Raw genomic sequence first — 57671 nt, 5'->3', positions numbered from 1 at the left:
TCGGGGTGGCCGAGCCGCCGGAGATAAACGAGCCGACCACCAGGCCAACTCCCACCATGACCGGCATGCCGTTGGTGTTCGCGAAGATGCGGGTGAGCCCGCCGCCGTCCACCGTGGCGGTCACCATCGAGTAGGTACCGAGGCCCGCGATAAGCGGCACGGAGATGAAGGACACGATTTCGATGGCCTTGATGCCGTAGTAGGCCGAGGCGGTCATGAGGCCGCCGGCGATGAGCACAATCGGCCAGGGGTTAATATTGAGGATTTCCGCGGTCGGGATGGCGAACATGGCCACGCCCACGCCGAACCAGCCCATTTGGGTGAAGGCGATGAGGAAGGAGGGGAGGAAGGAGCCGAAGCGGCCGAAGGAGTGGCGGGCGAGTTCGTCCACGCCCATCCCGGTTTTCGCGCCCACGTAGGCCAGCGCCCCGGTGAAGGTGGCCAGGATCGCGCCGCCGATGGAGACCGCGGCGATGAAGCCGCCCAGGTCTAGGCCGATGCCGAGCTTCGCTCCGACGGACATGGACGCGGAGAAGAAAGTGAAGCCGAGCATAACAAAGCCGACGGCCCAAAAGGAACGTCGGCTTGAAGTGGGAACAACTCCGAATGAGAAATCCTCGTCCGGCCGGTTGTTAACTCCTGCGGAATCAGGAATACCGGAAAGGCCGGGATTATCGGGAATTCCGGAACTGGCGGGAATGGTGAGATTCCCATCGATAGGGTGATCAATCGGTTGAGTGGCGGTCGGGATTTTCGTTTCCGTCACGGACATGAGTGAGTGTGCCTCCGAATTTTCCTGAGCCTGCCTGATTTTGGCTCAAATTGCCAATAGCATATTCCTCTCCCGGGGCGGAGGNTGTCCCCCCCGGGTGAGCGGGCGCGGGGCGCGCTGGGCGCGCGGGGGGGGGGGGGCGCCGGGCCAGGATCCCGGGGCCCGCCACGAGCGCGGTGGCTGCGAGGGCCGCTCCGGAACGAGCGTCGCTACCGGTGCGCACAATCCGCGGCGGATTCGCCGGAGGGGTGCTCGGCGGGGTGCTGGCCGGTGGAGTTACCGGAGGCGTGCTCGGCGGCACCGTGGGCGGCACCGGGGGAGTGGTCGGCGGAGCGGGCGGTTCCGTCGTCGGCGGCACGCTCGGAGTAGGCGGCGTGGTTGGCGGAGTCGGAGGCTCCGTCGTTGGTGGCGCCGGCGGAGTTGTTGGCGGCGCCGGCGGCTCCGTGGTGGGTGGCGGCGGTGTATGAGTATTCGTGATGACGTACCCGCTGGCCGCATCCCCGCTGATCACGCTTGTGTATCCAGGAACCTGCACTTCGCGTACTGAGTACACCGCCTTGCGGCCCTCGCGGTACACCGGGAGATCCGTGAACTTCCCGGTCCATCCACCCGCGGCGCTCAGCTCCAAGCTCTGACCCACCGGCTGGCCCGCATCCAGGAGTTCCACCGTGACCTTATCGGGGCGCAGCCCGGCAGGCGCGGCGTCGTCGTTCCATTTCTTCGCCACCGAAACCTCGGTGGACATGGTGTTGGTGAGTGCCACCGTGTAGAGCTTCGCGCCGTCGTCCGCCGTGGTGGCGGTGGTGCGCAGCGTGTACGGGGAATTTTCCGCGCCGTGTTCGCGGAACTCGATGGGGAGTTGCTTGCCGGTGGCCGCGTCGATGAGCGTGGCCGGGTTGGGGAAGTTCGCGATCTCGGCCGTCCACTGCTGTGCGGCCGTGAGGGTGATTTCCTGGAGTTTGTGCCCGCCGACCAGCACGTCCAGCGTGATGGACTCGGGGCGGGTGGCGGCGTCGTCGCCCTCCCAGGCCTTCGTGACGCGCAGGGTCCAGATGTCATCCTCGCCGAAAATCAGCTCGCCGTTATTGGCGATGCCGCCGCCGCTAATGCCAATGCCGGTGGCGTGATTGTTTTCGATAATAACGCTAGCTAGCTGCCCAGCCAGGGCTTTTGCCTCCGCGCTCGGCACCGACTTGAAAGCCTTATTGTCATTAATGGGTTGGCCGAAGGGAACCGGGGTATTTTGCCCGCCTTCCTGGTAACGCAGCAGCTGTTTCTCCGCGGGCCAATTAGTGTGAATGCCGTAGGCGGAGCCATCCTGGAACCAGGCGCGCGGGGAACCGCCGAGCATCCGCTCGCTTACCACAACCGGCTGGCCCGCAACGGGCGTCGGGTTATCGAATTCGTGTTTGGCAACGCTGAAGAAGTCATCGCCGGCGCCCTTGTATTGCTTCTCTGTTCCAGCATCGGGCGCGGAATTATCGAAAATAGCCACGCCTCGGGTGATATTCATAGTGGTCCGGCCGGTGGGGCAGTTCCACACCCCGCCGCCCTGAGGGCTCGGCGGGCGGTTGCCAGCTCCGACCAGCCGCATTTCCGCGATCTCATTATTGCGGATAACCGCGTTGTGGATGGTGAGAGTGGAGCCTTTCTCGTTGTAAATACCGGCACCGCCCCAGAATCCGCGGGACGTATTTCCGCTAATAAGCCCGGCGGTGAGAGTGACCTGGCTATTCGACCGGAAGGCGAGCGCACCACCGGATTCGCCGGAGATGTTATTCGTGAACGAGGTCCCGGCCAAAGTGACAGTGGCTTGAGATGTATGCAGACCTCCGCCGGCTACGGTGGACTCATTTCCGGTGATGATTCCACCGGTGAACTTCGCCTCACCACCGGTGATATGAATACCGCCACCCTGGCCCCTGAATATGCCATTGGAGTTCCCGCGGACTTCGCCGCCGCTCATGGTGAAGGGGGAGTGCATAAGCGCCATAGCCCCGCCGATTTCGGTGGCATTTTCGCTCAGGGTGCCGCCACTGAGCTCCACGGTGGCACCTTCGGTAAAGACCGCTCCACCGAGACCGTTGAACTCCGGGTGGCTCACCGTATTTTTGCTGAGCGTACCCCCGCTGATCGCGAGTTTTGCGGGCTGCTCCGCGCTGCCCCACACCCCAATAGCGCCGCCCAGTTGCAGGCCGGAATTCTCGGTGAGGGTGCCGCCACTCACGTTGATGGTTCCGCCGTAGGCGGTAATCGGTGCATATTTTTTGGCGACGACGCCGCTCGGCCCGAGCGTGCCACCCTGCGGCGCACTGGAATTACGCGAGAAATCAGCGGTGCCGCTGATATTGAGTTCCCCGCCCTTAACGAAAATAACCGGGCCGGTGAGGGCCGTATCGTGAATCGAGCCGGCACTCACCGTGAGTGTGCCCTCCACCACGAATTGCGTGCGGGTAAACGAAGGGCCGGCCAGGGTGAGAGAACCACCCTTGTCCACCTGGATCGCGGGTAGATCCGCGCCGGTGATTTCACCGCTGCCGGTGAGGGTGAGCTGGGTGCCGGCCGGAACCCGCAGTACCGGCGCATCCGCACTGAGACCCAACTTATGGGAAAGAGTCGCGCTTATATCACCCGATTGGGAAGCGGTGGTGATGAGCTCGTCCCACGTGGATGCGGTGGTTTCGCCCGGCGGATTTGGCTCCCCGAGCGCGGTCGGCAAGGGCGCGATGGCCGCGAGCAAGCCAAAAATAAGAGCGATGAGGGCGCCGGAGATTTTTCTGGTCACAGGTTCCTCCTTCGGTACGATTGTGGCGCAACACCACCATTGGCGCGAGCGATTGAAAATCGATACAGATTTAGGCTACCCGTTTCACGGCGCTTGTGCAGACGCTGTGGCGCGCTTCGCGGCTCGGTGCATTTCCGTTTCGCGGCTCGGCGCATTTTCGCCTCGCGTGCCGCCCGGCGCAGGCTTCCGCAATGGCCGTGAATCCACCCCACCACCCCCGCATTTCGCCCGTATTTCACACGTCCTATTGACGCACGCTCAGATCGCGCTACAGTTAATCCCCGAAAGTTCAAGTTAGGGTGCCCTAATCCGCCCCTGATTCGTTCTCACTACTTCGTTCAGGAGTGACTCACCGTGAAAACTAAAGACTTTATTAACATTGGCGTTTTTACCGCCATCTACTTCGTTGTTCTTTTCGGCTTCGGAATGCTGGGCGTCATCAACCCGGCGATGATGTTCGTGGGCTACGCGCTGGGGATTATCGCCAACGGCGTCGTCGTTTTCCTCTTCAAAGCACGCGCCCCGAAATTCGGCACCCTCGGGCTTATGGCGCTGCTCGTGGGCGCACTTATGGTGCTCACCGGGCATCCGTGGGTGACCGTGCTGCTCACCTTCGGCCTGGGGCTGTTAGGCGATTATCTCTTCACCCGCGGCAAGCGTTACCTCAAGATCCTCGGCTATGCGCTGATGTCGCTGTGGTACGTCGCCCCGTGGTTCCCGGTTCTCACCGACGCGGAAGGCTACTACCAGTACATCGCCGGCTCCATGGGCACCGAGTACGCCGACGGCCTGCGCTGGTTCCTCTCCCCAACCATGATTGCCATCTGGGGCGTGGCCGTGTTCGTGCTCGGAATTATCGGCGGTTTCTTCGGTGATTCGGTGCTGCGCCGCCATTTCCGCACGTCCGGTATCGCCCGCTAGCTGCGAGGTTCCGGTGGATTCCACAATTTTTAACGACGACGCCGCGGGCCCGCGTGCTCGCGGCCCGCTCGCTTCCGCTACCGGTGTGCCAGCTCAGCCCGACAGTGGCGCGCCCGCGGTTCTTGATGCCGGCGGGATTCTGAGCTTGGATGAGCGCCGGCGCTGGCGCCCGGACCCGCGCACCGTCCTCCTCCTGGTGCTGGTGGGCAATGCGCTGGTCATGACGCGCGGCAGTTTCCTGCTCGCGGTCATCGTGGTGCTGGTGGCCGCGCTCGCGCTCGTGAGTAACGGGCGGGTGAAACTGGCCCTCGGCATTATCGTGGTGGAATCCTTCTGGATGTTCCTTATTTTCCTCCCGAGCCTCACCGGGGCCTCCGCCTTGGGTGCCTTTTTCGTGGCTTTCGGGTTCTGGATGTTCAAATTATGCGCGGCGGCCGCCCTGGCCGGGTATGCCCTCACGGTGCTGGTGCCCGGCGAGCTGGTGGCCGCGCTGCGCGCCCTGCGTATCCCGGTGGCGGTCACCGCACCGATCACCGTGCTGCTGCGTTTCCTGCCGATCGTGGTTTCCGAATACCGGGCGGTGCGCGAGGCAATGGCGCTACGCGGCCTGGCCATGGGCTGGAGCGCCGTGTTCCATCCCTTGCGCTACCTGGAATTTATCCTGGTCCCGCTGCTGTCCTCCTGCGCCCGCATTGCCGATGATATGACGGCGGCGGGAACCCTGCGCGGCCTCGGCTCGCGCACCCGCCCCACCTCGCTGCATCGCCTGCGTTTCTCCTGGGTGGATGCGCTGTGGCTCGCGGTCATCGCGGCCCTCATTGTGGCGCGCTACTACCTCGCCAATATCAGCTTCACCCCGGGAGGAGTGCGATGAGCGCGCCCGATCAGCAAGCCCCCGATGCCCAGAGTTCCGTGGCTCCCGAAACCGCGGGCACCGCAGCGTCTGCTTCTGCAACCGCGGATTCCGCCACTTACCTGCGCGGCGTTACCTTCACCTACCAGAGCGATCCCGAGCTACCCGCCACCGAGTGCGGCGTGCGCGATATTGACCTCGACTTCCCGGAAGGCTCGTGCACCCTCATCACCGGGCCGTCCGGCTCCGGGAAGTCCACGATCCTCAAACTCCTCAACGGCCTCATCCCCGAGCTCTACCCCGGCGAGCTGCACGGCGAGGTCCGCCTGGCCGGGCTTAGCACCACCGCCACCCCGATTCAGGAGCTCGGGCGCGCGGCCGGCACCGTGTTCCAAAACCCGCGCGCGCAATTCTTCACCGCGAAAGTCCTCGAGGAACTCGCCTTCGCCGGCGAAAACGCCGGGGACGCCCCTGAGCTCATCGCCGAACGCATCGCCCACGCTGCCACCACCTGGAATATTGAGCGTTTCCTCCCGCGCCGCCTCGCCCAGCTTTCCGGGGGCGAATTGCAATTGGTGGCGAGCGCTGCCGCGCTGGTCGGCCCGCACCGCATCCTCCTCTTCGACGAGCCAACCTCCAACCTCAGCCCCGAGATGGTCGGGCATTTCGCGCAGGTCGTACGCGCCCTCAAAGCCCGCGGCTGGACCACGATCATCGCCGAGCACCGCCTCTACCCGCTGCGTGGCGTAGCGGATCGCGTCGTCGTGATGCACGGCGGGCGCATCACCGGGCGCTACGCCGCTGCGGATTTCTTTGCGATGGACGAAACCGAACGCATCGGTCTGGGCCTGCGGACCTTGCGGGTACCCGAACGTGCGGCGCGCGTTTCCGCCACCGCGCATAAGGGCGACGACGCCGGCACCCCGGCCAGCGCGCCCACCACCCCGGGCGTGGTGGCCGAGGCGGTGCGCTTTGCCTACGGGCCCCACGAGGTGCTTAATCTGGAGCGGGTGGAGATCCCGGCCGGGCAGGTCACCGCGGTGACGGGGCCCAACGGGGCGGGGAAAACCACCCTGGCCCGGGTGCTCATCGGGCTGGCGCATCCGGAATCTGGTGCGCGAATTTCCTTCGGCGGGAAAGTGTGCCGGGGGCGCGAGCGGCTGCGCCATTCCAGCTTGGTCATGCAGGATGTCACCCGCCAGCTGTTCGCGGAAACCGTGCGCGGGGAAGTGGCGCTGGGGAATGCCGGGGTGAGCGCGGACCGGATCGAGCAGGTCTTGGCCGACCTCGGATTAGGCGAGGTAGCGGACCGGCATCCGGCTACTCTATCGGGCGGGCAGAAGCAGCGCCTCGTCGTCGCCAATGCAACGGTGGCACACGCCGACTTTTATGTCTTTGACGAACCGACCTCCGGGGTGGATTATCGGCACCTCCACTCCATCTCCACTCACATCCGCGCGCTTGCAGCGCGCGGAGCCACGGTCCTGGTGATCAGCCACGATCCGGAATTCATTAACGAGGTGGCCGATAATGAGCTGCATCTGGAGCCGCGGGATCCGGAAAGTGGAACGCAGCGCGCCGAACTATTCGGCCTGCTAAAGTGACGGGTATGGATACGGGTTGTGCAAAGCTTGCGGCGCTGGGCGCCGGCTGGCGTCGATGGCGCGCCTAATTTTTCTTCCCCGCACGCGCGTGCTTCGCGCGTACGTGCCCTCAGGGATCAACGTCACCCCATAATCAAGACCCCCGCACTGTTATCACAAAGGATAATTATGCAGTTTTACCCTGCCCTCGCTGAGCTGAGCGCCTTCAGAACCGAGCACTGCGTTGCGCCCGAGTATCGCGCCGCTCCCGTCGCCACCGAAATTCTTTCCGATTCCCTCACGCCCGTCACCGCTCTGAAAATCCTCAAAAACGTTTCCGATCACGTCTATATGCTCGAATCGGCCGGCCAGGATCAGACCTGGGGGCGTTACACGTTCCTCGGCTACGATCCGAAACTCGAAATTACCGCCGTGGACGGGCAGGTGCGGATTAATGATCAGCCGGCCGCCTATGATTCCCCTTCGGATGCTATCCGCGAGGTGCTCGCCCGCTACCGCAGCCCGAAAATCCCGGGGATGCCGCCCTTCGCCGGCGGGCTGGTGGGATATTTTTCCTATGACTACGTGAAATATGCCGAACCCACCCTGCGCCTCGATGCCCCGAACGAGGAGGGATTTAATGATGTCGATCTTATGCTTTTCGACACCGTTATTGCCTTCGATAACTTCCGCCAAAAAATCATATTAATCAAGGTGGTGGGTCTCGATAACCTGGAGGAAGAATACCCGCGGGCTACGGAAGAATTACGCGAACTGGCCCAGTTGCTGCTCCACGGGGAGCCGGTGGCGGATACTACCGGGCGCTTGACCGGCCCAATTACCCCGGTCCTCAACGAGGCGGAATTCGTGGCGATGGTGGAGCGCGCCAAGCACTATATTCACGAGGGTGATATTTTCCAGATCGTGCTCTCTAATTGCTTGCGAGCGGAATTCACCGGGTCTCTTATTGATACTTATCGGGTGTTACGTACTATTAATCCTTCCCCGCATATGTTCTATTTCAGCGGGCATAATATTGAGGTGGCGGGGGCCTCCCCGGAAACCCTGGTGAAATTGGAGGATGGCACCCTCTTCACCTTCCCGCTGGCCGGCACGCGGCCGCGCGGGGCCACTCCCGTGGAGGATGCTCGCCTGGAAGAAGAGCTGCTGGCCGACCCGAAGGAGTTGGCCGAACATAATATGCTCGTGGATTTGGGGCGTAATGATATTGGCCGCCTGGCGCAATTCGGCACCGTGAATGTGGATCGTTTCCATGACGTGGTGCGTTTCTCCCACGTCATGCATATTGGTTCCACGGTGAGTGGGAAAATTCGCCCCGAGTGCGATGCCCTGGATGCCGTTGCTTCGATTCTGCCCGCGGGTACCTTGAGCGGGGCGCCGAAGATTCGCGCCTGCCAGCTCATTAACGATCTTGAAGGCAATAAACGTGGTATTTATGGCGGGGCCATCGGCTACCTCGATTTTTCCGGGAACCTCGATACCTGCATCGGTATCCGCATCGCCTACAAGATCGGGAACACGGTCTACGCGCGCAGCGGCGCGGGTATCGTCCAAGATTCCGTTGCCGCCACCGAATACCAAGAAACCCTAAATAAGGCCGCGGCCGTCCTGGAAGCTTTGCACGACGCCGCCCAGTTGGAGGAATGCTCATGATCCTCATCATTGATAACTACGATTCTTTCACCTACAACCTGGTGCAGCTGGTCGGATCTTTCCGCCCGGATGTCAAGGTGGTTCGTAATGATGCCCTGAGCGTGGCGGAGATTGATGCGCTGGCCCCGGATGGCATTATTATTTCCCCCGGCCCGGGCTTCCCCCGCGACGCCGGTGTGTCCATGCCGCTGGTGGAGCAGCTGGCCGGAAAATCCCCCATCCTCGGGGTGTGCCTGGGCCACCAGGCGATCTGCGAGGCCTTCGGCGCTACCGTGACCTACGCGGCGGAGGTGGTGCACGGCATCGCCCGCCCGGCCCGCATGGATACCTCCAGCACCCTCTTCGCGGGATGCGCGGATGAAGAAATGGTGGCCCGCTACCATTCCCTCGCGGTGCGCGACGATACCCTGGGCGATGATCTGGCGGTGACTTCGCGCTGCGTGGGGGATGGGGAGGTCATGGCGGTGGAGCACCGCCGCTTCCCCGTCTTCGGGGTGCAATTCCATCCCGAATCGATCCTCACCCCCTGCGGGCGCACGATCATGAAGAATTTCCTCGCGCGTTGCCGGTAGCTGCGTCGTCGTACCCTTATCGTGGTACGACGACGCGCACTAGAATCGCGGCATGACTAACGACGCGTCTGCACCCGCGCAGCTCCCCACGCCTGAGCGGCCACTATGGCGAGCTCGCGGGCTCGGCGCGGCTGCCGTTCTGGTGCTTTCCTGGGTGGCTGTTGTGTGGACTGTGCGTCAGTCCCTGGTGCTGAACTCGTACGCAGATGGCGCGTGGTGTAGCTGGAATGCGACACGGCAGTGCCGGGTAGCTCCTTTTCCTTGGGATTATTTGCTTATTATCCTGGCCGGGATCGCGGCGGGGATAGGTGCTTGGATTGCTCTGGGGCGTTCACTGCCGCGAGCTTCGAGTAAGTTTGGCGGTGCCCGCGGCCCGCGCAAGCAGGTACGTTACCTGGCGATAGCGGTGGAAGTGCTGGGCACGCTCGCGGTCGTGGCGGTGGCAATACTCGGAAGCCTGGCCGCGCTCTTCGGTGGTGTGCCTGAGGGAGCCGTGGCCGGGGTGGGGCTGCTCGGGTTCGGAACGGGAATGCTCTTTTCCCTTACCCTCGCGGTGGGAACAGGTGCCTGCCGCGCGGCGTGGATGAACGGCGGAGCGGTGGCTGTGGCCGGGGCTGGCGCGGGCGTGTTGATGGCTCCTAGCCTGGTCACCGCGGGGCCCCTGGGCTTGATCATTGTGGTTATCGTTTCTTGTGGGGTGATGCTGGGTGGTCTTGTTTTTGCGCGTGAAAACTGCCGGACAGAAGTCGGTAAGGCAGCCGAAAATGCGGCCGGAGATGCTGGCGGATCACCGGGTTTTCTCCTGAAACTTAGCTTGGGCGTCACCGCCGCGGCGGTGGTGCTTTCCGCTTTAGGCTGGTGGCTGCTTCCTTCGCCGGCGGATCGCAGCTTTATGAAGGGCGAGTCGGTAACGTTCCCGCGAGAAGTGGAAGATTCCCGGGATTCTTCTGGGGCGTCCGTACCGCAAACTACGCCTACGGGGGAGGTTTCGCCCGTGCCGGAACCTTCGCCTGTTTCTGGAGTGCCGTCCAGGTCTACACGAGATCCGCGCCCGGGCGCAATTTCGGCGCCGTGTACGTCCGAGCAGGTGGATATGAGCCGGAGCTCGGTGGATGGTGCTCTTGGTGCGCGGCAGGTGCGAATCACGCTCACCAATCGCGGCGCGACCGCGTGCTCGGTGCGGGGCATGGCCGGGGTGTGGCTCTCTGATGCGGGAAGCCAGAGCGATAGCCTTCCCGGCACCGAGCTTACGACCACCGAGCTCAGAACCACGGAAATCACCGGAGCGGACTCCAGCGCCTATGAACGTGGAGTTGAGCTTCCTCCGGGGGACAGTGCCACGATGGAGATTGAGTGGCGGGTAAGTAACTCCGGGGATGCTGGCGAGCAGCAGCTCTTAGGGCTCCAACTGAGTCCCGGTGGTGAAGTGATCCCCGTACCCGCGCGGAAAGGCGAGGAGACGTGGTTCGACGGCGATATTACGCTGCCCATCCGGGTAGGGGCCTGGCACTAACGTAATCATTCTCATTGGTGCGTTACTCGGACTGAGCTACCCAATCGGCGAGGTAATTAGCCGGAAAAGCGATAATTACCGCACCCAGAAGAATCCGGAAGAAAATTCGTGATAATAGGCCGGATTTACCAATGCTCTGTGTGAGCGTGACAAAGCAGCCTTCGCCGGTAGCACTAGATGCGGCTTCCGGATCGTCTTCTGCGAGCAGAGTGAAACGGTGGAATTGCGGCATGAAACGACTATCATCTTGTGCCGGTTTACGCGCCCCGGACAGTCGGGGCAGTTCAGAAAGCTCCCATACTGTGGGCTGGCCTTCTGACCCCATGTAGCGCAGCCTCCAGCGGGGACGGGCGGCATTGTTGAAATTCTCGACGGCGAATTCCGCAGAAGCTGCGCATTCACGGATTTTACGGGCGTTGGTGGGTAGGTAGATCCGCAGCTGTGCAGTGCGCTTGATACGGCGTGGCTGGGTGAGGGGTTCGGCTATCTCAAGCGTGGCGATGAGCTGCTCAATGTTGATTCCAGCACGTTCCACAATCGCGCGGCAGGAAGCCTCATCGCGGAGCAAACGGACGGCCACGCCGCAGTGGTAATCATTGCCTGGGAATTTCCCACTGAGGAATTTTTGCAGATCCCCGGGCGTGGAGATCTCGGTGGTGTCATCATGAACCTCAGCGTAGGTGCGTTCACGCAAGGGCACGGGCGGTAACCCAAATTCTTCGAGGCGTTCCGCGTGGAGCTGGTTAGCGTGCTCACGTGCAACGCGTAGCGTGAGGCCGGCGCGGGCGCAGACGCGGCTGGCGCTGCCCCCGCAGGAGAGTATCGCAAGGAAAACATCGACGAGGCTGATCTCTTCCCGCCAGGCGCGGCGCGCTTCGAAGTCGGAATTCTGGATGAGCCGGAGAGCGGCTCGGGAAGGCAGTTTCATGACGGGTTCCTTAGGTCGCGCGGCAGCCCCGCCGCGTATTTGCGATGGGCTGATTGCTTGGTTACCTCCAGGCAACGGCCGATATCGCTCCAGGACATGCCCGCGCGCACCGCTTCCTCGACGTAGTACTTCGTGATGCGATCAGCCTCCACGCGCATGGAATGGGCGGCGCGCAGTTTCTCCGCGATCACCGCTGGATCTAGCCTCGCTTGCTGCTTCTTCGTCATCACATCGTCAGTATATGCTGACGTGCATCTGTGGGCAAGGTGGCATTACGCCTGCGATGCGGAGTTGCCGGGCTGAGCGGACTGGCAGACGCGGAGCGCGGCAGCGCATATTCCCAGGGAGCCGCCTATCCAGGCTACGGCGCCGATGAGGTTAAGAGTTTCGGTCCCGCTGGCGAGCCACAACGAAATAACGCCCACGGAGAGCACGGCCGCGCATAATGCGTAGGCGATGCTTGCCCGAGTCCAGCCGGCAAGCCGGTACGTGCAGCCGATGCCAGCGGTGGCCAGCACCACCGTGGCAGCCACAAAAACCGCGGGCGTGGCGGTCCCGGGCGTGAAGTGCCAGGTGTCCGTCAGGTTGAGAACCAGGGCCCCGAGGCACATTGCGAGCAAAACGAAAGAACTGGCGAGCGATCCGTAGCGAGCCACGATATGCATGGTAGCGAAACCTCCTCATTGAGATATTTTGTCGATGCGGGTGCGGGTGCGGAGACGGGTGTGAATGCAACGCTCCCCGAGAACGGTCGATGTTTCGGCCACTCCCGGGGAGCATTAGTTGTTGTTTCGGCGTGATCGTGCGAGATCACGTTCCCGAAACTCTTTTAGCGGCGACGACGCCCAGCAGCCAGGGCCCCACCGGCAGCCACCGCGGCGGCCGCAGCCAAGAGCCCAAGCGTCACATCAGCACCGGTGTGCTGCAGCTTCTTGACCTTCTTGACCTTGACGGGCTTGGAAGCGTCCGGCTTGTCACCCTTATTGCCCTTGTCGGCATCACCGTTACCGGCCGGGGTGAGCAGCTTGACGGTCTTGTCAGCCGGGATTTGGCTCGTAGAGCCGTCGGGGAAGGTGACGGTCACGGTACCGTCCTTACCAACTGTCACCTGGGTGTTCTCCGGGAGATCCGGGTTGGCCTTCTTGACCTTATCCTTCACCTGGTCCTGTTCCTCGGGGGTGAGGTTGGTCAGGTCCACAACTCCGGTGAGCTCAGGGTCATTGATCTTGATCTTCTCGTTGTCCTTGAGTTTACGGACTGTCTTGTCGGCCGGGATCTGGGTCTCGGAGCCATCCGGGAAGGTGACGGTCACGGTGCCGTCCTTGCCGACGGTGACCTGGGTGTTCTCCGGGAGATCCGGGTTGGCCTTCTTGACCTTGTCCTTGACCTGCTCACGTTCCGGATCGGTGAGGTTGGTCAGGTCCACAACTCCAGTGAGCTCGGGATCCTTGAGGGTGATCTTCTCGTTGTCCTTGAGCTGGCGAACCGTCTTGTCCGGAGTGATCGTGGTCGTCGACTTGTCCGGGAAGGTCACGGTGACCGTGCCGTTTTCGGAGACGGTGATCGTGGTTCCTTCAGGGAGGTTCGGGTTCTCCTTTTCGACGGCCTTCTTGACCTGCTCGCGTTCGGGATCGGTCAGCTTATTGACATCGACAACTCCGGTGAGCTCAGGATCCTCGAGAGTGATCTTCTCGTTGTCCTTGAGCTTGCGGACAGTCTTGTCGGCCGGGATTTGGGTCTCGGAACCGTCCGGGAACGTGACTGTTACGGTGCCGTCCTTGCCGACGGTGACCTGGGTGTTCTCCGGGAGATCCGGGTTGGCCTTCTTAGCCTTGTCCTTCACCTGGTCCTGTTCCTCGGGGGTGAGGTTATTCGGGTCAACCACGCCGGTTACTTCAGGATCCTTGAGAGTGATCTTCTCGTTGTCCTTGAGCTGACGAACCGTCTTCTCAGCAGGAATCTGCGTTGTGGAATCATCAGGGAAGGTCACGGTGACCGTGCCGTTTTCTGAGACGGTGATCGTAGTGCCAGTAGGAAGATCCGGGTTCTTCTTCTCGACGGCCTTCTTGACTTGCTCGCGTTCGGGATCGGTCAGCTTATTGACGTCAACGACGCCGGTGATTTCGGGGTCGTTGATCTTGGTCTTTTCGTTGTCCTTGAGCTGGCGAACCGTCTTGTCCGGAGTGAAGGTAGTTGAGGAACCGTCCTTGTAGGTCACGGTCGCAGTTCCATTGTCGGAGACAGTGATCTCAGCATCCGTAGGCAGATCCGGGTTCTTGGCCTTGATGGCATCGCTAACCTTGGTTTTTTCCTCGGGCGTGAGTTTATTGAGGTCAACGACTCCGGTGATATCGGGATCCTTCAAGGTAATCTTCTCTGCCATCTTCGGCTTGGTGACAGTGATCTTGAAGGGAACCTTCACCGGATCGGGCTGGCCGGGAATCGTCACGAGCACAGTGCCCGTCACATCGCCGGTCTCCTTATCCTCGGGGATCTGGTAGGTAATCTTGCCGTCGTTGCCAACGGTGAGTCCAGCAGGAGCTTCGCCGTCGACCTTAAACGTGGAACCGTCCGGGAAAGTGAAGCCTTCCGGCGTGGAGATCGGAACCTCAACCGTGGAACCGGACTTGCCACTGGAATCCGGATATGAAGGCGTGACGAGCGGCGCCTTGAAGGTCTTGGTGCCGAGATCCTTGCCGTTGCGGTTGAAGACAATCGTGACATTGCCTTCCTTGTCCACCGTGACTTTGTCCGTGTCCTTGAGCTGGTTGAGTTCCTTGACCTTAGCCTTGATGGCATCCTGTTCGCCGGGCGTCAGGTTATTCGGGTCAGTTACTGCTGTCTCAGAAATCTTGGACGTGTAGTAAATGATGGTAGCGGTCAGCTTCGGGGAGACCGCGCCAAGGTCGGTTGTGAGCGTGCCGGGGAATTCCTGGGTGCCGGGTTCGTGACTGATCCCGGGAACCTCAATATTCTTGGTGATTTTACCCTTGACCTCGTTGTGAACATCCTGCTTAGAAAGTCCCGCGTCGTCGCCGTACTTAAGAATTCCGAGCTTGCCGTAATCCACATCGATAAGCCCCTTCACATCCTCAGGGGTGAAAGGCGCGTCGGTATCCAAGCTGCGGATGAGAGTGTCCTGCTTCGTGGGGAGAACGCGGACCTTGAACAGGTTCGAGAAGGACTGGGTGTAGCGCATATCTTCGGCTTTGTCCGTACGGATTCCGATAAAACGCTTACCGCCAATCGAGTTGGAGATACCAGCGTCATACTGACCGGAGATAACGGCGGTATTACCGGCGAGCTTGAGGTCGAACCCGGAAAGCTGTTTCGCGGCTGACCACGCCTCGCCCTGGCCCGGGGCGTTAGTTCCCCAGAGCTTACCCTTGCTGTAGTCATCGGCTTTCAGCGTAACTGTTACCGGAGGAACGGGAGTGGACTTCAGTTTGTTCTGGTTTGTATTCGTGGACGGATCCAAGAAGACCAGAATATTGGGAACCTTCCCGATAACGCTCACGGATTCGCTGCTGGGAACGACGACGCTAAACCCGTCTTCACCGGCTTTGTTGGCAATAGTGAGCTTTCCTTGATCATCCACGGTGACCTGATCACGGGTGAGTCCGAGAGCTGGGTTGTTCTTGAGGAAAGCGTCAACGATCTTTGTCTGCTGATCCGCGGACAGGGTGTAGCTATTCGGGTCGGCAACAGTTACTTTGCCCGCATTATGGGTGCTTTGATTTTGAGGGGCGCCCTTTTGGGGATCCGGGTTTTCCTCCCGGAACGCGAAAGGCGGAGCGTAGTAGAAAACCTTGACGTTGTAGGTGTCGAAGGTTTCCGGAGTCCCCTTCTTGGCCACGATAACCGGTACGTCCTTAACGCGATCTTTACGCTTCGGGCCGTACGAGTTAGCGTTGGCTTCGTTGAGGTTCTTTACCGTGAACTCGTACTCATCGGGGTTCAGGTTGTTCTTGGTGAGCTGAGCCTTGACGGAGTCAATCACCTCAGCCTCGGTCAGTCCATTGACTAAGAAGAAGTTCTTTGCGATGGCGCCGCCGAACTTTGCGGAATTGGCTTGTTCGGAGCTTGGAGCTCCCGCGGGGGAAGCTGGGTCGGCGAGCGCGGGAGTGCCGCCGAAGAATATAAGGGTGGCCGCCAGGGTGGCACCCGCTATCTTACGAAAAGAGGTCACGAGATCCCTTCCTTATTTCCCAATCGTTGAACAATGAATACAACATTGATTTGAATAGGGAATTCGTATCATTATTCTAATCCGCAGGTCAGAGGGTTGAAAACCGATTCCCTGTGACGTATGACCAGGTCTTTTCTTGCTGGTGAATGTGTGGGTAACGGGGAGGGGTGGGTGCCGCTTTACCTGTTCAGGGTTGTATACCACTGGGCGTAGCGTTCCTGGACAGCGGAAATTCTTCTTCGGAGATGCCGTACTGGGCTACCTCGTCGAAGTCCACGTAAGCGCAGGCTTCTAAGCGCTGAATAAAGAATCCCATGTCGAATCCGAGATCGCTTTCCTTGGCGAGGGTGATGAGCTGATCGTCGGTATAGCGGCCGCTGCGGCGAAGTGAATCCACATCCAAATAATCACGAGATTCTGCGCGGGAATACAGTGCGGCGACTTTGCTGCCCGCGGCGTCTTCCTCCGCCAGAACTGGACCGATGTTTAACGTGGCTGGAGGGAAGCCACGCCAATCAACACCCATATCGATGGATAAAACGTTATCTCCGTCGGAGATGACCAGGTTGGCGTACTGGCCGCTTGCGTGCGTCGTCGCAACCTTGAAGCCGTATTCGATACACGTTTCCACTACCTTCTGGTACGCCAGCGGGAACGTATCCGCATGCTTCTGGACGGTAAAAAGGTCAATATCTTCGGTGGGGCGCGTAATGACTCCGTGCTCGCGTAGTGCTCCCGAGCCGCACAGAACGAAGCCGTACTTTTCGATCTTCGAGAGGATGAGGCGGGTGAGTTTACGCTGAAATTCGAGATTTTCCATGGAAGATCCGATTCTCGGGCAGTTCCGGGAATTTTGATTCCCACATCTCGTAGACGCGCCACGGCAAGCTAAGTGTTGGCCAGACCTGCAGGAGGAGTTCCCGATTTAGCCAGCGTTCCTGCTGTTCTGTGGTGCCCTCGTTGATCAATGCTGTATAACCGCGCTTGATGAGGCCGTTGCTTTCAAGATGGATCGTCTGGGAATTCGGTGCCCAGATGATCGAGTGGTCGAGATAAAGCGTGCCGCCCATGCCGGGGCCGCGAAGCACATCCAGAGAAGAGGGCAGTTCATAATGCTTGCGTTGTGAATACGGTGCAATATCGCGCATGTGGCCTCCTTCCCGGTTCTTCCTCCATCCTAGAGGGGAAGAGCGCCGCCGGCCACAGTGGAGCAATTAAATTGAACGCCGCGCGGAATAAATGCGATAAAATTATGCGTAACAGCGTTATGTAGGAGCGAGGTTATGTAGGCACGAGGAGGTGCGGGTTATGGCACGGCTACATGTGAAAAGGCGGTGGTCCTTCTTCGATGATAGGAGCCGCCATTATTTGAGTGTGAATGGAAAGAAATGCCCGGAGGTACTACTTCCTGAACGCGATAATGTTTTTGAGGTGGGCGACGGCGCCTGCGTTGCTCAGGTGCGAACGTTGGTTCCCCTCAAGAGCAATCCCGTATCTTTCTCCGCGGCGGCGGGGAGCGATATCTATCTCAGCTATCGCCTCAAGAAAGGAGCCATTATTGGCCTCATTGTATTATTCGGAGCGGTGGCGGCCCTGCCTTTCGTGGTGAAGTCCGTAGACCGCATGATTCTGCTGCCGGTGGCCGGGGTGTGCCTGATCGTGCTGCTGGTGCTGTCGCTCACCGTTTTTTCGACGATGTACACGCTCAAGATAGAAGAGTCTTCCAGAGTTGCTGGTTAGCCGGCCGCGTGGGCCGGCCTCCCACAGCCGCGTGTACTGGCGGCGGGCTAGGCGGCGTCGTCGTTCTTATCGGGAATGCACTGTGTTGTTGACGAAATGCGCTGGGCGCCGCGATGGTCGGCGAGCCAACGCTGGTCGTTGACGTCCGTGAAACAGAAACGGAAGTTTTCGTTGATGACGGTGCGCGGGGGCCGGTCGCCGAAAAGGGCGTCGCCGTAGGTGTCCACGTATTCGGCTTTTTCTTTTGGCGGGAGCGTGGGGAACGTGATTTCGTACCCGGCGGCGGTTTGCCGGAATTCGTGATAGTGGTCGGCGGAGACGGTGAGGCCGTCGAGCGGGGCCGGCAGTGCGAGCGTGAGGTCGAAAACCGGGTTGGGGGAGGCGTTATGGAAACTCGAGGTGATCTGCCGGCCGATTTTCCCGGTGTCGGTGCGGTGTTCCTCCACGGTGATCTTATTTTGGGTGAAAGCCTGGTTGGCCTGGGAGAATTGCTCGGCTTTGATCGCTTCGTGGCGGTCGTAAATATTCAAGCCGAGCACGGCCACCGCGATAACCACCGAAATCAGCGAGAGCGTTTCGGATAGCGGCAGCCAGCCGCGCCGCTTCCCGCGCGGCTGTTCAGTGCCGATGGCCTTCTCCTCATCCATACGCTTGTCCCTTTTCTGCCTGTTTTCGAATCGTTGCCGCGCTTGGCGTGACTGACGCCGGCGCCGTGCAGCTCGGGCCCGCAGCGTGGGCCCGCAGTGCGCGGCCACCGATGAATTTTAGCGGTTGGGGTTGTGGTGAGAAAGGTCTTTGGCGGGCACGCCGAGGTACTTCACTTCGCCAGTTCCTCATATACGCGCGCATTTTTTCTGATGAGCGCGGCTGAGACCTTCGCGAGCTCGGCATCGTCCGGCTCTGTGATTTCATCCGCCTTAGCGAATTCTGTGATGATGTAACGAGGGCGATTATTTTTCAAAATAACGGCTGAGCCATACTCGTCTACCAATCGCGCAACCTTCGAGAAATTCTGATTCGCTTCCGAAATTGGTACCAAGGTATTCGTATTGACATTCATGGCTTACCTCCCCTTCCAAGAAGAATATACAACATATCCTAGGTTGAATATAGCCTAATTTGAAGGGGGTTGGGTGTCGGTTTTGGCGAGAGTTAGCCCGCCTGACTAACTGTTTCTAATACTCGCTACCAGATCGTTCACGGCTTCTTCGGAATCGAGGCTCAAACGTTTCGCTTCGCCCGCTAACCCAGTTTGGAGCACTGACAATGCATAGCGGGCGGAGTTGATCACGCGCACGTCGCTGCCGTCTACGACGAAGGCAATGCGGTCTCCTTTGTTGATGCCCAGCCGCTTGCGCACCGACTTCGGGATGGTTACGCGTCCCTTCGCCTTCACTTTGGCAGATTCTGCGAATTCATTAGTCACCGTCATCCCTCCTTGGATGTGGGTGTAGTGCTGATGGTTGCGATTTTAGTGGGTGAGATATTGATGTGTGGCCGGACTCGCTGCCCGAAAACTGGAGCGGGCGACGGGAATCGAACCCGCCTCTGCAGCTTGGGAAGCTGCCATTCTACCGATGAACTACGCCCGCGAGAGCGGTGAAACCTCACGCAAGCGGCGGAACCGCAGGCGCGAAAGAATCACTAGGTGATTATCCTAGCGTGCCATCCCCGCCAGCGCAAAGCGCGCCCGCGGCTTAGTGCTTGCGGCACGGCAGCGCCCGCGAATTCCTCCACAGACCGCCGCGCGGGTAGCGCCCACCCGCGCGCGCGTGTCAGAATCTAGGCGTGTTACTTTCCGATGTTGATATTTTGCGCTCCGTGAGCGAGGGCCGCATCGCCCTGCACCCCTGGGATCCGGCGATGGTGCAACCCTCCTCCATCGATATTCACCTCGACCGCTTCTTCCGTCTCTTCGATAACCACAAATACCCGGTCATCGACCCGGCCGCGGACCAATCCGACCTCACGCGCCTGGTAGAAGTCCCGGCCGACGGCGAATTCGTTTTACACCCGGGAGAGTTCGTGCTCGGCTCCACTTTTGAGCAGGTCACCTTGGGGAACGACGTCGCAGCTCGCCTGGAAGGAAAATCCTCCCTCGGGCGCCTGGGACTCCTCACCCATTCCACCGCCGGATTCATCGACCCGGGCTTCTCCGGGCATGTGACCCTCGAGCTGTCCAATACGGCAACGATGCCGATCAAGCTCTACCCGGGCATGAAAGTGGGCCAGTTCTGCTTCTTCCAGCTTTCCTCGGCGGCCAATAACCCCTACGGCGCTGGCGCAAGCGGTTCGCGCTACCAGGGCCAGCGCGGCCCCACGGCCTCGCGCTCCCACCTTAACTTCCACCGTATCGACGTGACCCACTACCCGGAAGCCGGTAACTAAACTCCAGCCTTAGTACAACGCACCTGGCGCACCGCCCGGAGCGCCCCGCACCCAGCAAACCGTGCCCGAAGCGCGCCAGCCTTAGCAAGGCTCGCGCTCCCAAAGCAAGCCCGGCCGCGCGGTCTCATCGAGAGCGGAAACACGGGACACTCCCGCATATTTTCGCTACTGTAATGATGTTCCATGCGTTAACAACGAGCTCCACCGCCTAAGAAACCGGCGCCCGCACCTACCAGCTGCATCGCGCCAGGTCACCCGCGGAGGGGCTCCGTGGCGTATGTTCGGCACGCGGCGCACGTAGAACACGTAGCGCACCCCGCGTGCATGGCAAAGGTCGAAGGGACGGAGGCTGCCGTGGCATATGTGCTCCTGCTATTTGCGGTGGGGGCACTGTGTGCACCGCTCGTGATGCAGCGCGGGCGTTTCGGCTTCGCAATCCTCGCCCTCCTCCCGGCTGGCACCTTCCTCTGGCTTCTCAGCTTCATTCCCCGCATCCTCCGCGGTGATGTTTACCAGCAGTCCCTCACCTGGGTACCCCAACTGGGCATGGACCTCGATATCCGCATCGATGCCCTCGGCCTGCTCCTCGCCCTCATCGCCACCGGCGTGGGCGCGGCGGTGCTCTTCTACTCGGCCCGGTATTTCAAACGCGATGCCTCCTACCTGGGCCGCTTCGGCGCGATCTTCGTGGCTTTCGCCGGCGCGATGCTCGGCCTGGTCACCACGGATAACACCATCGCCCTCTATATTTACTGGGAACTCACCACAGTCTTTTCCTTCCTCCTCATCGGCCACTATTCCGACCGCCAATCCTCGCGGCGCGCGGCCTTCCAGGCCATTATTGTGACCACGGCCGGAGGGCTGGCCATGCTGGGCGGAATTACCATGCTCGGCGTCATGACCGGGGGGTCCTTCTCGCTGCACGAGCTCGTGGTGGCTTCCCACGAAGCAACAATCTCCCCGGGGAATTCCGCGCTGCTTACGAGCGCCGTCGTACTTGTACTTATCGGGGCGTTCTCCAAATCCGCCCTGGTGCCTTTCCATTTCTGGCTGCCGGCCGCCATGGCCGCGCCCACGCCGGTCTCCGCCTACCTGCACGCCGCGGCGATGGTCAAAGCCGGGGTGTACCTGGTGGCGCGCCTGGCCCCCGGTTTCGCGCATAACCCGGCCTGGCACTGGATGGTGATCATCCTCGCCTCCTACACGGTGCTGCTAGGCGGCTACCGGGCCCTCAAACAAACCGATATCAAATTGGTGACCGCTTTCGGCACGGTTTCCCAGCTCGGGCTCATTATTCTGTTCGTTGGCTACGGGGATTCCGCGATGCTGCTGGCCGGGCTCATGCTGCTGCTGGCCCACTCCCTCTTCAAATCCGCGCTCTTCCTTTCCGTGGGCATCGTGGACGTGTGCACCGGCACCCGTGACCTGCGCGAACTATCCAATGTGGGCCGCAATATGCCCGCGGTTGCCACTTTTGCGGGGATGGCGGATGCCTCCATGATGGGCTTCCCGCCCTTCGCGGCTTTCGTGGCGAAAGAAGGGGCACTTGGTGCGCTGTGGGGCGGGAGCGCCACCGATATTGCGGTGCTCGTGCTCATCGCGGTGGGTTCGGCGCTCACGGTGGCTTACGGCCTGCGTTTCTGGTGGGGTGCGTTCATGCGCAAACCGCGCGTGGAAGATACCGAGGTGCGTGACGTTTCCGCGGTCATGATCTGGCCCGTGGGTATTTTGGCGACGGCGGGCCTGGTGGCCGGGCTCGCAACCACGCCCATCAGCACCTTCCTGGAGCAGTACCTGGCCCAATACCCGGTACTAGCCCCCTACCAGGGCCACCTGCACCTGTGGTCCGGCTTCAACGGGCCCTTCCTGGTGACCCTCGCCATCCTCGCGGCCGGCTGCCTCCTCTTCTGGCAGCGCCACCGCATTTCCGCCTTCACCCAGCGCCACGCCATCCGCACCAGCGCCGAGGAAGCCTACCAGCGCATCGTTTCGGGCACCGAACGTTTCTCCATGACCGTCACCGCCCGCACCCAATCCGGTTCGCTTCCCACCTACCTCCTCACCATTTTCTGGTTCCTGCTCATTACCGTGGGAATCGCGCTGCTCACCAACCCGGTGGGCACCCTGGTGGTGCCGCGGCTCTTCGATAGCTGGGCGCAGGCCGCGGTGGCCGTGGTTGGCTGCCTGGGCGTGCTGCTCGCTGCGGCTTCCCGCCACCGCCTCAAAGCCGTGATTCTCATGGGAATCGGCGGCTACGCCGTGGCCCTCACCTACGAGATCTACGGGGCGCCGGACTTGGCTCTCACCCAGGTGCTTTCCGAAACTCTCACCCTCGTTGTCTTCGTGCTGGTGCTGCGCCGCCTGCCCTCCTACTTCTCTTCCCGCCGCACCAAAGGCACCCAGCGCTTCCGCATTGTTTTCGCGGCCATCATGGGGCTGCTTTTCGCGGGGCTCGCCTACCTGGCGGCCGGGGTGCGCACCCACGCCCCGATTTCGGAGCTCTTCGCCGACGAAGGTTTCCGCTTCGGGTACGGGCGCAATATCGTCAATGTCACCCTCGTGGATATCCGGGCGTGGGACACCATGGGCGAGACCTCCGTGCTGGTGGTCTGCGCCGTCGGCATCGCCTCCCTCCTCTTCGTACGCGACCGTTTCGGCGGCACAGACCGGCTGCGCAATATCCTCGGCGCGAAAAGCGAACGGGCGCAACGCTGGCGCCGCCTGGGCGAGGACCCGGCGGAATACGTGCGCAACTCGGTGCGCGCGGAAGAAGAAGCGCGGCGTTCGGGGCGCAACCGGGTCTGGCTCGCCTCCGCGAACCGCCCGGGCGTGGCCTCCCGCCCGATGATGCTGCAAATCGGCACCCGCCTGGTCTTCCACACTATCCTCATTATTTCGCTCTTCTTCCTCTTCGCCGGGCACAATATGCCGGGCGGGGGCTTCGCCGGCGGGCTGCTGGCCGGCATCGCGTTGACCTTGCGCTACCTGGCCGGCGGGCGTTTCGAACTGGGCGCCACCCTCCCCATCCTCCCTGCCCACCTGCTGGGAACCGGGTTGGGCCTGGCCACTCTTTCCTCGCTCGCCCCGATCCTCTTGGGTGGTAGCCCGCTGCAAACCGCGAAAATCGATATGGTACTTCCGATTTTTGGGGACGTTCATTTTACGACGGCGCTCATCTTTGACACCGGCGTCTATATCGCGGTTGTTGGCCTGGTCGCCGAGATTCTGCGGTCCCTCGGCGCGGAAATTGACCGGCACGGGGAAATGGAAGAAGGCGTGTGGGATGCCGATATTCGCATCGAGCCCTCCCACGACGCCCGCCAGAATCTGCGCGAAGAAATGGAATCCCAGGCCGGCCTCAGCGAGCGCACCTCCCCGCAACAGGAAGCCGAGCGCCTGGCTATGGCCGCCGAACAGCGCGATGCAGCAACGGAAGGAGAGCAGCAATGAGCGTATCTCTCGCCCTCATCCTCATGTGCGGGGTTTTCGTTGCGGTAGGCGTCTACCTTATTTTGGAGCGCTCCCTCTCGCGGGTCATCCTCGGGCTGGGTTGCCTTTCCAATGGCGTCAATATTCTTTTCCTCATCGCGGGCGGCCGCACCGGCAACCCGCCCTTTATCGGCAACGGCTCGCCGGAACTGTGGGCGGATCCGCTGGTCATGGCCATGATGCTCACCGCCATCGTGATTACCTTGGCCACCACCGGCTTCCTGCTGGCCATGGCCTACCGCACCTGGCAGCTGCGCGATGATGACGAAGTGCGCGACGACGTGGAGGATCGCGCCGTCGCCGTACGCCAGCAACTGGAAGAAAGCAGCCAGCGATCCGAAGTGGGAACAGACTTGCAGGAAACCTCCGCGGAATTCCGCGACGAAACCGATACCCCGGCCCCGCGTTTCGGGCGCCTGGGCCGCTGGAACCGCCGGCATCCCAAGCGCCGCCGGCACCGCTACGTGGCCAACCCGAATGCCACCCACGGCGTGGACGGCTCGCTGGGNAGTGGAAACAGCCTTGCAGAAACCCCCCGCGAAATCCCGCGACGAACCCGATACCCCGCCCCCGCTTTTCGGGCGCCGGGCCCGCTGGAACCGCCGGCATCCCAAGCGCCGCCGGCACCGCTACGTGGCCAACCCGAATGCCACCCACGGCGTGGACGGCTCGCTGGGGAACGGCGTGAACGGTGCGAACGGTAGGAACGCGGGGCGCAACGGGCACCCGCGCGGCACCGGAACCGCGGGGCGCAACGGCAATGCGGGAGGTGCGCGGCGATGATTTCCTGGCTGCTGGCCGTTCCCATTGTGCTGCCTCTGCTGGCCGCCGGGGTGCTCCTGGCGATTCCGCGCCGGCGCCGCGTGCAGGCCTGGACCGCGGTGGGGATGCTCTCCATCGTCCTCGTGGTGGCGGTCATTCTGCTCTTTGTTTCCGCGCGCGGCCCCATCACCCTGGACGTGGGCAATTGGGCGGCGCCCGTGGGTATTTCCCTGGTGGCCGACCGGCTCTCCACCATCATGCTCACCACCTCGGTTACGGTGACCCTCATCGTGCTGGTGTATTCGGTTTTCCAGGGCGTAGCAGACGGCGAACGCGGCGCGCCCACCTCGGTGTACTACCCGGCCTTCATGATCCTCTCCGCCGGGGTCTCCGATGCCTTCCTCACCGGCGATCTGTTCAATATGTACGTCGGCTTTGAGATTCTGCTGGCCGCCTCCTTCGTGCTCCTCACCATGGGCGGCACGGCCGAACGCATGCGCTCCGGCTCGGTTTACGTGATCGTCTCCATGGTCTCCTCCCTCATCTTCCTCACCGCGCTCGGCCTCACCTACGCCGCGGTGGGCAGCGTGAACCTGGCTGACCTGGCCGTTAAACTCCCGCAGGTGGATCCGGGAATGCGCATGGTCCTCCAGATCCTCTTCCTCGTGGCCTTCGGCCTGAAAGCCGCGATTTTCCCGCTGGCCGCCTGGCTACCCGACTCCTATCCCACCGCATCCGGCCCGGTCACGGCGGTATTCGCCGGCCTGCTCACCAAAGTGGGCGTGTACGCGATTATCCGCACCCAGGTGCTGCTCTTCCCGGGCGGGCGCCTGGACGATATCCTCGCCGGCTTCGCGGTGGCCACCATGCTCATCGGTATCCTCGGCGCGATCGCGCAGGAAAATATTAAACGCCTGCTTTCCTTCACCCTGGTCAGCCATATCGGCTACCTCATCTGGGGTATCGCCATCTCCACCGAAGCCGGGCTTTCTTCCACGATTTTCTACGCCGTGCACCATATCGTGGTGCAAACCGCGCTCTTCTTGGTGGTGGGCCTCATCGGTTGGGTGGCAGGAACGACGTCGCTCGTGCGGCTCGGCTCCATTATGCGCGCGGCCCCCGTGGTTGCGATTCTCTATTTCCTTCCCGCGCTCTCCCTGGGCGGTATCCCGCCGCTATCCGGATTCCTCGGCAAAGTGGGGCTGCTGGAAGCGAGTGCCGCGCGCGGAACCCCGATTGACTGGGTGCTTATTGCGGCCGGCCTGGTCACCTCGCTCCTCACGCTTTACGCCGTGATCCGCGCCTGGAATATGGCTTTCTGGCAGGAGGCTCCGGCGGAGCTGCCCTCCACCACCTACCCGAGCGGCATGGTGATTTCCGCCTCCGGGCTCATCGCGGTCATGCTGGGTATTACCTTCGCGGCCGCGCCGCTGCGCTCGTTTACCGACGGTGCCGCCGCCGAGCTGGAAGCCCGCACCCCCTATATCAGCGCGGTGCTTCCCGACTGGGATCGCGGTACCGGGATTTCCCCGGAGGTGGATGAAGAAACCGTGGTACCCCACGAGGATTCCACCCCGGATACCGGCACCTTCACCCAAACCCCCGAACCGAAGGAGAGTCCGCGCCTGCTGCGCTCCCCGAGCCCCACGCCCGCGGCCACACTGGTGCCGACCGGTGCACCCGTGCCGAGCGGTGCGCCGTCGTTCCACACACCTGCGCCCGCGGCGGTTCCCGCGCAAGGTCCCACGCCCGTTCCCACAGTTTCCGGAGGTGAGCAATGAGTCGCGATAGTGAAGCAATCCGCCTGGTCACCCGGCGCGAAGGCCGTTTCCCGAGCGCCTCCCTGGGGGTGCTGGTGTGGCTGACCATTGTGTGGGTGCTGCTGTGGGGGCAGGTGAGCGCCGCCAATATTGTGGCCGGTTTTGCCCTCGCCCTCCTCGTGACTGAAGTGGCGCCTTTCCCCACCGCGTCTTTCGACGGGCGGTTCCGGATCTGGGGCGTGATCCGGCTGGTTGCGATTTTCGTGCGTGACCTCGTGCATGCCTCCTGGCAGCAAGCCTGGTTTATTCTGCGGCGCGCCACCCCCCGCGGCGCGGTGATCCGCGTGCGACTGCGCTCCCACTCCGATGCCTACCTGGCGATTACCGCCGGGATGTCCACCCTGGTGCCCGGCTCGCTCGTCATCGATACCGACGCCGCCACGGGCACCCTCTATGTGCATGTCTTTGACGTGGGCATGGCCGGGGGAGTGAGCGCGGCGCACCAATCGGTACTCGACCTGGAGGAGCGGGTGCTGCGCGCTTTCGCCTCCCGCAGCGAGCTGGTGCAGGCCGGATTCGTGCCCGGCTCCAGCCCCAAGGCCGGGCGTTTGCCCGTTCCCTTCGCTCCCGATAGTTCCGGAGGTGAACGGTGATTATTGTGATGGTGATCTGCGGGGTGCTGCTGACCATCTCCGCGCTGCTGGTGACGGTTCGCATCGTCAAAGGCCCCACGGTCCTTGACCGGGTGGGGGCGCTCGATGTCATCACTTCGATTATGGTGGGGGCGCTCTGCCTGCTCGCGGCGGTGACTCGGCGAGCGGATTTGCTGGCGGTATTCGTCGTCGTCGCCATTGTTGGTTTCCTCGGATCCGTGGCCGTGGCGCGTTTCATCCGGCCCGTGGACCAAAACGACCCGAAGGAAATGCGGCGCCTCGAAAAGGCGAACGAACGCGAAACAACCGACGAAGAAGAAGACGAAAGCCCCGCCCACGATCCGGACCGCGAGCCGCCCGCCGCGGGCCGTGCGCAACCGGATACCGCTCGCCTTCCGCAACCGGATACCGCGGGCGCGCAGGAAGGAGCCCGGCCGTGAGCCCCTGGGATATTATCGGCGCCGCGCTCATGCTGGCCAGCGCAACCCTCACTTTCGTGGCCGCCATCGGCATGTTCCGATACCCGGACCTCATGACCCGCCTGCACGTAGCCACAAAACCGCAGGTCCTCTCCCTGATCATGGGCTGCCTGGGCGCGGCCTGCCTGGTGCGTGACCCCTCGATGACGTGGACGCTGCTCCTCGTGATCGGCTGCCAGCTCATCACCTCGCCCATCTCCGCGCATATGCTCTCGCGCGCCGGATACCGCACCGGCCGCATCGATTCGGATGCCATGGTTGTGGACGAATTGCGCGAGGACCTGCGCTTCGGGCGTGGGCTGAGTCATAATAGTTCTGGACAGGATAAGAATTCCGCGCGGGGGAGCACCTCCACGCACTAATGATCGAGGGCGGTGCCGGGTACCGGCCGCATCTGGCCGGAGCCGCGCCGCGCGAAGAAAGGGACGCTATGGATATCGGGTGGAAAGTTGTGAGCGCGGGCGTTGGGGTGCTCTCGGGGATCGTCGCCAATAAAATCGTGGACGTGGTGTGGAAGGGAATTTCCGGGCGGGAGATTCCCGATTCGGAGGATCCGAACGCGCCGCTCGTGGACGCGGTGATTTTCGCGGTGGTGTCTGCCGGGGTGGCCGCGGCCGTTTCCCAGCTGACCCAGCGCCAGGCCGCCAAATGGTACGGCAAGGGCGAAGTGATCGATTCGCAGGCACGCGCCCGGGCCTAAGGTTCGCGCGGCGCCGATCCGGTTCCGGCTCGGGACCGCAGGCGTGAAAATACGGGACCTCCGTACTAGACTGGACGGCACGACAGGGGAGCGCAGCAGCGCTGAGAGTGCGGCCGGCACGCGGCACGCAGACCCTCGAACCTGCTCCGGTTAGTACCGGCGAAGGGAGTCGAGATCTCTCCTCCGCACCGCGGAGACCCTCCTTATATCCTGAGGAGGATGCATGGTCCAGAAAAATAGGCACGGCGCCCGCGTTCTTGCGGCCGCCGTGATGGTTGCGGCACTGGCCCTGGCCGGCTGCTCAAAGAACGACGACGCCGCCTCTCCGGCAGCGAGCGATCAGCCCACCACAGTTCGGGTGGTCAGCCACGAATCATTCAACCTTCCCGATGAGCTCATCGCCCGCTTCGAGAAAGAATCCGGGTACACCATCGTGAAATCAGCACCCGGGGATACCGGCCAGGTTGTTAACCAATTGGTCTTGGCGGATGGCAAACCCGGTGCGGATATGGTGTTCGGGGTGGATACCTATACCGCCTACCAGGCGCTTGATGGTAACACCATCGCCGATTATTCTTCCCCGAAACTCCCCGCGGGAGTGACCGCCCTGGAAGGGAAACTCAATCCCATCGACCAGGGCGAAGTCTGCGTGAATTACGACCGCGAGTGGTTCACCCAGAAAAATATGATTCCGCCCCTGAGTTTCGCCGATCTTTCCCGCCCCGAATACGCCGGGCTGCTCGCGGTGGAAAACCCGGCGCTTTCCTCACCGGGCCTGGCTTTCCTGGCCGCTACCGCCCACGTTGCCGGGGGAACGGAGGGGCTTTCCCAGCTGTGGGGCCAGCTGCTCGGGGCCGGCACCCGCATTTCCGGTTCGTGGACGGATGCCTACTACACCGATTTTTCCGGTTCGGAAGGCAAGGGAAATTACCCCCTGGTGGTTTCCTATTCTTCCTCCCCGGCCGCTGAAGACGGGCGCACCGGCGTGATCGAATCGACCTGCGTGCGCCAGGTGGAATACGCCGGGGTGCTGCGCGGGGCAGAGAACCCGGAAGGCGCGCAGGCTTTTATCGATTTCCTACTTTCCGAGGACGTGCAGAAAGCCATCCCGGAGTCGATGTACGTGTACCCGGTGGCCGATGTGGAGCTGCCCGCGAGCTGGCAGCAGCACGCCCCGCGTGTGAAGGACCCCATCGTGCTAGACGCTAAAGAAGTGGGCGCCCAGCGCGCCGAATGGATCCGCGCCTGGCGTGACACCGCGGGAATGTGAGTAACGCATTCCGTATCCCGCGCCCGCGCGGAGCTTCCCTGGTGGTTGCCCTCGCGCTCGCGGTCCCGCTATTTTTCCTCGCGGTCTTCTTCCTGTGGCCGGTGGTGGCGATGCTCGCGCGCGGGCTCGTCACCCCGGCCGGGGTGGATACCGCGGGTTTCGCCGCCGAACTTACCCGCCCGCGCACCTGGAAAGTCGCCGGGCAAACCCTGTGGATGGCAGCGGCCAGTACCGCTTTCTCGGTACTGCTCGGGCTTCCCCTCGCCTATGTGCTTTACCGACTGCGCCTGCCCGGAGTGCGGGTGGTGCGAGCCTTCGTGGTGGTACCTTTCGTGCTCCCCACCGTGGTGGTGGGAACCGCGTTCCGGGCGCTGCTGCGCGCGGACGGCCCCTACGGTTTCCTCGGCTGGGATTCCAGCCCGTGGGCGGTGGTCGCGGCCATGGTTTTCTTCAATACCGCCGTGATTTCGCGGACGGTGGGGCCACTGTGGGCGGCGCTGCCCCCGCACGCGGAGGCTGCCCGTACCCTCGGCGCCTCCCCGTGGCGGGCTTTCCGTACCGTCACCCTTGTGGAATTGGCCCCGGCTATTACCTCCGGCGCGGCTATAGTCTTTTTATTTTGTTCGACGTCGTTCGGAATCGTGCAAACCTTAGGTGCGCCTGGCTACGGGACCCTCGAAACTGAAATCTGGGTGCAGACCACCACCTTCCTTGATTTACGGGCCGCGGCGGTGCTCTCGCTTCTACAAGTGGTGATCGTCGGGATTGCCACCGCGGTGGCTGCCCGGGCCACCCGGCGTACCTCGGCAGCCTTGCGCCTGCGCCCGGCCGCCCGGAGGAAGGTGAGCCGGAGTGATATTCCCGCGCTGCTCATCAGCGCGGCCACCGTTATTTTCCTGATCGGAGCTCCGCTCCTCACCCTGGTGGCGCGCTCCTTCCAGCGTTCGGGTACCTGGACGCTGGAGAACTACCGCAATCTCATCGGTTCTTCCGGATTTGCGGGGGTCTCGGCTTCCGATGCGCTCCGGAATTCTTTGACAACGGGCCTGAGCGCTGCCGCACTTGCCCTGCTCCTCGGGGCGCTGCTGGCTTTCGCGCTGGCTTCCCCGTGGGCCCCGCCGCGGCCGGTGAGCGCGGCCGCGGAAGGGATCGCCCTGCTGCCGCTGGGAGTTTCCGCGGTGACGGTAGGTTTCGGATTATTCCTCACCATTCGCATGCTTGTTCCCTCCGCGCAGGTGCTCGTCCCGGTGGCGCAAGCGGTGGTGGCCCTTCCCCTCGTGGCCCGGGTGATCCTCCCGGTGGTGCGGGCCATTGACCCACGCTTGCGCGAGGCCGCCGCCACCCTGGGGGCCGGCCCGGGGAGGATCTGGAGAAGTATTGACCTGCCGCTCGCCGCCCGGGCGCTCGCGGTGGCAGCCGGTTTCGGCCTGGCCATTTCCTTAGGGGAATACGGTGCCACATCCTTCCTGGCCACCAGTGATTCCACCACGCTCCCGGTGCTGATCGGCCAGCTCCTGGGGAGGCCCGGGGCGGAAAATTACGGGACCGCGATGGCGGGGGCGGTGGTGCTCGGTACGGTCACCGGGGGGCTGATGGCGCTGAGTGAAATGGCGGCGCCTGCCGGGGCTGCGTCGTCGTTATTAACGCAGCAGAAAGGAAAGCTTCGTGTTAGAACTTCGTGAGGTATCGGTGCGTTACCCGGACGGTTTCGAGGCGGTGCGCGGCGTGAATCTTAGCGTGGAGTCGGGCACGACCGTGGCGTTGCTGGGGGCGTCCGGTTCGGGGAAATCCTCGCTGTTGCGCGGGATCGCCGGGCTGGAGGCTTTGCGCGGGCAGGTGCTGATCGACGGCGCTGATATGACGGCGGTTCCTACCCATCGGCGCGGGGTGGGCATGGTTTTTCAGGACGGGCAGCTTTTCCCGAATCGCAGCGTGGGTGGAAATATTGCCTACGGGATTGAGAAAGGCCGTTCGCGCGCCGAGGTCGAGGCAGAGGTGGAGCGCTGGCTGGAGCTGGTGGAACTGAGCGGTTATACCAAGCGGGCGGTCACGACTCTTTCGGGTGGGCAAGCTCAGCGGGTGGCTTTGGCGCGTTCCCTGGCGGCGCGCCCGCGGGTGCTGCTCCTGGACGAACCGCTTTCCGCCCTCGATACCCGCCTGCGGGAGGACCTGGCGGTATTCCTACGCCGGGTGCTGCAAAAGGCAGGCACGACGGCGGTCTACGTGACCCACAATGATGCCGAAGCGGCGACCGTTGCCGACCGGGTGGTGCGCATGGATAGCGGGCGGCTGGTTGCCGCAGGTTAACTAATATTCCTGAACAGTGCAGCTAAACCCCGAGGAAGCGCAGGATCGCAGGGAAGTCCTCGTTGATCTGGGCGGTGCCGGCCGCGAAAGAGGCTTCCAGTTTCGCCACATTGGTCTCCCGGTTGGAAGTTAGCTGGTGGCGCGGGAAGTAGAGGTAGGCCCGCCCCCGTGCTTCCAGATCGAAAAGATGGACCCGGGTGGCGTTGTACTTGGCTGCGCGTTCCTCCAGCGCGGTAACGAGGTGGGGGTATTTGCGGAAAGCCGCCCGGATCAGCGCACTTGCCTTTCGGGAAGGTGCCGGGCGCACGTAATCGCGCGGTTTCGTCATAATAACGACGGCGCGCTCGAAGCCAGCAGCCTCAGCGGCATCAATAGGTATACCCCCGGATGGCCCGAGCGCGCCGTCGGCATAAAGCTCACCGTCGAGCGTTACGAAAGGCATGATGCCGGGCATCGTTGAGGATGCCTGCACCCGCACCAACAGGTCGTCAAGAACCTTAATATCGCCGCGGTGCCAGTGCACGGCGGCGCCGTCGCTCAAACGAAAAGCACTGATGTCAAAATCGCCGGGCGTGGACTGGAAAGTCTCGAAATCGAAGGGAAGGGCCTGGCCCGGGCGTGACGTGTGAAGGTAAATGTAATCCGAGTTGAAGGCGCCCTTGCCGCTGAGGAAGGTCCGCCAGTTTCCGATATTCGGATCCGCCCCAAATTCCACGAAAGACCGTCGGGCCCGCAGCGGGTCACGGCTGAGATAATTCGCCACGTGACTGGAACCCGCCGAAATCCCCGAAACGTGCGGGAACTCCAGGCCGGCCTCGATGAGCTTGATCACCACCGGGGCCGTGGCGCTCGCGCGCATACCACCGCCCTCGAAAACGAGGGCGGTTTCAGCAATCCGAGACATAGGGTCTCCTTTCTACGCGCCAGGCCGGGGCGGGTGCGGCCTCGAGTGAAGATGGCTCCGGCCGCGGCCCAAACTACCTGCCGCGCACTCCTGATTCACCCATTCCGTAACGCAACGAATTGACTTCGCAGCTGCATTCGGTGGCGATATTGATCGTGGAAGCAATCGCACCTTCGGCGCGCAGCTCCAGCAGGCGGGGAACAACCCGATCCCGCAAGGACCACGGGTCAATGGTATTGACGTAGATCTTGGTGCCGCCTTCAAAACCGGCGAGGGTGGAGGTGCGCCACTTGAGGAGCACCCGCCACGGGGTTGCTACTTCCATATCCCGCGAAGGTGCGTACCATTCCTCATTTGTGGGAATATCTGGGCCGGTGGCCGCGTGCATGGCATGCACCAGATCCGAAACGGCGCGCAATTCGTGGCGGGTGTGCTCGAAGGGTTGGGAGGCTTCCGAACGCGACCACACTTCGAGCGTGGGGTAGCGATGCCCGAACCCGGCGTAGGCCACCGCGTACTTGTTCTCCGCGATAACGAGATTGTGGTAGCCGGCGTAATCCACCCCGTACTCGTTGAAAATATTGGGGTTATCGCGCACCCGGTCCACTTCGTAGCGGTGATTGACGGTGCGCTCATCAATGGACACCAGCTGCTTATGGAGGTGTTCGAAGGAGGCCCCGGCCGGCCGCAACCAATTCTGGAAGACCTGCACGTATTTGACGTAGCGGTTCTGCTCGTACAAATCGCGCATGGCATCCGCGGTAAGCAGGAAGTACCAGTAGTGCTCAGCCGGGGTGAGGGTACCCGAGCCGGCCCGATTCGCGGTGGAATCCGAACCCGGCACATAGTGGTGGCGCCCGATAATGAGATCATGCCCGCCCCCGTAGAACGGCAGCGCGCTCAAGAGGCGCTCCCGCTCCGGAAGCGCATTCCAGGCATCCTCATCCATGCCCGAGGCAATGGCCTTGTTATGCGCCACGGAAAGCACGTGGGCCCGCCCGGCCGCATCCGAGGTGTAGCGCTCAAAAGCATCCTGGCGGCGGGTGGTGAGCTCGTACTGGTAGTTGGTGGTCCAGTACTGGAAAGGAACAATCTCAAAAAGATTAGGAACTCGCCGGAAATCCCACGGGTCCGCCAGGGAATCCACCGGGGCATCATAGGTGATCCGGGCTTCACCCGTGGCGGGGTTGCCAACGATGCGCGCCTTTTCCGGCGGTGTTTCCAGCACCCGATCCGCGCAGAAAGAACAGAAGTTTTCCGGGTGATCGGCACTCAGCGGTTCCGCGATGGGAACTTCGGCCTTGAGGGGTCGGTTAGCGCGGCCCGGCTGGGTCCACACTTCGGTACCGGAAAACGGGTTGATCTGTTTGATGGTCCCGTCCGGAAGCCGGGTAATGGGCGGGCGGATTTCGTGGCGTACAACCATAAGTTCCCCTCACGTTCGGCGGCAGAGCCACCCACCATAGTAGTGGGTAGCTCCGCTGCGAGCACGGTGAAGCTGAATTCTTAGCTCACCGAATACCCGGCCTGCGCCAAAGTTGCATAAGCTTCATTGACGAAGGCTCTACGCACCTGCACCTCATATGAATTGGCGGTGGTGGCCCGCACCGAAGCGAAATCACGCCGCCCACCGGTAAACCCGTGCGAGATCGCACCCATAATGGCACCGAGCACCGCCCCGCAGGCGAGCCCGAAGAGGAGCACCTGCCAGAGCACCACGGCCGGCGCGAAAAGGATAAAGAAGAAGGAGAAGAAGAGGCCCCAGGAGGCTCCGCCCGCCGCGCCGTAGAGCGCGGCCTTCCCGGTGGTCAGGCGCCCGGTCACCTGCTCCACGCTTTCCAGATTCACGCCGACGATACGCACATTTTCTACCGGGAACCCGGCATCCGAGAGCGCATCTACCAGGCGTTCGGCCTGCCGGTAATCAGAAACTTCCGTAATGGTGCGGTAATCCGCGGCACTTTGTTCAGCGGCGCGCGCGGTGGCGGACGCGCCAGTAGTTATGTTTTCATTCATAGGCTCATCCTAAAGGTGGCCTATGACAGAAAAACCGCCCTCGAAACAAAAATCAGCTGCGCGCCGGAAATGCTCGCTAGCGGTGGAAACTGGGAAGCGTATTCCGGCGCGCAGCCTGGATGGTGTTAGTGTTCGCGGGGCGCGCAGCTCACGCGGTTGCTGGCGGCTCTATGCGCGCCAAATCGACCGGCGCACAGCTCACGCACGTTGGCTAGCCAGCCACGTTACTCAATCGTGGACAGATCCGCGGCGCCAATAATCCCGGCGTCGTTCCCGAGCCGCGCGAGGCGAATCTCCGGCAGCGTCCGGTATTTCGCCACGGGGAGAACTTCGGGGAATTCGCGTACCAGCGGATCAAGCACGAGCGAACCGGCCTCGCTTACCCCGCCGGCAATCACGAAGATTTCCGGATCGAAAATGGTGGCCATATCCGCCAAACCGATGGCGTTCCAATGAGCGAGCTCATTGAAAACATCGAGGGCCATCTCATCGCCTTCCTGGGCGGCCGCGGTCACGGCCGGGCCGGTCACGCGCCCTTCGCCCAATTCCAGGATGCGAGCGGCTCCGCTCGGGTAATTCGCGGCCCGTTCGGTGGCGAAACGCACCAGTGCACTACCCGAGCCCATCACTTCCCAGCAGCCGCGCGATCCACACCCGCACAGCGGCCCGTTCGGAACCATGTGGATATGGCCGATTTCCGCGCCGAAACCGAAAGCGCCGCGTAGCAGATTCCCGTTCATGATGATGCCGCCGCCCAGCCCGGTGCCGAGTGTTACCACAACGGCAGATTCCGCATCAGCGGCGGCACCGAAACGGTATTCGGCCCAGGCGGCAGCGTTGGCGTCATTTTCAACGACGACGGGCATGCCGGTGAGCTCAGCGATACGTGAACCGAGCCGTCCGTTCTGTAGGGGCACATTCGTGCCGTAGATCAACGTATCGCGATCCGCGGCGATATAGCCGGCCTGCCCGATTCCAACGGTGGTAGCCCCCGAGGATTTGAGGTCATTGACGCAGGCGGCGATAGTTGCGATAAAGGCCTCGGAATCCTGGCGCGGCGTGGGGCGCCGGACCCGCTGCAAAATTTCACCTTGTTCATTGACGACGCCGGCGGCCACCTTCGTGCCGCCAACATCCACACCGATGCTCAGAGTCATGGTGCAAGTCTACCTGGCGTGGCCAGCCGGATTCCGGGATGGCGCAGCGGCGTCGTCGTACCGAAAAAAGAGGGTGCGCAAGGACGTGACGTAGCTCGCGAAAAGTGGGCGGGAATAAAAACCACGCCCCTAAGGTTGAGTTAGGTGGACTCAAGAAAGGGCGAGCCGATTGGACATAGGTTCTCGGATCGTTCAGACTTGGAAGGAAACTTTGTCGAAGGGTCCGCGGCCGGTACCGCCGGCGTGCGGATCTGCGGCACGAATGCAGAAGGAGCAATCATGGCACGTGCAGTAGGTATTGACTTGGGAACAACCAACTCCGTGGTGGCCGTCCTCGAAGGCGGGGAACCCACGGTGATCGCGAATGCGGAAGGTGCGCGCACCACCCCGTCCGTCGTGGGCTTCTCTAAGAGCGGAGAAGTGCTCGTGGGTGAAGTGGCCAAGCGCCAGGCTGTCACCAATGTTGATCGCACGATTTCTTCCGTCAAGCGCCATATGGGCGATGACTGGAAGGTTGATATTGACGGTAAGGATTACAACGCGCAGCAGATTTCCGCGTTTATTCTCCAGAAGCTGAAGAAGGATGCGGAAGCCTACCTGGGCGATACCGTCACCGATGCGGTTATCACCGTGCCGGCCTACTTCAATGACGCACAGCGCCAGGCCACCAAGGATGCCGGCACCATCGCCGGTCTGAATGTGCAGCGTATCGTCAACGAACCCACGGCCGCGGCGCTGGCCTACGGCCTGGAAAAGGGTAAGGAAGATGAAACGATTCTGGTCTTCGACCTGGGCGGTGGCACCTTTGATGTTTCCCTCCTGGAAGTGGGCAAGGATGAGGATGATTTCTCCTTCATCCAGGTGAAGGCCACCTCCGGGGATAACAAGCTCGGTGGGGATGATTGGGATCAGCGCATCGTCAACTGGCTGGTTGACCAGGTGAAGAACGCCTCCGGTGTGGATCTGTCCAAGGATAAGATCGCGCTGCAGCGCCTCAAGGAAGCCGCGGAAAAGGCGAAGATTGAGCTGTCTGCCGCGACCTCCACCCAGATTTCGCTGCCCTATATTTCCATGAGCGAATCCGGGCCGATCCACGTGGACGAAACCCTCAGCCGCGCCAAGTTTGAGGATATGACCAAGGATCTGCTGGATCGCACCAAGACCCCGTTCATGAACGTGATTCGCGATGCGGGCATCCAGATTTCCGATATTGATCACGTGGTGCTGGTGGGTGGATCCACCCGTATGCCGGCTGTGACCGAAGTGGTCAAGGAGCTCACCAACGGGCGCGAACCCAATAAGGGTGTCAATCCTGATGAGGTCGTGGCCGTGGGTGCGGCGCTGCAATCCGGTGTGATTACCGGGGACCGCAAGGATGTTTTGCTTATCGACGTCACCCCGCTCTCCCTCGGTATTGAAACCAAGGGCGGCGTGATGACCAAGCTCATCCAGCGCAATACCGCTATTCCCACCAAGCATTCGGAAACCTTCTCCACCGCGGAAGATAACCAGCCTTCGGTATCCATCCAGGTGTTCCAGGGTGAACGTGAGTTCACGCGCGATAACAAGCCGCTGGGCACCTTCGATCTGACCGGGATCGCGCCGGCTCCGTCCGGGGTGCCGCAGATTGAGGTGACTTTCGATATCGATGCCAACGGCATCGTGCATGTGTCCGCGCGTGATAAGTCCACCGGCAAGGAACAGTCCATGACCATTACCGGCGGTTCGGCCCTATCCGAAGAGGAAATCAACCGCATGGTCAAGGAAGCTGAGGAGCACGCCGCGGAAGATGCCAAGGCCAAGGAAGAAACCGATACCCGCAACCAGGCGGAGCAGACCGCGTACTCCATTGAGCGCCTGATCAAGGACAATAAGGACAAGCTCACCGATGCCACCGTCACCGAAGTGGAGGAGGCCATCGCCAAGGTGCGCGAAACCCTCAAGGGCACCGGCAACGTGGAGGATGTCAAGAGCGCCCTGGCCGAACTCAACGAGAAATCGCAGAAGATCGGGCAGGAAATTTACGCGCAGGCCCAGGCTGCTGAGCAGAATGGCGGCGCGAATGCGTCCGGTGCCGCGGGTGGTTCCGGTGCGTCCGGTTCTTCTGACGACAATATCGTCGACGCCGAAGTCGTGGACGATGAGGAGAATAAGTAATGAGTGAGGACGATCTGAAGCGCAACGGCCCGGAAAGCGCGGGTGCCGGTAACGGCGCGGGCGGTTCCGGTGCGGGCGCTGTTTCTGGGAACGACGACGCAGCTACCGCCGCGGCCTCGCCGGCAAATGCGGGTGAATCTGGCACGGGCACGGCTCAGGAACCCGAGGTGGGCGCGGCTGACGCTGGAGAAGCTGGCGCGGCTGGCGCTGCCCAGGCATCGGATACTCACGAATCCGATACTGAAGCTTCCGGTGCTGAGGCCGGCGCAGGCGATACGGAGGCCGTCGCGGCCGATCCGCTCAGCGAAGCAATGGCGACCATCAGCACCCTGGAGGATCAGCTCAAACGCGCCCAGGCATCGCTGTACAACACCGAAACGGAGTACACGAATTACGTGCGCCGCTCCAAGCAGGAAGCCGGAGCGCACCGCGATTCGGGCACTCTCAAGGTGATTGAGGCCTTGCTTCCGGTTCTTGATGATGTGGAGCTGGCTCGCCAGCACGGGGACCTGGAAGGCCCCACTGGCTTGATCGCGGAGAAGGTGGAGCAGATTCTCTTCTCCACCTTCAAGGTGGCGCGTTTCGGTGCGGTTGGTGATGAGTTCGATCCGGAGTACCACGAGGCACTCATGAATCGATCCTCGGCGGAAGCCACCGCTCAAACTATTGAGACGCTTATCCAACCCGGATACACCGTGGCGGATAAGGTTCTCCGCCCGGCCCGGGTGGGAGTGGTCTCACCGGAATAGTGGGGGCAGGCTTCACGCAATACACACAGCAGGATAAGAAAGGGGAGGTGAGCATATGGCAGGGGCAAGCCAAGATTGGCTCGATAAGGATTTCTACCAGGAACTCGGCGTGAAAAAAGACGCCACCCAGGAGGATATTAAAAAGGCCTACCGGAAGCTATCCCGCCGTTACCACCCCGATCGGAATGGCGGCTCGAAGGACGCCGAAGAAAAGTTCAAGAGGGTGGGGGAGGCCTACCAGGTTCTCTCCAACCCGGAGGATCGCAAACAATACGATGCGATCCGGGCGCTCGGGGCCGGCGGGCCCCGCTTCCGGGCCGGTGGGCAAGGCAGCGGTGGTTTTGAGGACATCTTCTCCATGTTCTCCGGCGGCCGCGGCGGAACCTACCACGCCTCATCCTCCACGGGCGGCACCCGCGCAGGCGGCTTCAGCGGTAACTTCGAGGACGTGCTAGGCGGACTTTTCGGGGGCGGACAGGGAGGTGGAGGTTTCGCCGGATTCGGCTCCCAGCGCCGGGCCCAGAAGGGTGCGGATATGACCGCCACGGTCTCGCTCCCGCTCCGCCAGGCTGTGGACGGGGCCACCGTGAAAATCCAAACCGCCTCCGGCAAGTCCGTGACCGCGAAAGTCCCGGCCGGCGTGAGTGACGGCCAGAAAATTCGGATCGCCGGGAAGGGGCATCCGGGCCTCAACGGCGGGCCGGCTGGCGATATTATCGTCACCGTCCACGTGGAGCCCCACCCGGTTTTCGAGGTGCAGGGCAAGGATGTTTACGTCAATGTCCCGGTGTCCTTCCCGGAAGCCGCTCTCGGGGCTACCGTAGAAGTACCAACGCTGGCAGGGCACACCGTCCGGGTGAAAATCCCGGCCGGTTCCTCCACGGATAAAATTCTGCGGGTGCGCGGCAAGGGTCTCACGGCCAAGGGTACGGCCGGGGATATGTACGTGCGTCTCAAGGTCGTGGTTCCCACCCGGCTGTCGGATGATGCCCGCAAAACCGTGGAACTCTTCGCCAAAGCCACAGGCGATGCCGATCCGCGCGCGGATTTCATCCGCATGGCCAAGGTCTAGGCGAAGTGCTAGCGAAGCTCATGCGAACGGATAACCAAGCTAGCGCGAAGCTCTAACGAAGCGACACGAGGAACGAAAAACCCGGCTAGCCCGGCCCCACGCGGGGCCGGGCCCGGAACCCCAACAAAGGAGGTTGAGGAGGTATGGCGAATCGACGCGCACCGTTACTCACGGTGTCAGTAGCGGCCGAACTCGCGGGCATGCACGCCCAGACGCTGCGCCAATATGACCGCCTGGGGCTGGTGTCCGCCCGGCGCACCCGCGGAGGCGGGCGGCGCTACTCCCTGGAGGATGTGGAACGCCTCCAAGAAATTCAACGCATGTCCCAGGAGGATGGCATCAACCTGGCCGGCATTGCCCGCATCCTCCAGATGCAAGAGCGCATTGACCAGCTCACCCGCTCCCTCCAGCACGCGGAACAAGAACTCGCGGCAGAGCGGGAACGCGCCAACGAACGGCGCGCCCATGCTCGCCGGATTTTCGCTGCCGGAGCGGATGGCGACGTCGTTCTTACTCGTGGTCATAAAGACCTACGCGAGTACCTGCGCCACCAGGCCGCGCAGCGCCTCGCACAGCTACGCGCACAAGAAGGCGCCGGGCCTTCCCGCGCGGGGGCCGCCGGAAGTTCGGCGGCAAGTTCCGCAGCCGGTGCCGCGCGCCACCCCGGCTCCGAACTGACCCGCTACCAACCCCACACCCTGGATCTACTCCTCTCCGCGCTCGCGGTGCAGATGGATTGGGATCGCAACCGCGAACGCGACCGTGAACACGGGCGCGTCCCCAGCCGCGACCACAGCCACGAACGCAGCCGCGACCGCAGCCACGCACGTGACCGCGCCTAGGAACGCGACCGCATCCAGGAACGCGACCGTGACTTCCAGCGCGGCGCGGCACGCGAACGCCCCGGGAACAGCGCGCAGTACTGCTAGGGTCACTATGTGCACGCACTGCTAAGAATTTTTCGTTTCACCTCCGCGCTGTCCCGCTACTACGTGGCGGTGGCCCTCGCCTCCATCCTCGTGACCGCCGGAACCATCATTGTTCCCTTCGTGCTCGGCGCCGCCACCGATACCGCGGTTGCTGCCGTGAGCGGCAGTCTTGACGTTGATGTGGCGGTGCGGCGGGTTATCCTGCTGGCCGGCGCCTTCCTCGCCATCGATTTTTTCTCCACCACCATCGACTCGCTGGGTGGCTATGCCGGCGACCTCATGAGCCAAAAAATGCGCTCCATCCTCTCCGTGCGCTACTTCGATAAACTCCTCACCCTCCCGCAAGATTATTTCGACCGCGAACTCACCGGCACCATCACCTCGCGCCTCAACCGCTCCATTATGGAGGTCACGAATTTCGTCAAGAACTTCGCAAACTCCTTCTTCACCACGCTGCTCACGGTGATCGCCGTACTGATTATTTCCTTCATTTATTCCCCGCTGCTCTGCCTCCTCCTGCTTATTATTTTCCCGATTTACATGTGGCTGACCGCCCTCACCTCGCGGCGCTGGCAGGGCCTGGAAGCACAGAAAAACGAAGACATCGACGTGGCCGGCGGGCGCTTCAACGAAGTAATCGGCCAGATCCGCGTGGTCAAATCCTTCACCCGCGAACGCGGCGAACTCGCGCATTTCGCCCGTCACTACGAACACGCCGAGCGCCTCACCGCCAATCAATCCCGTCACTGGCACACCATGGACTTCCTGCGCCGCATGGTTATGGCCGTTATTTTCTTCGCGATTTACGCCATTATTTTCCTGCGCACCGCACGCGGCCAATTCTCCGTGGGCGACATGGTTATCCTGGTGCAGCTCGTGGGGATGGCACGCCGCCCGGTCATGTCCATGAGCTGGATCGTGGACACCACCCAGCACGCCATCGCCGGCTCGCGCGATTACTTCGAGGTCATGGAACTCACCGAAACCGAACGCGGCCAACGCCCCGTATTGACCGGCAGCGCGACTCTTTCCAGCAGCACTGCCGTTACTCCTAACGGCGCCGTCCTTACTCCTAACGACGACGCCGCACCGGCCCGCCCACTTACGGCCCGCGCGCTCCACCAGAACGTGGTGGAAATTGAGCCTGATGTACCGGCGATTCGCTTCGAGAACGTAACTTTTGGATACGGCACCGATCCGGATGTTTTACGCGATGTTAGTTTCGCTATCGAGCCGGGGGAGCGGGTCGCTTTCGTTTCAGAATCCGGGGGTGGGAAAACCACCCTGACCTCGCTTCTCCTGGGGCTATACGAACCGCGGGCCGGGCATATTGAGCTCTTCGGCAGCGATATCGCGGGTCTGCCACTCGGGCAGGTTCGGGCCGCCATCGGGGTAGTTTTCCAGGACCCAGCGCTTTTCTCGGGAACAATTCGGGAAAATATTGCTTACGGGCGCCCGGATGCTACTGAGGACGAAATCCTCGATGCCGCGACCCGCGCACACGCGGATCGTTTTATCCGGCGTTTTGCCCAGGGGTATGACACCGTCATCGGGGAGCGCGGGCTCAAGCTTTCCGGTGGGCAACGCCAGCGCATCGCCGTGGCTCGCGCCATGCTCAAAGCTGCCCCGGTTTTGGTGCTGGACGAAGCAACCTCCGCGCTGGATACCCGCTCCGAGCGGTGGGTGCAGGCCGGTCTGGAAGAACTTATGAAAGACCGCACCTCGATTATTATTGCGCACCGGCTCTCGACTATTGCCAGCGTGGACCGCATTATTACTCTGCGCGCCGGGCGTATTGATGAGGTGGGTAGCCCGGCAGAGCTTGCCGAGTCCGGAGGTATCTACGCCGAGCTGCTCGCCTTGCAGAATGACAACTCCGCGCGCGCTCAACGCCACCTCAAACGCTACGGCTTGCGGTGAGTGTGTAAGCCGCGAGCGAGCCATGTGCGACTGTGCCGGTCTACGATAGCGGTGCGAGCGGGGTTTTTCGTTGCTATTGTGCCGATCCGTCAGTTCCTACTGCAATGATTTGGTGGGTTCTACTGCAATGATTTGGTGGGTTCTACTGCAATGATTTGGTGGGTTCTACTGCAATGATTTGGTGGGTTCTACTGCAATGATTTGGTAGGATCTACTGCAATGATTTGGTGAGTTCTGGTGCATACATGCGGTGGCTCTGCTATCGCAATGAGGGGAGAGGGTGGCACGGTGATTCCTCGCAGTGCGAGTGGTTATATCGCACAATTAGCGCAATGGTTTCCGGTAGTTTTCGTTACCGGCCCGCGCCAAAGCGGGAAATCAACCCTGGTTCGGACGGCTTTTCCCACGTATGAATACGTCAACCTCGAAAATCCGAATCTCCGTGCGGCAGCTACCCAGGATCCAGTTGGTTTTCTTGCCGCGCACCCCGCGCCGCTTATCGTTGATGAGGCGCAATACGCTCCGGATCTTTTTTCTACCATTCAGGTGCGATCAGATGAGCGTGGTGAGGCGGGCCAGTACATTTTGACCGGTTCGCAAAACTTTTCGCTGCTGCGGAGCATTCGCCAATCCTTGGCCGGCAGAGTTGGAATGCTTCAGCTGCTGCCCTTGAGCTGGCAGGAACTTCAAGCACTTGATCCTGTGCCCACACTCAGCGAAGCGCAAGTTGCCGGAGGTTATCCGCGTATTTACGACGCAGGTATCCCGGCCCACGTTTTTATGCCTAATTACGTGCGGACTTACCTTGAAAGAGATGTCGCGGATTATCTCGGTGTCCGAAATATTGACGTGTTCCGTGCTTTCCTGAGGTTGTGCGCAGAGTCGAGCGGAAGCCTCATTAACTACAGCGGCTTGGCGCGCGATATCAGCTCCACCTATCGGACCGTTAAAGAGTGGGCGTCGATTCTCAATTTCTCCTACATCACGTTTACGCTGCAGCCGTATATGTCCAGCGGTGTGAAACGAGTGACGAAGACTCCGAAGCTGTTCTTTTACGATACGGGTTTGCTGTGTCATCTTTTGGGAATCCGAAGTGCTGCTGAACTTCTGACCCATCCGAAACGAGGGGCGGTATTCGAGAATTTCGTGATCGCGGAGATGCGGAAACAATATCTCCATATGGGAACGGAGCCGGAGCTCTATTTTTATCGTGATGACTCCAAGCGCGAGGTTGATCTCCTTGATTGCACTGTGCGTAGTCACCCGCGCATTTTCGAGATTAAATCCTCGATTACGATGCGCGATAAATTCGGCCACCAGCTTTCCCAGATCGGTGAACTCCTGGGAATCCCGGCCGAAAATCGCGCGGTTATATACCAGGGTGAAGAATCGTACCAAGGGAAAAACTTTGCAGCCCAGTCGGCGGCGCACTTGCTCGCTACCTATCCGCAACCTGCGCCGGCTGCTTAACTCCCGTAGTGCGATCCTTGTTGTGCTCCGTCAAGGAGCTTTTTGAAGCCCTAAATGTCGAGGATGCTCCACATACGCGAGCTGCAACCATCAGCTCAGAGCCACAAGAGCTCTAAATGAATCAAAGTGGCTGGGTTTCGGTACCTATCGCGGAATCCCATTCGCCGAACTCTAAACTCAGTGATTTAAATACTTCGTCTGCGGGTCGGGTGGCGCCAGATTCGATGGACCGGAGGCCTTTGTCCAATTCGGCAATTAACTCCTCTTTGGTCAGCGAGCTAATATCAACCGGCCTGGCATACGGGAGCTTCACTTCAAAGGGGATGCCGCGGTGCAGGATCACTTGCTTATAAAGCAGGGTAATAAGAGTTGACGGGGAGATACCCAATAAGCTCAAAATGTGTTCTGCCCGTTCCTTGAGTTCCGGATCAATGCGGACGTATACATTCGCTGTCTTTGCCATGGGTGACCTCCTTATCGCCTGTTGAACAGTCTGCGCCAATGTAGTGGCAGGCGCAAGCACTTATCCTTCGCGAAACGCCCGGGATAAATATGGCGGCATACCGCTCCGAAACTTCGCTGCCGCCCGCCTAATTCACCCGCTCCGCCAGCACCATGCACTCCATATGCCCGGTCTGCGGGAACATATCCATGAGGCGTGCTTCGTGCACGGTAAAGCCATCCAGCAGCTGCAAGTCCTTGGCCAGCGTGGTGGGATTGCACGATGAATAGATGAGCCAGCGCGGGGGATTGGCTGCAATCCACTCGGTGAGATCTGTCAGGCCACGCCGCGGTGGATTGACGATGAGCAGATCGGGCGTGCCGCCGAGCTTGCCGGCGGCACGTGCGGCGTCGCCGGCAAAAAACTGCGCGGAACTGCCGGCCTTCGCGGCGGCGCGGCGCGCGGAATCCACCGCGGCCTCGGAAATCTCCACGCCGGTTACGCGCCGCCCCGGGCCGGCCACGTGCAGCGCGAAACCACCCACCCCGCAATACAAATCCCAGACTGTGCGCACCCCATCTAAACCCGCGGCCCATTCGCGCGCCTGTGCGTACATCGCCCGGGCAATCGTGGTATTCGTCTGGAAGAAGGAACGCGGGGTGAGATAAAGCGTCACCGCGCCGAGCGGGAACGGCAGCGTATCCTCCCCGGTCAGCACAATCTCCTCCTCACCCTCCACGAGGGCGGCACGCTGCGGCAGCAAATTAACGGAAATAACCCGAGCGTTCGGGAGCTGCGCGCGCAACCAGGGTAGATGCTTGCGAATCCGCACCACCGACTCGGTCGAGCGCAGCACAAAACGTAGTAGCAGCTCACCGCTCGGCGCCGCGGTGAGGAGAATATTTTTGAGTTCCCCGCGCCCGCTCGGCACGTCGAAAGGCGTGAGCCGCGCCCGCCCGATGAACTCGGTCAGCGCCGGGAGCGCCGCGGTAATGGGCTCCTCGTAAAGTCCGCATTCGCGCAGGTCCACCCCGCGCATATCCCGATCCAAAATTCCCAGCGTCGGCGCCTGCGTGCTTCCGCCCACGGCGAGCTTCGCTTTATTACGAAAATGCGATTCCGGGGAGAGTGCTGGCGGCAACCACTCCGGCGCGAAAGGCGCCAGCAATTCGGCCAGGCGTTCCTCCTTGTCCGCCACCTGAGCGGGGTAGGCCTCACCCATCCGAGTACACGAACGGCAGGTCCCCGCCTCAAAATACGAACAACGCACGGTCCCAGCTTAGTGGGCGCGCCCCGCATCCACGGTCTCCACCACCGCGAGCTCGCGCACCCCGCGCCGCGCCGGCCCCAATTCCACCCCGGTGATCGCCCCGGCCGCGGTTTCCTCGCCCACTAATTGCTGGCACAATTCCGCCAATTCTTCGGCTTCGCGCGGCAGAGTATCGGCCAGGAGCGCCAGGCGCGCCACCCGCCCGCGGAAATATTTCGCGGCGTGCGAGATCGTGCGGGACGTTGCGCCCGTGATGCGAGTCGCGGTTATTTTTACGACGTCGCAGCTAGCCGGCACCTTCCATCCCGCATAGGCACCGGACCTCGCGTCAATGACCAATCCGGAGGCCCGGCTGTTGAGAACCGGCCACAGGGGTGCCCAGCGTGCCGAGATTTTCGCGCCGCCCAGCTCCACGTTCATTCCCAATCGGTAGGAAGGGATGGGGTCAAGGGGCGAGGTAGCCCCGAAGAGCCCCGAGAAAATCAGGGTGTGCTCCCCGGCGCGGGTGAGCTGAGCGGCCGAGAAGCTCCCCATATCGAGGGCCTGGTAGAGCACCCCGGTATACACCTGCCAGGCCGGGGCGCAGGGCTGCTCGCGCAGCGTGATCTGCGTGGCGACCTCATCAGCAATACTCGGACCCACCCCGAGAATATCGAGGGCATCCGGGCGCCTGGATACTTCTTCCAGCTCCGCCACCAGCTCGGTGCGCAAGGCCGTGAATTCCGGGACGCTCAGGGCGCTCAGGTCAAGGGTGGGGCCGCTGGTCGGTGCGGTTTTCCCTTCCGAAGGAGGTAGGAGGATAAGCACTGTTTACTCCCCACTTTCTGCGCCCGCGTGCCAGGAGAAGAGTTCAACGTCGCTTCTGGCAGGATCAACGCCTATGACACGAGCGCTCGGGTGTGGCTCGAGTTCGAGGCGCACCCGCAGCTCAGCGGGCTGGCCAGAGTCCGCACTGGCCGGAGCTGCGTCGTCGTGCTGACGCTCCCACACGCGGTACTCGATCCAGGTATTATCCTTGCCGGTCACCTCGAGGCGGGCGCGGGTGAGCCACGGGTGGGTGCGGCGCAGCGCGATGAGGGCGCGGTAGGCGCGGTACATCCCGGCGCCCAGGTCGGAGAGCTGTTCGGGGCGTTCGGGCAGGGGCGGGCGTAGTTGGTCGTCGGCGGAAAAGCCTTCGAGTTTGGTTCCCGTGAAGCCCTGTTCGTCTCCGTAATAAATCGAAGGCATCCCGGGAACCGTGAAGAGTACCGCGGCGGCCAGCACCGCGCCGGCCGGGCCCACCGCCGTGGCGATGCGTTCCACATCGTGATTGCCGATAAACGTATTGGGAATGAAATGCTCGCAGAATTGCGCGTGCCGCCCCAGATTCCAGTCCAGCTCCCAGAAATTACGCGCGGCAATCGACTGGCGGATCGAGGCCCAGAGCTCGTATTGGGTGAGGGTATCCACGCTGGAGCGCGCCACGAAATCGGGGTAATCGCCGTGGATAACTTCGCCCAGGAACAGCGCCTCGGGGAAGCGCTCGCGGACTTTCCCGAGCACTTCCGCCCAAAAATCGGTCGGGACCGCGTAGGCCACGTCCAGGCGCCAGCCATCGATACCGCGCTCCAGCCAGAATTCCATGACCTCGCGGACCAGCTCACGCACCCGCGGCGAAGAATGGTCGAGGGTAATGAGATCCCCGTGCCCTTCCCAGGTGTGGAAATCACCGCTCTCGGTGCGTAGGCCCAGCTCTTCGAGCTGCGGGTGGGAGCGGGAAATATGGTTGAAGACGCCGTCGAAAAGCACCCGGATGCCGCGGCGGTGCGCTTCCTCAATAAGGTGGGTAATATCCGCGTTATCGCCCAGGCGCGGATCGAGGCGGAAATGATCGAGGGTGTCATAGCCGTGGGAAACCGAAGCGAAAATCGGGGTGAGGAGCAGGCCATTGGCACCGAGCTCAATAAGATAATCCAGCCACGGATCCAAAGCTCGTAAGCGGTGTTCACCGGGGGCGGCATCGGGAAGTTCCCCGGTTGCGGTCAGGGGGCTATGCCCCTCGCGAATGGGCGCCCCGCAGGCTCCCAGGGCAAAAACTTGCCACCAGATGGTGTCGAGCTGTGACATAGCTACGAGCTGCCTTTCTTCGCTTGAGCGCTTGGTTGCTTATTCGCTTATTCGTTTGATCGCTTGTGTGCCGCTACGATCGCCGCCGCGGTAGGTGCGATACCGGGTGGATCGCCGCTACGAGCGCCGCCGCGGAGCGCGCTCAGCTGGGTGAATGCGCCGCGGCCCCTCGCTCTCGATTCTAGAGCGAAGGGCCGCGAAGAGAAACGCCGCGTAACACAGCGCCCAGCGAAACTAGCGAAACCAAACGCCAGGCGCAGAAAACACGCCGCGCGAAAACCGCCAAGCGAAATAAGCGGCGTTTACTGCAAGTTAACAGTGGCGTTATGAATCCACCCGGTCTCCAGTTCCAGCTTGGCTGGAACTGCATCGGCCGGCACATCGTAGAGCAGCTTGCCCGTCACGGTATTGCCCGGATTGACCTTCTCGTAGATCATCGACGCATCGCCCAAGTACAGGGAATCCCCGGAAACCGAATGCTGGCGCCCCTCGGTATCCACGAGCTTCTGCTCCGATTCGGCGAAGCCAGCCGCTTCCTTCCCGGTATTCTTCACGGTCACATCCACAATGACGTACTGGCCGGTGGCATCCTTGCCCAGCACATCATTGCCGATATGGCTCACGCCCTTCTCCACATTGGTCACGGTCACTTCAAAATCACCGAGAACGACCGGGGTGCCGATGCCCACGGTTGCGTCGTCGTTCTTATCTTTCTTATCGCCTTTATCGCCCTCAGCCTCGGCCTTCTTATCCGCGCCCTCCGCGGCGTTCCCGGATGCGGCGCTATCGGCGGCCTGGGAGCTGGACGTGGCGGCGGGTTTGCCATCGGATTGCTTGGACAGCGCGGTGCCCACAATCGCGAGCACCACAATAACGAGCAGCGCGGTGAGGAGCTTATGGCGCGCAAACCAATTCTTTTTCTGTTCCGGAGCGGGTACTGCGCCGTACACCGGCGGCGTGGATGCTGACATGCGAGAACCTTTCTTATCTACAGCGGTGGGCGCCGCCCCGGCCAGGCAGGAGGCCGCGGCCGGAGTCGCTCACGTATCGCCTCCAGGGTAGAAGCGCGGCGCGGCGCGCACATCCTCCACCTGGGCAGCCCCGCCTCATCCCTTCGGGTGGCATTCGCGGGCCGAACGGCGGTTCTGAAGCGCGCGGGCGCGCCGTACAATCACAGGCATGACAGATTACGCGCCGAAGAAACGCAGCGGTGCGGCGGCGCGTGCGGGGCAGAGTCCGGCGCGCCGGCGCGGGCTCGCCGCCCTCCCCTTCTATCTCAAAACTGCCGCCATATATATCGTCATGGTCGTGGGGGTCGGCTACCAGATTGAACGCGCGAAAATCCGCGCGCTGCCTGGCTGGCTCGGCACCCTCGACGAAGTCGGGATCTTCGTATCGATGTGCTGCTGCATTATGGCGGGCGTGTGGGTGGCGCGCCGGGAACGCTACCCGCGCCGCGCGCTCGCGGTTGCGGCCGTGTGTTCTACTTTGGGTGCGATCGGACCGGTGGTCGGGTTTTTGCTGCCGCGCTATCTTGCGGGGGCGCGTGCATGGGGGCGACGACGCCGCGCCTTGGGCGTGTGCCTCATGTATGCCCTCATTACCGCCTGGCAATTCGCCCGCGAACTGACCGGGAAAGATTACAACTCCTCCTGGGTGATGGGTTTCCTCAACCACCAGAATCCGCTGGAGGATTTCCCGAATAATATTGTGCCGCTCCTGGTGCTCTACGCGGTGGCGGTGCTCCTCCCTATCGGTTGGGGGCTGTGGCGCAGCGCCACCGCGGAACTCCAGGAAACCCACCATCGCCTGGATGCCACCAGCGAGGAACTCCAAGCCTCCGCCGCCACTTCCGAAGAGCTGGAAACCCAGCTCACCCGCAAAGAAGAACGCGATGCCCTGGCTCGGGAAATTCATGATTCCATCGGCTCTCAGCTGGCCATTATGAGCCTGCAGGCCGGCTCCTTGGAATTGCTGGCGCGCGGGGATGCGGACTTAGAGGAAGCGGCGCGGTCGCTGCGGGAATCTTCCCGCCAGGCTACCGATGATTTGCGTTCCCTGGTGCGGGTCATGCGTGATCCGAGTTCCTCGGCCTACCGCCCGCCGCGTTCCCTCACTGAATTAGCGGATCATATTGATAAGGTGCTGGCGGCCGGGCATCCCGTCGTCGCCAATGTTTTTATTACGGATGCCGAACGTGCCCCGGCCGCGCTTACCACGGCCTGCTACCGTATCGTCCAGGAACTGCTCACCAACGCGGTGAAATACGCCCCGGAAGAAACCACCCGGGTGCGGGTGAGCGGTGGGCCGGATCAGGGCCTCGATATTGCGGTGCGCAACGCTATGCCCGCTCCGCATGATGGGGAGCAACGCGAAAGCGAGCACGGGGCGGGTTCGGGATTGCGCGGGGTGCAGGCCCGAGCCCAGGCCCTGGGCGGGCGAGCCAGCTTCACTACCGCGGGCGGCGTTTTCGCAGTTGATGTGCACCTTCCCTGGGACGGGAGTGCCCGGGGTGGCAATCCTGGAATGGTAAAATAGCGCGGTGCCGATTTCCTCACCCATTCGCGTTATGGTCGTTGATGACGACCCGATGGTTCGCCGTCTCCTGGTACAGATTATTAACCTGAGTCCGGAGCGCGATAGTGAGGTGGTGGCGCAGGCGGGCACGGCCCGCGAAGCTTTGGAAACTCTCACCGCGGTGAAGGTCGACGTCGTGCTCATGGACGTGGCGATGCCCGGGGGTATGGACGGCATCGAGGCCACGCGCCAACTGCGGAGTTTCCCGCATCCACCCCAGGTGATTGTGGTGACCACTCTGGATGCCGATGATGAAGCGGTGCGCGCCGCGGAAGCCGGCGCCTCCGGGTTTATTCTCAAATCGGAAGATCCCCAGGTTCTCCTCCAGGCGATCCGCAATGTGGCGGCCGGGGATGGCGCTCTCTCCCCGCGCGCGGCCAAGCAGGTGTACGAATATTTGGCGGCGACCCGCACCGTGAGCGCGCGCCGGCGCGCCCAGGAAAAAATCGCGCGGCTCACCGCCCGCGAACTCGAGGTGGCCCGGCAGGTTTCCCGGGGGCTCTCGAATCGCGATATTGGCGAGAAATTGCACCTGTCCGAATCCACGGTGAAAACGCACCTCTCCGCCATCGTGGCGAAAATGGGGGTGGAAGGGCGTATCGGGGTCGCGGTGGATATGACGCGCGCCGGGTTGCTCGACGACGAGCCTGTGTAGCGCCGCGAGCCCTGGTCACCGCCCGTTTACCTGGTGTTTAAGAGTTGGCGATGCGGCCGGGCTAACGTGGAGGAGGCGTGAAGCACTTTCCGCGCCCGCCACGCGCGGACCACACAGAAAGGTCGCAACGTGAAAAAACGTGCCCTCGCGGGCGTTGCGGTACTATCAGCCACGGCTTTGATGGTTCCCGGCGTCTCCCTCCTCCCGGCGTTCGCCGCGCCGGACGGTTCCGGAATTGTCATTAATGAGATTTACACCCGGGGCGGGTCCTCCGGATCCACCTACACTCATAAATACGTTGAGCTGTATAACCCGAGCTCGGCGGCGATTGACCTGAGCGATCTGACGTTGGGCTATTCGGCAAGCCACGGGAAGAACATTTCTTCCAAGGTGGCCCTGAGTGGCAGCCTGGACGCCGGGGCTTATCTGGTGGTCAGCGCCGGATCGAACGGGTCCAACGGTGTTCAGCTCCCGGAGGCGGCCACCTCCCCGATCAACCTCGGAGCCAAGGGCGGGATTGTGGTGCTGGCGCCGTCGTCGCGTATTGACGCGGCCCTAGCCGATCCCGCCACCGCTATTGACCTGGTCGGATACGGGAACGCGAGCGTGGCGGAAGGTGAGGCGGCGCGCGTCGGCTCCAATTCCCAGATGGCCGCGAATTCCGCCTCCCGCATCCCCAACGGCGCGGATACGAATAATAATGCGGCCGATTTTAGTGTTGTTCCGGCTACGCCGGGACGTGCGAACGACGACGCAACCCCGGGCCAACCGGATCCCGGCACCCAGCCGCAACCCGGGCCAAGCACCGGCCCCGGCACCGAGCCAACAACGGAGCCGGGCACGGGAAGCACAAGCGATCCGGCCGCGCTCGTCACTATCGCGCAAATTCAGGGAAGCGGGCAGGCAAGTCCGCTCGCCGGGCAGGAGGTGACCACGCGCGGCGTCGTGACCGCGGCCTACCCGGAAGGCGGACTCAACGGGGCCTATATCCAAACGCCCGGGGTGGAACATGCTGATGCATCCCACGGTATTTTCGTGTACGGGGCAGCGGCCGCCCAGCTGGAGGCCGGCGCCTATGTGGAGGTGCGCGGCACGGTCACCGAATTTTACGGGCTGACCGAAATTAATGCTGCTGCTATTACCGCGCTGGAGGAAAAGCCGGCGGCGATTGAGCCGGTTGAGATTGCCTGCAATGCCACGGCGGCGCAGCGCGAAGCGGTGGAGGGCATGCTCGTGCGCGTGACCGGGCCGCTCACGGTGACTAATAACTATGCCACCAACCAGTACGGTGAGGTGGGCCTGGCCTGCGGCACCCAGCCGCTGTGGCAGCCCAGCGAACGCTTCAACCCGAGCGAGAACCCCGAGCAGATACAGGCCCTGGATGCCTATAACGCGGCGAATGTGCTGGTTGTGGATGATGGGCGCTCGCGGGCCTACTTTGGGCGCAATGCCCAAACGAATGTGCCGGTGCCCTATCTGTTCGCGGATAATGCGGCCGGCGATGCTGCGCAGGCCGCGCCGGTGCGAGTGGGCGCCGCTGCGACTCTCCAGGGCGGGCTCATTATGGACTTCCGCAATAATTCCTGGAAGCTGCAACCGCGCTTCCCGGTGACGCTGGAAGATGGCACGGATCGCTCCACCGAGGTGGTCACTTTTGAGAACACCCGCGCGGCGGCCCCCGGGAATTTGGGCGGGGATATTTCTCTCGCCTCCTTCAACGTGCTCAACTACTTCACCAGCCTCGGCGAAAATGAGAAGGGCTGCCGGGCCTATACCGACCGCGAAGGTAATCCCATCGCGGCGAATCGGTGCAAGGTGCGCGGGGCCTATACCCCGGAGTCTTTCGCGCGCCAGCAAAGCAAGATTGTGCGGGCCATTAACGAGCTAGATGCCACCGTGCTGGGGTTGCAAGAAATTGAGAATACCGCCCGGGTCTCCGGCGGGGATCGCGATACTGCGGTGCGGGCCCTGGTGGCGGCCCTCAATGCGGACGCGCAGGCCGAGCGCTGGGCTTATGTGCCTTCCCCGGCGAAAGTGGGGGAGAACGAGGACTATATTCGCCTTGCCTTTATCTACCAGAAAGATAAGGTGCGGGCGGTGGGTCCCTCGCAGATTCTCAATAGCGAGTGGTATACCGGGACCGCGCGCCAGCCGCTGGCGCAAAGCTTCCAGGCGATTGTGGATGGCGAAGGCGTGGGCCCGGAGTTCGTGGTGATTACCAATCACTTCAAGTCCAAAGGTTCGCTATCCAAGAAGATCGCGAATGACGAGGATGTGTACCAGGGCAATAACAACCTCCTGCGCACCAAGCAGGCCGAGACGCTGCGCGATTGGATCGCTGCGGAGTTTGCCGATAAGCCGGTGTTTGTGGTGGGGGATCTCAACTCCTATTCGAAGGAGGACCCGATCCGGGTCTTTGAGAAGGCCGGCTACACCAATCTGCACGGGCATTTCCAGCCGGATTCCTACACCTACCAATTCTCCGGGTTGGTGGGCTCGCTCGATCACGTGCTGGCCAATCCCGCCGCCGCGAAGCTCGCCACCGGCGGGCAGGTGTGGAATATCAATTCCCCCGAGTCGGTGGCCCTGGAGTACTCCCGTTACAACTACAACATCAAGAATCTGTGGGATGAGAGCGCTTTCCGCTCCTCGGACCACGACCCCTTCAAGGTCGGGCTCAAGGTGATTCCGGAGAAGGAAGATCCGGCTCCTGCGCCGGAGCCGACTCCCACTTCGCCGGAACCGACCGCGCCTGAACCTACTCAGCCTGCACCGGAACCGACGCAGCCGGAGCCTACTCAGCCGGAACCCACGAAGCCCGCGCCGGAACCGACGGCGCCTGAACCAACCACGCCCGCGCCGGAACCGACGGTACCTGCGCCCGCACCGACAACTGGCAATATGTTCTACCTATCCAATACCTGGCAAGCCACCGTGGCCGACCTCGTCTTCAGCTACGGCCGGGCCGGCGATGAGGTCCTGGTCGGTGATTGGGATGGTGATGGTGTTGATACGTTTGCGGTGCGGCGTGGGAATGTCTTTTACGTGAAGAATTCCCTGGCCAGTGGCGAAGCGGATAGCGTGTTTTCCTACGGCCGGGCCGGTGATGAGGTCCTGGTCGGTGATTGGGATGGTGATGGTGTTGATACGTTTGCGGTGCGGCGTGGGAATGTCTTTTACGTGAAGAATTCCCTGGCCAGTGGCGAAGCGGATAGCGTGTTTTCTTATGGCCGGGCCGGTGATGAGGTCCTGGTCGGTGATTGGGATGGTGATGGTGTTGATACGTTTGCGGTGCGGCGTGGGAATGTCTTCTATGTGAAGAATTCCCTGGCCAGCGGCGCGGCAGATACCTCCTTCTCCTACGGCCGGGCCGGGGATGCCACCCTCGCGGGAGATTTCGACGGCGATGGCCGGGACACCCTCTCGATTCGCCGCGGCAATACCATCCACGTCAATAACTCCCTGGTGAGCGGAAACGCTGATCACACCCTCCCGTACGGGCGGGTAAGCGATGAGCTCTTCATCGGAGACTGGGACGGTAACGGTACCGACACCCCAACGGTGCGCCGCTAACCTCCATATTGCTACCAACACGGGTGGGTGCCGGGACCGCGAGTTCCAGCACCCACCCGCGTTGTATGGGAGAAATTCTCAGGATATAACGCCTTGCGTTAATAACGTGTGGCGTTATATTCTTATTTTGTGATTGCTTCGTTCGCAGATCGGGACACAGAGCGTCTCTATTGGCGAGAGCGTGTTAAGGGACTCGACTCTCGAATAGCACGGAAGGCGCTCATGAAACTGATGCTGCTCGACGCGGCAACGGAACTCGATGAGCTGCGGGTACCGCCAGGTAACCGTTTGGAGGCTCTTAAGGGTAATCGTGCTGGTCAGTACAGCATCAGAATTAACCATCAATGGCGTATCTGTTTTCTTTGGACGCCACAAGGTCCAAGCGAAGTTGAAATAGTTGATTATCACTAGGGAGGTATCATGACTAGCAAGATTCCCCCGATTCATCCGGGAGAAATCCTTGAAGAGGAATTCCTGGCACCGTTGGATATTACGCAGCACAAACTTGCGATTGCCATTGAGGTTCCTCCGCGTCGAATCAATGAAATTGTGCATGGGAAGCGTCGGATCACCGCGGATACCGCGTTGCGGTTGGGGCGTTTCTTTGGGACCAGTGCTCAGTTTTGGATCAATCTGCAAACCCACTATGACCTGGAGAAGGAGTTAGATGCGCTAGGGGATGAGCTAGAAAATATTCAACCCTTGCAGAGCGCGTAATCGGGTACGGTAGCGGGGTTCTGGCCTCGGAACACAGCCCCACCCGCAACCTCGGCTTACCGGACGCAATCGGATAGCACCTCGTGCAGGGCGTGACGTTCGTCGTCGTCGACCCGAAGCCCGTACGCACGCTTGACCGCCACCTGCCGCGCGGCGTATTCGCACACAAAAGCCGGGTTATCCGGCAACCACTGCGCGGCGGTGGCGTGCCCCTTCTCCTTATTCGCCGCCCCAGAGACCGCGAGCAAATTGAGTGGGTCGGTGGCGAATTGCGCGCGCGTATCCGCGTCCCAATCCTGCGCCCCGGCCCGCCACGCATCGTAAAGCGCGACAACATGATCAATCGTTACCGCCTCGGGCGCGCGGGCGCGGTCGAAAGAAATCACCGTTCCGCTATACGGGTCGCGGAGGGTTCCGGTGGCGACGACGCAGCCCGGCGGCGTGGACTTCCCCGACCAAAATGTGACTCCCGCGAGATCGCGGCGCAGCACTTCGTTACGCACCGTGCAGCCGTCTCCGTCGGTATCGGGCCAGCCATCTCCCAGGCAGAACTCGGCGCGCGAATACCCGTGCCCGGAATCGGGGCGGCCCCCGGGCAGCAGCTTGAGTGCGGAAAGTGCCTCGGACGCGGTGAGTTCGCCGTTGCTCGCATCGCTCGCGCTGCCCGCCGCGCCACTCGCGCTGCCAGCACCACCAGGAGCCGGAGCGGAATCCGAATCAGCGCGCCACAACTGGATGAGCGCCACCGCGAGGACCACCAGCAGCGCGGCAATCACGTTCCACATGCGCCGGTGCGGCGAAGGGGAAGCTGCGCCGGATGCGCGCTCGGAAGCACCGGGAGCACCGGATGCGCGGCCGCGGTTCCCAGATGCACCGGAACGATGAGGCGCACCGAAACGACCAATCGAAAAACGCATACATAACCTTTCGGGACACATGCCCGTGGCGGGCCTGCGCCTGCAAGGTAGCATAGTGAGGGACCTTGGCACAGTTACGACAATGAAGGAGTTATGAATGGCCCAGGCACTTGAGACCGATATGGTGAAGAAGTTTGCGGAGGATTTCGCGGCGGATCGCACCGCTCGCATCGTCCAGAACGCCGTCACCCAGACCTCGATCACGAAGGTCGCCCAGGATCGCGATGTTATTAACGCGATTGATCCGTCCATGTCGGTGAAGGTGGACACCTGGAAGGTGAATAACCAGAAGAAGTCCGGGCGCTGCTGGCTTTTCTCCGGGCTCAGCTCGCTGAAGATGCTCGTCAATCGCGCCACCGGCCTGAAGAACTTCGAGTTCTCCCAGTCCTTCCAGCATTTCTACGACAAGCTGGAGAAAGCCAATTATTTCCTCACCTCCATGATTGAGCTGGCGGACCGCCCGGTCGATGACCGCACCGTGCACTACCTGCTGTCCGATCCCATCGGGGACGGCGGGCAGTGGAATATGTTCGTGGCCCTGGTGGACAAGTACGGGGCCTGCCCGAAGTTCGCGATGCCGGAAACGGAATCCTCCTCCAATACCCAGCTCATGAACCGCACCCTGGAAATGCTGCTACGCCGCGCCGCCCACGATATTCGCGAGGCTGAAGCCGGCCAGCGCGAAGCCGTGCGCGAAAAGTTCATGGGGCAGGTCTACCGGGTGCTCGCGATTCACCTGGGCACCCCGCCGGAAAGCTTTGTGTGGCAGTACGAAGATGAGGAGGGGAACTTCCACCGCGAAGGGAAGATGACCCCGGTGGAATTCGCGCAGAAGTACCTGCCGGATCTGGATCAGTACGTGTGCATCGTCAACGATCCGCGTAATGAGTACGGCAAGCTCTACACCGTGGATCGCCTCGGCAATGTGGTGGGCGCCAAGCCGGTCACCTACCTCAATGTTCCCATCGAGGTCATCCGCGAAGCCACCATCGCCACCCTCAAGGACGGCCAGCCCGTGTGGATGGGGTGCGATACCGGCAAGCAGTCGGATCGCGAACGCGGTATTTGGGACGGCCAGCTCTACGATTACGAAGGCACCTACGGGATTGACCTGGCGCTCTCGAAGGCCGATGAGCTCTACTACGGCGAAGCGATGATGACGCACGCCATGGTGTTCACCGGCGTTGACCTGCGTGAAGATGGCAGCCCGCGCCGCTGGCGCATCGAAAACTCCTGGGGCGATGAGCACGCCGATAAGGGCTTCTGGACCATGAACGATTCCTGGTTCGACCAGCACGTTTTCGAAGTTGCGGTCACCAAGGATCGCCTTTCCGCCGAGCTGCTGGCCGCGCTGGAAACCGAACCGGAAGTGCTGCCCGCCTGGGATCCGATGGGTTCGCTGGCCTAAACCGTGGAGTACGGCCGGTACGCACCCTCGCCGAGCGGAGACCTGCACCTCGGGAATCTCCGCACCGCGCTCCTCGCCTGGGCTCTGGCCCGGCGCAGCGGGCGCGGTTTCCTCATGCGCGTGGAGGATATGGACGAACGGTCCCGCCCGCAGTTCCAGGAGCGCCAGCTCGCGGACCTGCGCGCCCTTGGCATCACCTGGGACGGCCCGGTCCAGATCCAATCCCAACGCACCGCGGGGTACGACGCCGCCTTCGCGTCCCTGTGGGAACGTGGACTGCTCTACGAGTGCTAT

52 protein-coding genes, 1 tRNA gene and 1 riboswitch (1 of these 54 only partly in view) are annotated in these 57671 nt (G+C 62.0%); of the genes, 31 read left to right on the top strand and 22 right to left on the bottom strand.

Going from position 1 to position 57671, the window contains the following annotated elements:
* Together codB and CZ322_RS10445 are read right to left on the bottom strand one after the other, a co-directional pair.
* Positions 1–772: the 5' portion of a cytosine permease gene (gene codB / locus CZ322_RS02070; RefSeq protein ID WP_087070014.1), read on the bottom strand. Its footprint begins 632 nt before the window's first position; 772 of the gene's 1404 nt are visible here — the first part of the coding sequence; it begins with the start codon at positions 770–772; its stop codon lies beyond the left edge, outside the window.
* Positions 726–2123 carry a Cna B-type domain-containing protein gene (locus CZ322_RS10445; protein WP_459543370.1) on the bottom strand — a complete coding sequence of 466 codons (1398 nt, stop codon included), beginning with the start codon at positions 2121–2123 and terminating at the stop codon, positions 726–728. The genes codB and CZ322_RS10445 overlap by 47 nt, the downstream gene beginning before the upstream one ends.
* 1788 nt (positions 2124–3911) lie before the next feature.
* Between CZ322_RS10445 and CZ322_RS02060 the strand changes: the two genes are divergently transcribed.
* From CZ322_RS02060 to CZ322_RS02035, 6 genes are all read left to right on the top strand, one after another.
* Positions 3912–4478, top strand: coding sequence for an MptD family putative ECF transporter S component (locus CZ322_RS02060; protein ID WP_016441893.1), 567 nt, complete (start codon positions 3912–3914; stop codon positions 4476–4478).
* Between the two features lie 13 nt (positions 4479–4491).
* A complete protein-coding gene (locus CZ322_RS02055; RefSeq protein ID WP_087070012.1) occupies positions 4492–5352 on the top strand; it encodes an energy-coupling factor transporter transmembrane component T family protein in 861 nt (286 codons plus the stop codon).
* A complete protein-coding gene (locus tag CZ322_RS02050) occupies positions 5349–6935 on the top strand; it encodes an ABC transporter ATP-binding protein (protein ID WP_234984419.1) in 1587 nt (528 codons plus the stop codon). Before CZ322_RS02055 ends, CZ322_RS02050 begins: the two co-directional genes overlap by 4 nt.
* 168 nt (positions 6936–7103) lie before the next feature.
* The gene (locus CZ322_RS02045) at positions 7104–8588 is read left to right on the top strand and encodes an anthranilate synthase component I family protein (protein WP_087070011.1); all 1485 of its coding nucleotides are present in this window, start codon (positions 7104–7106) and stop codon (positions 8586–8588) included.
* The gene (locus tag CZ322_RS02040) at positions 8585–9160 is read left to right on the top strand and encodes an anthranilate synthase component II (RefSeq protein WP_087070010.1); all 576 of its coding nucleotides are present in this window, start codon (positions 8585–8587) and stop codon (positions 9158–9160) included. The genes CZ322_RS02045 and CZ322_RS02040 overlap by 4 nt, the downstream gene beginning before the upstream one ends.
* A 52-nt stretch (positions 9161–9212) precedes the next feature.
* Complete coding sequence (locus tag CZ322_RS02035; protein ID WP_087070009.1) at positions 9213–10673, top strand: DUF4232 domain-containing protein; 1461 nt, start codon at positions 9213–9215, stop codon at positions 10671–10673.
* 22 nt (positions 10674–10695) lie between these two features.
* Here the strand turns inward: CZ322_RS02035 and CZ322_RS02030 are convergent, their stop codons facing one another.
* The 6 genes from CZ322_RS02030 to CZ322_RS02005 all read right to left on the bottom strand — a co-directional run bounded on the left by CZ322_RS02030 (position 10696) and on the right by CZ322_RS02005 (position 16938).
* A complete protein-coding gene (locus CZ322_RS02030; protein WP_087070008.1) occupies positions 10696–11601 on the bottom strand; it encodes a hypothetical protein in 906 nt (301 codons plus the stop codon).
* Positions 11598–11831 carry a hypothetical protein gene (locus CZ322_RS02025; RefSeq protein WP_200807160.1) on the bottom strand — a complete coding sequence of 78 codons (234 nt, stop codon included), beginning with the start codon at positions 11829–11831 and terminating at the stop codon, positions 11598–11600. Before CZ322_RS02025 ends, CZ322_RS02030 begins: the two co-directional genes overlap by 4 nt.
* A gap of 42 nt (positions 11832–11873) precedes the next feature.
* Positions 11874–12266 carry a hypothetical protein gene (locus CZ322_RS02020; RefSeq protein WP_087070006.1) on the bottom strand — a complete coding sequence of 131 codons (393 nt, stop codon included), beginning with the start codon at positions 12264–12266 and terminating at the stop codon, positions 11874–11876.
* Between the two features lie 164 nt (positions 12267–12430).
* Positions 12431–15790, bottom strand: a complete 3360-nt coding sequence (locus tag CZ322_RS02015) for a Rib/alpha-like domain-containing protein (protein ID WP_087070005.1) — start codon at positions 15788–15790, stop codon at positions 12431–12433.
* A gap of 187 nt (positions 15791–15977) precedes the next feature.
* A complete protein-coding gene (locus tag CZ322_RS02010; RefSeq protein WP_087070004.1) occupies positions 15978–16610 on the bottom strand; it encodes a nucleotidyl transferase AbiEii/AbiGii toxin family protein in 633 nt (210 codons plus the stop codon).
* The gene (locus CZ322_RS02005) at positions 16585–16938 is read right to left on the bottom strand and encodes a hypothetical protein (protein ID WP_087070003.1); all 354 of its coding nucleotides are present in this window, start codon (positions 16936–16938) and stop codon (positions 16585–16587) included. The genes CZ322_RS02010 and CZ322_RS02005 overlap by 26 nt, the downstream gene beginning before the upstream one ends.
* A gap of 226 nt (positions 16939–17164) precedes the next feature.
* Between CZ322_RS02005 and CZ322_RS02000 the strand changes: the two genes are divergently transcribed.
* On the top strand, positions 17165–17530 hold the full coding sequence (locus CZ322_RS02000; protein WP_087070002.1) for a hypothetical protein: 366 nt from the start codon (positions 17165–17167) through the stop codon (positions 17528–17530).
* 47 nt (positions 17531–17577) lie between these two features.
* On the opposite strand, the gene CZ322_RS01995 is transcribed toward CZ322_RS02000, so the two are convergent.
* From CZ322_RS01995 to CZ322_RS01980, 4 genes are all read right to left on the bottom strand, one after another.
* Positions 17578–18177 (bottom strand): hypothetical protein, encoded by a 600-nt coding sequence (locus CZ322_RS01995; RefSeq protein WP_087070001.1) that lies wholly within the window; start codon positions 18175–18177, stop codon positions 17578–17580.
* A 170-nt stretch (positions 18178–18347) separates the two neighbouring features.
* Complete coding sequence (locus CZ322_RS01990; protein WP_016441879.1) at positions 18348–18590, bottom strand: type II toxin-antitoxin system Phd/YefM family antitoxin; 243 nt, start codon at positions 18588–18590, stop codon at positions 18348–18350.
* A gap of 105 nt (positions 18591–18695) precedes the next feature.
* Entirely contained in the window at positions 18696–18962 is a 267-nt protein-coding gene (locus tag CZ322_RS01985; protein ID WP_087070000.1) for an AbrB/MazE/SpoVT family DNA-binding domain-containing protein, read from the bottom strand.
* 86 nt (positions 18963–19048) lie between these two features.
* Positions 19049–19122: transfer RNA gene (locus CZ322_RS01980), tRNA-Gly, on the bottom strand.
* A gap of 196 nt (positions 19123–19318) precedes the next feature.
* On the opposite strand from CZ322_RS01980, the gene dcd reads away from it, so the two are divergent.
* The 11 genes from dcd (at position 19319) to CZ322_RS01925 (ending at position 31338) form a co-directional block, all read left to right on the top strand.
* Positions 19319–19918: a dCTP deaminase gene (dcd, locus tag CZ322_RS01975; RefSeq protein WP_087069999.1), complete on the top strand. Its 600-nt coding sequence runs from the start codon at positions 19319–19321 to the stop codon at positions 19916–19918.
* Positions 19919–20242: 324 nt separating this feature from the next.
* Complete coding sequence (locus tag CZ322_RS01970; RefSeq protein ID WP_234984418.1) at positions 20243–23368, top strand: Na+/H+ antiporter subunit A; 3126 nt, start codon at positions 20243–20245, stop codon at positions 23366–23368.
* Positions 23365–24111: a Na(+)/H(+) antiporter subunit C gene (locus CZ322_RS01965; protein WP_234984417.1), complete on the top strand. Its 747-nt coding sequence runs from the start codon at positions 23365–23367 to the stop codon at positions 24109–24111. Before CZ322_RS01970 ends, CZ322_RS01965 begins: the two co-directional genes overlap by 4 nt.
* Positions 24112–24186: 75 nt before the next feature.
* A complete protein-coding gene (locus CZ322_RS01960; RefSeq protein WP_087069997.1) occupies positions 24187–25950 on the top strand; it encodes a Na+/H+ antiporter subunit D in 1764 nt (587 codons plus the stop codon).
* Positions 25947–26582 carry a Na+/H+ antiporter subunit E gene (locus CZ322_RS01955; protein ID WP_087069996.1) on the top strand — a complete coding sequence of 212 codons (636 nt, stop codon included), beginning with the start codon at positions 25947–25949 and terminating at the stop codon, positions 26580–26582. The genes CZ322_RS01960 and CZ322_RS01955 overlap by 4 nt, the downstream gene beginning before the upstream one ends.
* The gene (locus tag CZ322_RS01950) at positions 26579–27022 is read left to right on the top strand and encodes a monovalent cation/H+ antiporter complex subunit F (protein ID WP_087069995.1); all 444 of its coding nucleotides are present in this window, start codon (positions 26579–26581) and stop codon (positions 27020–27022) included. Before CZ322_RS01955 ends, CZ322_RS01950 begins: the two co-directional genes overlap by 4 nt.
* Positions 27019–27423, top strand: a complete 405-nt coding sequence (gene mnhG / locus CZ322_RS01945; protein ID WP_087069994.1) for a monovalent cation/H(+) antiporter subunit G — start codon at positions 27019–27021, stop codon at positions 27421–27423. Before CZ322_RS01950 ends, mnhG begins: the two co-directional genes overlap by 4 nt.
* 68 nt (positions 27424–27491) lie before the next feature.
* Positions 27492–27761 (top strand): DUF4235 domain-containing protein, encoded by a 270-nt coding sequence (locus CZ322_RS01940; protein ID WP_016441870.1) that lies wholly within the window; start codon positions 27492–27494, stop codon positions 27759–27761.
* Between the two features lie 74 nt (positions 27762–27835).
* Positions 27836–27946: riboswitch (TPP riboswitch) on the top strand.
* Positions 27947–27984: 38 nt separating this feature from the next.
* Positions 27985–29031 carry a thiamine ABC transporter substrate-binding protein gene (locus CZ322_RS01935; RefSeq protein ID WP_087069993.1) on the top strand — a complete coding sequence of 349 codons (1047 nt, stop codon included), beginning with the start codon at positions 27985–27987 and terminating at the stop codon, positions 29029–29031.
* Entirely contained in the window at positions 29028–30713 is a 1686-nt protein-coding gene (locus CZ322_RS01930; RefSeq protein WP_234984416.1) for an ABC transporter permease, read from the top strand. The genes CZ322_RS01935 and CZ322_RS01930 overlap by 4 nt, the downstream gene beginning before the upstream one ends.
* The gene (locus tag CZ322_RS01925; RefSeq protein WP_087069992.1) at positions 30697–31338 is read left to right on the top strand and encodes an ABC transporter ATP-binding protein; all 642 of its coding nucleotides are present in this window, start codon (positions 30697–30699) and stop codon (positions 31336–31338) included. Before CZ322_RS01930 ends, CZ322_RS01925 begins: the two co-directional genes overlap by 17 nt.
* A gap of 22 nt (positions 31339–31360) precedes the next feature.
* On the opposite strand, the gene CZ322_RS01920 is transcribed toward CZ322_RS01925, so the two are convergent.
* From CZ322_RS01920 to CZ322_RS01905, 4 genes are all read right to left on the bottom strand, one after another.
* Positions 31361–32242: a patatin-like phospholipase family protein gene (locus CZ322_RS01920; RefSeq protein WP_087069991.1), complete on the bottom strand. Its 882-nt coding sequence runs from the start codon at positions 32240–32242 to the stop codon at positions 31361–31363.
* A gap of 73 nt (positions 32243–32315) precedes the next feature.
* Entirely contained in the window at positions 32316–33668 is a 1353-nt protein-coding gene (locus CZ322_RS01915; RefSeq protein WP_016441865.1) for a DUF4921 family protein, read from the bottom strand.
* Positions 33669–33748: 80 nt separating this feature from the next.
* Positions 33749–34258 (bottom strand): general stress protein, encoded by a 510-nt coding sequence (locus tag CZ322_RS01910; protein WP_087069990.1) that lies wholly within the window; start codon positions 34256–34258, stop codon positions 33749–33751.
* Positions 34259–34482: 224 nt separating this feature from the next.
* The gene (locus CZ322_RS01905) at positions 34483–35415 is read right to left on the bottom strand and encodes an ROK family glucokinase (protein WP_087069989.1); all 933 of its coding nucleotides are present in this window, start codon (positions 35413–35415) and stop codon (positions 34483–34485) included.
* A 279-nt stretch (positions 35416–35694) separates the two neighbouring features.
* On the opposite strand from CZ322_RS01905, the gene dnaK reads away from it, so the two are divergent.
* The 6 genes from dnaK to CZ322_RS01875 all read left to right on the top strand — a co-directional run bounded on the left by dnaK (position 35695) and on the right by CZ322_RS01875 (position 43712).
* Positions 35695–37572, top strand: a complete 1878-nt coding sequence (dnaK, locus tag CZ322_RS01900; protein WP_026428617.1) for a molecular chaperone DnaK — start codon at positions 35695–35697, stop codon at positions 37570–37572.
* Positions 37572–38321, top strand: coding sequence for a nucleotide exchange factor GrpE (locus CZ322_RS01895; protein ID WP_087069988.1), 750 nt, complete (start codon positions 37572–37574; stop codon positions 38319–38321). The genes dnaK and CZ322_RS01895 overlap by 1 nt, the downstream gene beginning before the upstream one ends.
* Positions 38322–38376: 55 nt before the next feature.
* Positions 38377–39393 (top strand): DnaJ C-terminal domain-containing protein, encoded by a 1017-nt coding sequence (locus CZ322_RS01890; RefSeq protein ID WP_087069987.1) that lies wholly within the window; start codon positions 38377–38379, stop codon positions 39391–39393.
* Between the two features lie 143 nt (positions 39394–39536).
* Positions 39537–40235 (top strand): heat shock protein transcriptional repressor HspR, encoded by a 699-nt coding sequence (locus CZ322_RS10355; protein WP_087069986.1) that lies wholly within the window; start codon positions 39537–39539, stop codon positions 40233–40235.
* Between the two features lie 96 nt (positions 40236–40331).
* A complete protein-coding gene (locus tag CZ322_RS01880; RefSeq protein WP_087069985.1) occupies positions 40332–42242 on the top strand; it encodes an ABC transporter ATP-binding protein in 1911 nt (636 codons plus the stop codon).
* A gap of 267 nt (positions 42243–42509) precedes the next feature.
* Entirely contained in the window at positions 42510–43712 is a 1203-nt protein-coding gene (locus tag CZ322_RS01875) for an ATP-binding protein (RefSeq protein ID WP_087069984.1), read from the top strand.
* A 121-nt stretch (positions 43713–43833) separates the two neighbouring features.
* On the opposite strand, the gene CZ322_RS01870 is transcribed toward CZ322_RS01875, so the two are convergent.
* From CZ322_RS01870 to CZ322_RS01850, 5 genes are all read right to left on the bottom strand, one after another.
* Entirely contained in the window at positions 43834–44175 is a 342-nt protein-coding gene (locus tag CZ322_RS01870; RefSeq protein ID WP_087069983.1) for a type II toxin-antitoxin system RelB/DinJ family antitoxin, read from the bottom strand.
* Between the two features lie 127 nt (positions 44176–44302).
* On the bottom strand, positions 44303–45376 hold the full coding sequence (locus CZ322_RS01865; protein WP_087069982.1) for a methyltransferase domain-containing protein: 1074 nt from the start codon (positions 45374–45376) through the stop codon (positions 44303–44305).
* Positions 45377–45433: 57 nt separating this feature from the next.
* The gene (locus tag CZ322_RS01860) at positions 45434–46231 is read right to left on the bottom strand and encodes a YaaA family protein (protein WP_087069981.1); all 798 of its coding nucleotides are present in this window, start codon (positions 46229–46231) and stop codon (positions 45434–45436) included.
* Between the two features lie 3 nt (positions 46232–46234).
* Positions 46235–47530 (bottom strand): alpha-amylase family glycosyl hydrolase, encoded by a 1296-nt coding sequence (locus CZ322_RS01855; RefSeq protein WP_087069980.1) that lies wholly within the window; start codon positions 47528–47530, stop codon positions 46235–46237.
* A 302-nt stretch (positions 47531–47832) separates the two neighbouring features.
* On the bottom strand, positions 47833–48501 hold the full coding sequence (locus CZ322_RS01850; protein WP_087069979.1) for a DUF4352 domain-containing protein: 669 nt from the start codon (positions 48499–48501) through the stop codon (positions 47833–47835).
* Between the two features lie 208 nt (positions 48502–48709).
* On the opposite strand from CZ322_RS01850, the gene CZ322_RS01845 reads away from it, so the two are divergent.
* From CZ322_RS01845 to CZ322_RS01825, 5 genes are all read left to right on the top strand, one after another.
* Positions 48710–50068 carry a sensor histidine kinase gene (locus tag CZ322_RS01845; protein WP_087069978.1) on the top strand — a complete coding sequence of 453 codons (1359 nt, stop codon included), beginning with the start codon at positions 48710–48712 and terminating at the stop codon, positions 50066–50068.
* Between the two features lie 4 nt (positions 50069–50072).
* Positions 50073–50762 (top strand): response regulator, encoded by a 690-nt coding sequence (locus tag CZ322_RS01840; RefSeq protein WP_087069977.1) that lies wholly within the window; start codon positions 50073–50075, stop codon positions 50760–50762.
* A 129-nt stretch (positions 50763–50891) separates the two neighbouring features.
* A complete protein-coding gene (locus CZ322_RS01835) occupies positions 50892–54335 on the top strand; it encodes an ExeM/NucH family extracellular endonuclease (RefSeq protein WP_087069976.1) in 3444 nt (1147 codons plus the stop codon).
* Positions 54336–54443: 108 nt separating this feature from the next.
* Positions 54444–54746: a type II toxin-antitoxin system RelE/ParE family toxin gene (locus CZ322_RS01830; RefSeq protein ID WP_311370872.1), complete on the top strand. Its 303-nt coding sequence runs from the start codon at positions 54444–54446 to the stop codon at positions 54744–54746.
* Positions 54747–54755: 9 nt separating this feature from the next.
* Positions 54756–55052, top strand: a complete 297-nt coding sequence (locus CZ322_RS01825; RefSeq protein ID WP_016441845.1) for a HigA family addiction module antitoxin — start codon at positions 54756–54758, stop codon at positions 55050–55052.
* 56 nt (positions 55053–55108) lie between these two features.
* Here CZ322_RS01825 and CZ322_RS01820 read toward each other — a convergent pair whose 3' ends face one another.
* Complete coding sequence (locus tag CZ322_RS01820; protein ID WP_200807158.1) at positions 55109–55969, bottom strand: HNH endonuclease family protein; 861 nt, start codon at positions 55967–55969, stop codon at positions 55109–55111.
* Between the two features lie 97 nt (positions 55970–56066).
* Here CZ322_RS01820 and CZ322_RS01815 point away from each other — a divergent pair, with 97 nt between their 5' ends.
* On the top strand, positions 56067–57377 hold the full coding sequence (locus CZ322_RS01815; RefSeq protein ID WP_087069975.1) for a C1 family peptidase: 1311 nt from the start codon (positions 56067–56069) through the stop codon (positions 57375–57377).
* Positions 57378–57380: 3 nt separating this feature from the next.
* Positions 57381–57671 (top strand): glutamate--tRNA ligase family protein (locus CZ322_RS10185; protein WP_234984415.1); only part of this gene is annotated, 291 nt, incomplete at its 3' end.

Origin of the sequence: Actinotignum timonense, from assembly GCF_900155575.1 — a bacterium.
GTDB lineage: Bacteria > Actinomycetota > Actinomycetes > Actinomycetales > Actinomycetaceae > Actinotignum > Actinotignum timonense.
This window is presented reverse-complemented; position numbering and strand designations above follow the sequence as displayed.

Bases quoted from the DNA above. Each gene is read 5' to 3' on its own strand.
- CZ322_RS02050 (WP_234984419.1), top strand. From the start codon at position 5,349: ATGAGCGCGCCCGATCAGCAAGCCCCCGATGCCCAGAGTTCCGTGGCT.
- CZ322_RS02045 (WP_087070011.1), top strand. From the start codon at position 7,104: ATGCAGTTTTACCCTGCCCTCGCTGAGCTGAGCGCCTTCAGAACCGAG.
- CZ322_RS02040 (WP_087070010.1), top strand. From the start codon at position 8,585: ATGATCCTCATCATTGATAACTACGATTCTTTCACCTACAACCTGGTG.
- CZ322_RS02035 (WP_087070009.1), top strand. From the start codon at position 9,213: ATGACTAACGACGCGTCTGCACCCGCGCAGCTCCCCACGCCTGAGCGG.
- CZ322_RS02030 (WP_087070008.1), bottom strand. From the start codon at position 11,601: ATGAAACTGCCTTCCCGAGCCGCTCTCCGGCTCATCCAGAATTCCGAC.
- CZ322_RS02020 (WP_087070006.1), bottom strand. From the start codon at position 12,266: ATGCATATCGTGGCTCGCTACGGATCGCTCGCCAGTTCTTTCGTTTTG.
- CZ322_RS02010 (WP_087070004.1), bottom strand. From the start codon at position 16,610: ATGGAAAATCTCGAATTTCAGCGTAAACTCACCCGCCTCATCCTCTCG.
- CZ322_RS02005 (WP_087070003.1), bottom strand. From the start codon at position 16,938: ATGCGCGATATTGCACCGTATTCACAACGCAAGCATTATGAACTGCCC.
- CZ322_RS01995 (WP_087070001.1), bottom strand. From the start codon at position 18,177: ATGGATGAGGAGAAGGCCATCGGCACTGAACAGCCGCGCGGGAAGCGG.
- CZ322_RS01990 (WP_016441879.1), bottom strand. From the start codon at position 18,590: ATGAATGTCAATACGAATACCTTGGTACCAATTTCGGAAGCGAATCAG.
- CZ322_RS01985 (WP_087070000.1), bottom strand. From the start codon at position 18,962: ATGACGGTGACTAATGAATTCGCAGAATCTGCCAAAGTGAAGGCGAAG.
- CZ322_RS01970 (WP_234984418.1), top strand. From the start codon at position 20,243: ATGGCAAAGGTCGAAGGGACGGAGGCTGCCGTGGCATATGTGCTCCTG.
- CZ322_RS01960 (WP_087069997.1), top strand. From the start codon at position 24,187: ATGATTTCCTGGCTGCTGGCCGTTCCCATTGTGCTGCCTCTGCTGGCC.
- CZ322_RS01955 (WP_087069996.1), top strand. From the start codon at position 25,947: ATGAGTCGCGATAGTGAAGCAATCCGCCTGGTCACCCGGCGCGAAGGC.
- CZ322_RS01940 (WP_016441870.1), top strand. From the start codon at position 27,492: ATGGATATCGGGTGGAAAGTTGTGAGCGCGGGCGTTGGGGTGCTCTCG.
- CZ322_RS01935 (WP_087069993.1), top strand. From the start codon at position 27,985: ATGGTCCAGAAAAATAGGCACGGCGCCCGCGTTCTTGCGGCCGCCGTG.
- CZ322_RS01920 (WP_087069991.1), bottom strand. From the start codon at position 32,242: ATGTCTCGGATTGCTGAAACCGCCCTCGTTTTCGAGGGCGGTGGTATG.
- CZ322_RS01915 (WP_016441865.1), bottom strand. From the start codon at position 33,668: ATGGTTGTACGCCACGAAATCCGCCCGCCCATTACCCGGCTTCCGGAC.
- CZ322_RS01910 (WP_087069990.1), bottom strand. From the start codon at position 34,258: ATGAATGAAAACATAACTACTGGCGCGTCCGCCACCGCGCGCGCCGCT.
- CZ322_RS01905 (WP_087069989.1), bottom strand. From the start codon at position 35,415: ATGACTCTGAGCATCGGTGTGGATGTTGGCGGCACGAAGGTGGCCGCC.
- dnaK (WP_026428617.1), top strand. From the start codon at position 35,695: ATGGCACGTGCAGTAGGTATTGACTTGGGAACAACCAACTCCGTGGTG.
- CZ322_RS01895 (WP_087069988.1), top strand. From the start codon at position 37,572: ATGAGTGAGGACGATCTGAAGCGCAACGGCCCGGAAAGCGCGGGTGCC.
- CZ322_RS01890 (WP_087069987.1), top strand. From the start codon at position 38,377: ATGGCAGGGGCAAGCCAAGATTGGCTCGATAAGGATTTCTACCAGGAA.
- CZ322_RS10355 (WP_087069986.1), top strand. From the start codon at position 39,537: ATGGCGAATCGACGCGCACCGTTACTCACGGTGTCAGTAGCGGCCGAA.
- CZ322_RS01875 (WP_087069984.1), top strand. From the start codon at position 42,510: ATGAGGGGAGAGGGTGGCACGGTGATTCCTCGCAGTGCGAGTGGTTAT.
- CZ322_RS01870 (WP_087069983.1), bottom strand. From the start codon at position 44,175: ATGGCAAAGACAGCGAATGTATACGTCCGCATTGATCCGGAACTCAAG.
- CZ322_RS01865 (WP_087069982.1), bottom strand. From the start codon at position 45,376: ATGGGTGAGGCCTACCCCGCTCAGGTGGCGGACAAGGAGGAACGCCTG.
- CZ322_RS01855 (WP_087069980.1), bottom strand. From the start codon at position 47,530: ATGTCACAGCTCGACACCATCTGGTGGCAAGTTTTTGCCCTGGGAGCC.
- CZ322_RS01850 (WP_087069979.1), bottom strand. From the start codon at position 48,501: ATGTCAGCATCCACGCCGCCGGTGTACGGCGCAGTACCCGCTCCGGAA.
- CZ322_RS01845 (WP_087069978.1), top strand. From the start codon at position 48,710: ATGACAGATTACGCGCCGAAGAAACGCAGCGGTGCGGCGGCGCGTGCG.
- CZ322_RS01825 (WP_016441845.1), top strand. From the start codon at position 54,756: ATGACTAGCAAGATTCCCCCGATTCATCCGGGAGAAATCCTTGAAGAG.
- CZ322_RS01820 (WP_200807158.1), bottom strand. From the start codon at position 55,969: ATGCGTTTTTCGATTGGTCGTTTCGGTGCGCCTCATCGTTCCGGTGCA.
- CZ322_RS01815 (WP_087069975.1), top strand. From the start codon at position 56,067: ATGGCCCAGGCACTTGAGACCGATATGGTGAAGAAGTTTGCGGAGGAT.